This is a genomic window from Methylobacterium gregans (assembly GCF_022179245.1).
Taxonomy (GTDB): Bacteria; Pseudomonadota; Alphaproteobacteria; order Rhizobiales; family Beijerinckiaceae; genus Methylobacterium; species Methylobacterium gregans.
Map to the genome: position 1 here is coordinate 1 of NZ_BPQM01000028.1, position 49,481 is coordinate 49,481.

The following is a 49,481-nucleotide window of genomic DNA, read 5'->3' on the forward strand; positions in this document are numbered from 1 at the left end:
GCCCGCATGCATCGGCCGGCCCGCCTCGGCCGATGCATGCGGGCGAGATCCTGGAACATCTGGCGGCGCGCGGCTTCGGCGTGCCGGGCCAGGATCCGGTCGCCGCCCTCAACACCCGCCTGTGGAAGCGCTCGGGCCCCGGCGGTCCCCTGCGCCGCCTCGGCGACGCCGTCTACGACCGGGCCGGCGAGCCCGGTCCGGAGGGTTTCGGGCCGGCGGGGGGCTGGCCGGCCTGAGCGCCGGCCCGAGCGCGGGTCCGAGCGGCCGGCCCGCTGCCGCGTCCGCGCGCCCAGGATCGTACCGCCTTCCCTGGTCGAAGGGTTCGGTCAGGCCCGCACCGCCGTCATTCCGGGGCGCGTGCTGAGCGAGCCCGGGCCGGCAGCGGGCGGGCCGGTATGCGCCCCGGTGTGCGGATCCGGTCGGGCCGGAGGCCGCAGAGCCCGACCGGGGCCCAACGATCGGGCATCGCCCCAAATCCGGGGCGCGTCCCCGGTCCCTCGCAAGTTCCTCGAAAGTCCCTGGCAAGTGCCTGGCAAGTGCCTGGCAAGTGCCTGCCAGGTCCATGGCAAGCCCGTCCGAGATCGGCGGCCCCTGCGGCCGGCCTGTATCCGGAAGCAGGCCCGGAAGCGGGCCAGGGCGCGTGCCGGAGCGCCTCGCCCGCCTGATCCGGGGTGCGCAATAAAACTTCTGCGTGGATGGTCTTGAATACTCAACTAACAGTCGCATGGTTGGTGCCCGCCGGGTCGCGTCCGACGCGGGCCTGCGGCGCAAAAATCTCACATTCTGACATGTAAACAAAGGCTTAGGATGGATTATCCACGTACCCGCCGGAGTTGGGGTACCGCGTGCCGGACGCTTTAACGTTGTGCACAATCAGGACATGAGCCAATCATCTCTCACCTTTTCGTGCGGTCCTGCGATATTTCTGGGGTGAAATCACAGGAAATGGCAGACTTTTCGAAACACCCGGCAATATACCCTCTTGACCAAGACAGGCACGGACTCGATCTTCCGGATCGAGGCGAAGGGGCCCGCAATGGATGAGGTCATGGAAGAGCAGCACACCGACCGTATCGATCTCGCGGTCGAGATCGTTGCAGCCTATGTGGCGAACAACTCGATCCCGCCCGGTGATCTGCAGGGGCTGATCACCTCTGTGCACGCTGCCCTCGTCGGATTGTCGAAGCCCACCGACGGTGATGCAGCGGCCGTCGAGAAGCTGACGCCTGCCCAGATCCGCAAGTCGATCACCCACGACAACCTGATCAGCTTCGAGGACGGCAAGCCCTACAAGACGCTGCGGCGCCACCTGACGCTGCGGGGTCTGACCCCCGAGGCCTACCGCGAGAAGTGGGGCCTGCCGCGGGACTACCCGATGACCGCGCCGAGCTACTCGGCCCAGCGCTCCGAACTCGCGCGCGCCCTCGGCCTCGGCCAGCAGCGCCGCAAGTCCCGGGCGGCGCCCCCCGCGATCGAGGTCGAGGAGGTTCTTGCCGTCGAGGAGCCGGCCCCCGAGAAGCCGGCCCGCGGCCGCCGCCGCAAGACCGAGGCCGCCGAGTAGCGGTCCGGGCGGGGGCGATGTCCGACGGTGCCGCTCTCCTGGCCATCCTGGGGGCCGTGCTGCTCGGCGCGATGAGCCCGGGGCCGAGCTTCCTCCTGATCAGCCGGATCTCGGCCGCCCGCTCGCGCTCCGAAGGGCTCGCGGCCGCGCTCGGCATGGGTCTGGGCGCCGCCCTGTTCGGAACGCTCGCGCTCGTCGGGCTCGGGAGCCTGCTCTCCGCCGTGGACTGGCTCGCCGCCCTCCTGCAGGGGGTCGGCGGGCTCTACCTGCTCTATCTGGGCCTGCGCATCTGGCGCGGGGCCGCCGCGCCCCTGCCGGAGGCTGGCGGGGCGGGTGATTCGCCCGCGGGCGGATCCCTGGCGCGCGCCTTCGGCGCGGCCCTGCTGACCCAGCTCGGCAACCCGAAGACCGCCCTGGTCTACGGCAGCCTGTTCGCGGCCCTGCTCCCCACCGCGCCCGCTCCCTGGCTGCCGCTCGTCCTGCCCCTGCTGATCCTCGCGGTGGAGACCGCGTGGTACGGGCTCGTCGCCCTCGGATTCTCGGCGCCGCGCCCGCGGGCGGTCTATCGGCGCGCCCGGATCTGGATCGACCGCGCCGCGGGCGCCGGGCTCGGGCTGATCGGCGCGCGGCTCGTCCACGAGGCGCTCAGCGCGCGCCGCGGCTGAGGCGGTGTCCGGATGAACGGTTCGGTCGATCGAGCCGTGCGGGCCGGTATCGTGCGCCGATCCGCGACCGAGCCTCCTCTCCCTATGGGACAGGGGACCGGCGCCCTGTCCGTGAGATGAGAGGTTCGGAGACCGCGTAATCGAAGCGATCGGCCCGAAACGGCATGAGCGCCGACGGAAGCCCACATCCCGTGCCCGGCTGTCTCGCACCGGCTTCCGCCTTCCGGCGAGCCCTGCCCGTCGCGCAGGGCCGGCTCCCGCCGCGGGCGGTGGCGCCCGGCGCGCGCTTTGCCATGTTGGGCGCATCCCGCACTGCAACACCCGCGCGACGCGGGTCCTTCCGGATGCTCCGCATGGCTTCATCACCGGCCGTCCCACCGGTCGCCGGCCGCTCGGCCGTCCGTCCCATCCTGGCGCTCGCCGCCGCCGCCTTCGGCATCGGCACCACCGAGTTCGTCATCATGGGCCTGCTGCCCGAGGTGGCCTCCGATCTCGGCGTCAGCATCCCGCAGGCGGGCCACCTCGTCTCGGCCTACGCGCTGGGCGTGGTGGTGGGCGCGCCGATCGTGGCGGTCGCCACCGCCGGCCTGCCGCGCAAGGCCGCCCTGCTCGCCCTGATGCTGATCTTCCTCCTCGGCAACCTCGCCTGCGCGCTCGCCCCGAGCTACGGCCTGCTGATGCTGGCGCGCATCGCCACCGCCTTCGCGCACGGGGCCTTCTTCGGCATCGGCGCCGTGGTGGCGCGCGACCTCGTGCCCCGGGAGCGGCGCACCCAGGCCGTCTCGCTGATGTTCGCCGGTCTGACGCTGGCCAACGTGCTGGGCGTGCCCTTCGGCACGGCGCTGGGCCAGGCGCTCGGCTGGCGCGCCACCTTCTGGGCGGTGGTCGGCATCGGGGTCGCCGCACTCGCCGCCATCCAGGCCTTCGTGCCGGGCGGGCTGCCGGGGCAGCGCGGCGGCATCCTGCGCGAGTTCCGGGCGCTCACCCGCTGGCCGGTCCTCGTGCCGATGCTGGTCTCGACGCTCTCCTCGGTGAGCCTGTTCGCCCTGTTCACCTACATCACGCCCTTCCTCACGGGGGTCACGGGCTTCAGCCCCGGCGCGGTGACGGGTGTGCTGTTCGGCACCGGGATCGGGCTCACCCTCGGCAACCTCGCGGGCGGGCGGCTGGCCGACCGCAACCTGCCGGCGACGGTGCTGGGCGGCTTCCTCGGCGTCGCCGCCGCCCTGGCGCTCCTCGCGGCCCTCGGGCCGCATCCGGTGCCGGCGGTGGCCCTGCTGGTGCTCTGGAGCGGGCTCGCCTTCGCGCTGGTCTCGCCGCTGCAGGTCTGGGTGGTGGAGGCGGCCCGCGAGGCCCCGAACCTCGCCTCGACCCTGAACCAGGGCGCGTTCAACCTGGGCAACGCGCTGGGCGCCTGGCTTGGCGGCACGGCGCTGACGCTGGGGGTCGGCTACCGCTTCCTGCCGCTGATCGCCGCCGCCGTGGCGTTGGCGGGCCTCGCCCTGACGCTCGCGGCCCTGCGCGGCCGCGCCGGCGCGGCGATGCCCCAGGCCACCTGAATCCGGGGATCCCCGAGGGCCTCAGGCCCTTTCGGCGCCTTAAGGCGCTGCAGGCGGGATCCCGGGGCGCGCAGCCCCGGGCTGGCGCAGCCATGTCCTTGGCGCAGCCAAGCAGCAGGGCTCTGCCCTGCACCCGCCAAAGGTCTCAGACCTTTGGAAACCGGGCCTTTCAGCATCTGAGCCTGTCCTATCGTGCATGGCTCGGCGCAAAAGTGTGATTATTTCGTTAATCACCTGCGCGGGCTGCATATCGCACCCGCACACGGTTCTGTTGTTGCAGTGCAGCAGAGGGCGCATCTTCGGGTCGACAGCAATCCCGAGCCGGAGCACCCCGCGATGAGCACCCTGACCCAAGCCGTCACCGATTTCCCGGCCGCCGAGACCCCCGCCCGCGGCTGGTTCGCCCACATGATCCAGCTCTGGCTGGAGCACCATGCCCGCGTCCTCGAGATGGGCGTCGAGCCCTTCTGACGGCCTCTCCCGGACCGGGAGCGTCGGGGGTCGGTGCCGCGGGGCGCCGGCCCCTTCTCGCGTCGGCGGGTCCCCTCAGGCCCGCGCGAGGTCGCCCAGCAGCCCGGCCGCCACGCTCGCCTTCGACACGGTGAGCCCCGAGGCGGCGATCCCTGACACCGCGTCGCGGATGCGGGCGAGCGCCGGCCCGCGGGCCGCGATCCAGGCCTCGACCGCCTCCGGGCCGGCGCCGCCGTCGCCCACCACCTCGGCGGTCAGCGCCCGGTGGGCCCGGGCGATGCCCGCCACCGCCCGCTCCAGCGCGACCCGGTCGAAGGTGTCGGCGACGGGCGCGGCCCGCGCCTCCGCGGCGAGGTTGCCCAGGCGGAATGCCCGCTCCAGGGCGAAATGCGTCGCGGCGATCTCCGCCACCGGCCGGCCGCTGGTCTCGGCCACCCGCACGATGTCGGGCGCGGCCGTGAGCCGGCCGAGCGCCGCGAGCCGGGCCGCCGCGGCGGCGCCGAGACCGAGGCCCGCCAGCTCCGCCCGGCGCGCCTCCAGCGCCGCGCGGGCCTCCGCGTCGAGCACCTCGGGCAGCGCCGCCACGAGCGCGCTCACCCCGTCGCGGTAGCGCGCCACCACCGGAGCGATCCCGCCCGAGAGGTCGATCTCCCGCAGGAACCACGTGATGCGCCCGGTGAGCAGGTCCTGCACCGCCGCGTAGAGGTCGAGCTGCGCCGCGCCCGGGATGCGGCCGGCCAAGCCGTCGATGGCCGCGTTCAGCTCCATCAGCCCGAAGGCGTCGCGGGTCACCGCGTAGGCGCGGGCGATCGAAGCGGGCTCCGCCCCCGCCTCGTCGGCGAGCCGGGTGACCAGCGAGATGCCGCCCCGGTTGACGATGATGTTGGACAGCGCCGTCGCGATGATCTCGCGGCGCAGCCGGTGCCCCTTCACGGCGTCGGGGAATTTCTCGCGCAGGGCCCCGGGGAAGTAGCGCTGGAGCTCGCGCTCGAAATAGGGGTCGTTCACCGCCGGGCTCGCCAGCAGCGCGTCGTAGAGCGCGAGCTTGGCGTAGGCGAGCAGCACCGCGTATTCGGGCCGGGTCAGCCCCTCGCCCCGGCGCAGGCGCTCGGCGAGCGCGGCGTCGTCGGGCAGGAACTCGACCGCGCGGTCGAGGCGCCCCTCCGCCTCCAACACCTGCATGGTGCGGGCGGCAAAGCCCGCCTCGCCGGCCCCGCGCCGCTCGGCGAGCGAGAGGGCCAGCGTCTGGAGTTCGTTGTTGCGCAGCACCAGCCGGGCGACCTCGTCGGTCATCGCAGCGAGCAGGCTGTTGCGATCCTCAGCGCCCAGGCGCCCGTCGCGCTCCGGCGTCATCAGGGCGATCTTGATGTTCACCTCGACGTCCGAGGTGTTCACGCCCGCCGAATTGTCGATCGCGTCGGTGTTGAGCCGCACGCCGGCGCGGGCCGCCTCGATGCGCCCGCGCTGGGTGAGACCCAGATTGGCGCCCTCGCCGACGACCTTAGCGCGCAGCTCCGTGCCGGTGATCCGCACCGCGTCGTTCGCCCGGTCGCCCGCATCCGCGTCGGTCTCGGCGCCCGCGCGCACATAGGTGCCGATGCCGCCGAACCACAGCAGGTCGACGGGCGCGCGCAGGATCGCCTGCATCACCTCGGCGGGCGCGGCCTCCGCCCGGTCGATGTCGAGCACCCGGCGGATCTCGGGGGAGAGCGGGATCGCCTTCAGGCTGCGGGAGAACACGCCGCCGCCCCGCGAGATCAGACCCCGGTCGTAGTCGGCCCAGGAGGAGCGGGGCAGGCCGAACAGGCGCTTGCGCTCGGAAAAGCTCGCGGCCGGGTCGGGATCGGGGTCGAGGAAGATGTCGCGGTGGTCGAAGGCCGCCACCAGCCGCAGGCTCTGCGACAGCAGCATGCCGTTGCCGAAGACGTCGCCCGACATGTCGCCGACGCCCGCCACCGTCACCGGATCGGCCTGGACGTCCACGTCCATCTCGCGGAAGTGGCGGCGCACCGCCTCCCAGGCGCCCCGGGCCGTGATGCCCATGCCCTTGTGGTCGTAGCCCTGGCTGCCGCCCGACGCGAAGGCGTCGCCGAGCCAGTGACCCCGCTCGATCGAGAGCGCGTTGGCGATGTCCGAGAAGGTGGCGGTGCCCTTATCCGCCGCCACCACCAGATAGGCGTCGTCCGGGTCCTGCCGCACGGTGTCGGCGGGCGGCACGATCTGACCGTCCACGATGTTGTCGGTGAGTTCCAAGAGCGCCCGGATGAAGACCCGGTAGCTCTCGGTCCCCTCGGCGAGCCAGGCGGCCCGGTCGGAGGGAGGCGGCAGGCGCTTCGGGTAGAAGCCGCCCTTGGCGCCCACCGGCACGATCACCGCGTTCTTCACCTGCTGGGCTTTGACGAGGCCCAGGATCTCGGTGCGAAAATCCTCCGGCCGGTCGGACCAGCGCAGGCCGCCGCGGGCGACGTAGCCGTAGCGCAGGTGCACGCCCTCGACGCGGGGGCTGTAGACGAAGATCTCGAAGAAGGGCCGGGGCAGCGGCATGTTGGCCACCGCCGCGCAGGCGAACTTGACGCTGATCGTCTCGCGCGGGGCCCCGTCCGGCCCGGCCTGGTAGAGGTTGGTCCGGACGGCCGCCTCCACGAGGTTGACGAAGCGGCGCAGGATCCGGTCCTCGTCGAGGCTCGTCACCTCGGCGAGGCGGGTCTCCAGCTCCTCGCGCAGGGCGCGCTGCGCCGCCTCGCGGTCCGTGCTCAGCCCCGGATCGAAGCGGGCGCGGAACAGGGCGACGATGCCGCGGGCGATCGCCGGGTGGCGGCTCAGGGTCGCCGCGAGGTAGTCCTGGCCGTAGCGGATGCGGAGCTGGCGCAGGTAGCGCCCGAGGGCGCGCAGCAGCGCCGCCTCGCGCCAGGGCAGGGCGGCCTCCAGCACCAGCCGGTTGTAGCCGTCGGACTCGGCCCGGCCCTCGCCGACCGCGATCAGCGCCTCCTCCAGCGGGCGCTCCAGCGCCGCGAAATCGACCGCCGCGCCGGAGGCCCGCTCCAAGAGCATGTCGTGCAGCCAGACCCGGGCCCCGTCCGGCGCGGTGACCCGGTAGGTGCGCTCGTCGATCACCCGGAAGCCCATGTTCTCCAGAGCCGGCACCCGGTCGGAGAGGGCGAGCGCCGCGCCGCGGGAGAACACCTTGAGGCGGACCTGGGAATCCGGATCGGCGTCGCGCCGGCCGAGATCGGCGGCGCGGGGATTGGATTCGGCGAGCCGCTCCAGGATCGCGATGTCGGCCACCGCGACCTCAGGCGAGAAATTCTCCCGGTAGGCCGCCCCGAAGGCCTCCGCGTAGGCCCCGAACAGGCGGCGCGCCTCCGGGCCGTCGCGGGATTCCGCCAGCGCCGCCCGCAGCCCGTCCGCCCAGGTGCGCACCAGCGCGCCGACGCCGGCCTCCAGCACGCCCGGGTCGCGCTCGGGCGCGCCCGCCGAGAGGCCGACGATGACGTGGAGCCGGGCGAGCGGCCCCTCCGGCATGTCCGCGTAGGAGGCCGAGAGCCGCCCGCCGTAGGATTCGGCGAGGTAGGCGCCGATCCGGGCGCGCACGCGGGTGTCGTAGCGGTCCTTCGGCACGTAGACGAGGAGCGAGACGAAGCGGCCGAAGCGGTCGATGCGCGAGAGCACCCGCACCCGGGGCCGGTCGGCGAGGTCGGTGATGGCGAGCGCGAAGCGGGTCAGGCGCTCCACGTCGATCTGGTAGAGGTCGTCGCGCGGGTAGGTCTCCAGCACCGCGATCAGGCCGCGGCCGGCATGGCTCGTCGGGTCGAGCCCGGCGCGCGCCACCACCGCCGCCACCTTGCGGCGCAGCACCGGCACCTCGCGGGCGGGCGCCGTGTAGGCCGAGGCGGTGAAGAGGCCGACCACCCGCAACTCGCCCGCGAGCGCGCCCGCGTCCGAGAACAGCTTGATGCCAACATAGTCGAGATGGGTGGCCCGGTGGACGCGCGACTTGACGCTGGCCTTCGAGATGATCAGCGCCTGCGGCTCGGCCAGGAAGGCCCGGATCTCCGGGCTGAGGCCGACGAGCTCCCGGCCCCGGCGCAGGACCGCGAGCGCGGGATCGCGCAGCACGCCGAGGCTCGCCCCCTCGGCCTCCGTCTCGGTCCCGTCCGCGGAGAGGCCGTGCTCGCGCAGGCCCAGCACCGTGAAGTGCCCGTCGAGCAGCCACCACAGGAAGGCGCGGGCCTCGTCGATCTCGTCCGCGGGCAGGGGCGTCGGGCCGGTGCCGTAATCCGCGGCCAGCGCCTCCAGGCGCTCCAGCATGGCGGGCCGGTCGGCATCCACCACCGCGACATCGGTGAAGGTCGCCGCGAGCCCGGCCTCCAGGCGGCGGCGCGGCTCGCCCTCCAGGCGGTCGAGGTGGATCTGGATCAGGCTCTCGCGGGCGAGGTCGCCCGCGGCCTCCGCCGTGGTCTCGCCGACGACGCGCAAGAGGGCGCCCGCTTCGTCGCGCTCGACCCCGAGGATCGGGTGGGCGACGAGGAGCGGCACGAGCCCCTGGCCGGTGAGTTCCGCGAGGCAGGAATCGAGCAGGAAGGGCCGGTTGTCGTTGACGGCCTCGACGAGGGTCAGGTCGCGCGGCCGTCCGTCCCGGGTGACGGTGACGTCGTGCAGCCGCACGCTCGCCGCCTCGCCCGGCCGGTGCGGCTCGGCGAGGTGCGCGCGGGCGCGGGCGGCGAGTTCGGCGAGCGCCGCGGCGGGGTAGGGGCCGAGATCCTCCGGCGGCACCCGCCCGAACAGGTCGCGCACGAAGCCGCCCGGCTCGCCCCGCCCCTCGGCCGCGCCCGCGGCGGCCTCGATCAGGTCGGAGCGGGCGGATTTGGCCGCGGCGCTGGCGAGCGCGGTGGCGGTCTCCAGGGCGGGTGCCGGGCCGGGCTCCGGGGCGGAGGGGGGGACGGCGTCCGGATGGGTGTCCATGGCCATGGAATCTCTCGCGAATCGGGGGCAACCGTAGGTCTAGCTAGGGCCGGCGACGGCTCGAAGTCGACCGCGGCGCGGGCAGGGGCGTGACGGCGGGTGCGGGCTGACACCCGCGGCCGCCCCGCGGGCCGTGACCCCGAGGGGTGCCCGCACGGACCCGTGACCGCCCATCCCCATCGCCCCCGCGCGCGCTAGCTCCGCCGCGGGAGGCACCCGCCGCGGCGGCCGGTCGGGACCGCCTGCTGCCCGCATCGCCGCCCCAGGGGATTCTCCGCGTGACCTATCCGACCACCACGGCCTTCTTCGCCGGCCTGTTCGCCCTCGTCTATCTCGGCCTCGCCGCCTGGGTGGTGGCGGGCCGCGTCTCGGGCAACACGCTGTTCGGCAACGGCGACGACGCCCTGACCCGGCGGGTGCGCTCCCACGCCAATTTCGGCGAGTACGTGCCGCTCGCGCTGATCCTGATCGGGCTCTACGAGGCGGGCGGGGGCGCGCACGGGCTCGTCACCGGCCTCCTCGTCGTGCTGCTGATCGCCCGCCTCGCCCACCCGGTCGGCATGCTGGCGCCCACGAATTCGCCGCAGCAATTCGCCTGCCGGGGCGGCGGCATCCTGGCGACCTTCGCCGTGCTGGCCGTGGCCGCGGTCGCGCTGCTCCTGCGGGGCTGAACCTCCGGAACCGTGCTCTGAATGCGATCTATACAACTTTTGGTTTTACAGTTCAGGCCGTGTGTGCTGCGGCACATGCGGTCCGGAACACAGATTTCGCAGGGCTGTTGTGCAGACATGACAGGCCCGGACAGCCGGGCCGCAAGAACAGAAGGCCCTGAGAGACCATGAAGACCCGCATCGCCGCCGCCGTCGCCGCCCTCGCCCTCGCGGCCGCCCCGGTCTCCGCCATGGCCTACGATGCCTACGGTTACGGCGCGCGCTACACCGGCTTCGTCCCCTACGAGGCGGGCTTCGTCGGCGCTCCGCTCGGCGTGCACGACACCCCCTTCTACGCGGCCTGCCCGATGGACTCGGCCGCGGAGGGCAACGCCAACCAGCAGACCCGGCCGGTCAAGCAGTACGGCCAGACCTCGGGCGGCTACCGCTGCTGAGATCGCCCGCAGCGATCCGCGTCCCGGCCCCCGGGATCCGCGCCACCGACCGGAAGGCCGCCCCAGGGCGGCCTTTTTCGCGTTCCGTACCAAGGTCGGGGTCGCACGCTTGCGGGCGGTTCAATGCGGGTATATGCCCGTATCCATGTCATCCGAATCGGGCGATCCGCCCCAAGATCCGCCCCAAGATCCGCCTCGAGATCCGTCGCGCGATCCACCCTGCACCTGCACGGCCCTGCGCCGGGCCGCCCGCGCGGCCACCGCGTCCTACGACGCGGCCCTGGCGCCCGTGGGCCTGCGGGTGACGCAGTTCGCGATCCTGCGCATCCTCGCCCGGCTGGGGCCGCTGCCGGTGACCCGGCTCGCCGAGGAGGCCGCGCTCGATCGCTCCACCATGGGGCGCAACCTCGACCCGCTGGAGCGGCGCGGCCTCGTGCGGCTCGAGCCCGACCCGCGGGACGGGCGCGCCCGCGTGGCGACGCTGACCGGGGACGGGCAGGCGGCGATCGCGGCCGCCCTGCCGCACTGGCGCGCCGCGGAGGCCCGGCTCGGGGGCCGCCTCGCCCCCGGCGCGCTGGCGGCGCTGGTCGCCGCGCTCGCGCCCGCCCCGCACGCCTGATCGCCCTGACCTTCCTCGAGACGAGAGCCCGAACCATGGCGGAGCAGCCCCCGACCCGCGCCCCGGCAGATCTGGATCACCGCCTGCACTACGCCTGGGTGGTGGCCGGGGTGACCTTCGTGGTGCTGCTGATCGGCGCCGGGATCCGGGCCACGCCCGGCATCCTGATCGTCCCGCTGGAGCGCGAGTTCGGCTGGTCGACGGCGACGATCGGCGCGGCGGTGGCGGTCAACATCTTCCTCTACGGCATGATCGGCCCCTTCGCGGTGGCGATCATCGAGCGGTTCGGCCTGCGCCGCTCGGTCTGCGCCGCGCTCCTCGTGCTCGCCGCGGGCACCGCCGCGACGGTGTTCATGCGGGCCTCCTGGCAGATGGTGGCGCTCTGGGGCGTGCTGGTGGGCTCCGGCAGCGGCATGGTGGCCAACGTGCTGGGCGCCACCGTCGCGGGCCGCTGGTTCGGGCGCCACCGCGGCCTCGTGGTGGGGTTGCTGACGGCGAGCAGCGCCACGGGCCAGCTCGTCTTCCTGCCGCTGCTCGCCCACATCGTGGTCGATCACGGCTGGCGCGCGGTGGCGCTGACCGTGGCGGCGACCGCGCTCGGCCTCGTCCCGCTGGTGGCGCTGCTGATGCGCGACCGCCCGGCCGATCTCGGCCTGCCCCGCTACGGCGAGCGCGTGCTCCAGCCGGCACCGAAGGGCGGGGTGAACCCGGCCCGGCGCGCGCTCCAGGGCCTCGCGGCGGGGACGCGCCACCGCGACTTCTGGCTCTTGGCCGGCACCTTCTTCGTCTGCGGCGCCTCGACCAACGGGCTGATCGGCACCCACCTGATCCCGGCCTGCCTCGACCGCGGCATCCCGGAGGTGACGGCGGCCGGCATCCTGGCGCTGATGGGGATCTGCGATCTCCTAGGCACCACGGCCTCGGGCTGGCTCACCGACCGGGTCGATCCGCGCAAGCTGCTGGCGTGGTACTACGGCCTGCGCGGGCTCTCGCTGATCTTCCTGCCGCAGGCCTTCGACGGCAGCCTCTACGGCCTCTCGCTGTTCGCCGTGTTCTACGGGCTCGACTGGATCGCCACCGTGCCGCCGACCGTGGCGCTGGCCGGCCGCTCCTTCGGCGAGGAGAACGCCGCGCTGATGTTCGGCTGGATCGCGGCGGCCCACCAGATCGGCGCGGCCTGCGCGGCCTGGGCGGCGGGCGCGGTCCGCACCGGCACGGGCGACTACACCTCGGCCTTCGTGGCGGCGGGCTTCCTCTGCCTCGTCGCCGCCGCGATGGCGATGCTGATCGGCCGGGACGCCCCGCGCGCCGAGCCGGTGCCGGCCTGAAAGGTCCCGGGGATCCCCAAGGGCCTCAGGCCCTTGGGCGGGGTCCCGGGGCGCGGAGCCCCGGGATTGGCCGCTCCGTCCCGGCTCTGCCGGGTCGGAGCGGCCAAATGCAGGGTTCCACCCTGCACCCGCCAAAGGTCTCAGACCTTTGGAATCCATGACCTCTCGGGACCGGCTCAGCCCGGTGCCCGGGACGTCAGCCGGTAGAACGCCCCGAGGCCCGCGAGGAACACCGCGAGCCCGAGCCAGGTCGCGGCCGGGCCTTCCAGCCCCAGCGCCAGCACGCCGGAGCGGCCCGAGAGCCAGTCGGCCCCGGCGAGCAGCACGCCGACGCAGCTCTCCCCGACGAGGAACCCCGAGGCCAGCAGCACGCCCCGCCGCCGCGCCGCCTCGACCGCGCCCCCCCGCTCCGCCTCCGGGGTGCGGCGGCGCAAGGCGCGCTCGGCGAGAAAGCCCAGGACGCCGCCCAGCGCGATCGTCATCTCGACGCTGAGCGGCAGGTACATGCCGATGCCCACCGTCAGCGCCGGGAAGGTGAGCCCGCGCCGCCGCAGCCGCGCCTCGACCACGACCAGCACCGCCCCGAGGCCGAGGCCGATCAGCACCATGGTCCAGGGCAGCGAGCCGCCCACGATCCCGGTGGCGATCTGCGTCACCAGGGCGGCCTGCGGCACCGCCATCGCGGCTTCGGGCGCCATGCCCTCCCGCGGCAGGGCGCCCACGAAGCCGTAGGCCTCGTAGAGCAGAGCCATCAGGGGCGCGATCACGGCCGCGCCCACCACCACGCCGACGATCAGCACCGTCTGCTGGCGCCAGGGCGTGGCATCGACGAGCTGGCCGGTCTTCAGATCCTGCAGGTTGTCGTTGGCGATGGAGGCCGTGGTGACGATGACGGCGGCCACCAAGAGGGCGGCGGCCACCACGAAGCGCTCGCCCTCGGGGCCCGCCGCGCGGCCGAGCAGCAGCGGCAGCAGCAGGGCGGCGGCCATGGTGGTGAGGATGCCGATCCCCGAGATCGGGCTCGACGAGGAGCCGAGCAGGCCCGCGAGGTAGCCGCAGGCCGCAGCCATCAGGAAGCCGAAGACCAGCACGAACAGGGTGAGCACGCCGACCAGCACCGGCAGCATCCCGCCGAGCCCGGCGCCCGCCGCGAAGCTCCAGACGAGGCCCGCGAGCGGCAGGCTCAAGAGCAGCGCGCCCCCGGCGATCCAGGGCAGCGGCAGGTCGCGCTCCTGGCGGGGCAGCCGGCGCATGGCGTGCTCCGCCCCGGCCGCCCGGGCGCTCGCCAGCGCCGAGCGGACGCTGCCGAGGATCGGCCCCGCCAGCGAGCCCACCGTCCAGAGGCCGCCCACCGCGATGATGCCGGCCCCGATCAGGCGGACCTGATCGGCCCAAACCGTCTGCGCCGCCTCGGCCGGGGTGCCGGCATGCTCGCCGACCGCGGTCAGCACCGGCACGGCGATGCCCCAGGCGATGACGACGCCGGTGAGCACCGCGAGGCAGGCCCCGATGCCGACGAGATAGCCGACGCCGACGAGCGCCAGCGAGAAGCCAGTGCCGAGCCCGAACACCGCGCCGCCCGCGACGAGCGCGCCCCGCACGCCCTCGGCCAGCACCTTCAGCCCGTTGGTGGCGAAGCCGACGAGGCCGGCCACCGCGGCGGCGGTGAGCAGCGTGGCGAGGCCGCGCTCGTTCCGGCCGCCTCGCGCCTCTCCCTCGGGCCCGTGCTCCTGGCCGGTGCGCAGCACCTCGGCGGCGGCGACGCCCTCGGGATAGGGCAGGCCCTGGCCCATCACGAGGGCGCGCCGCAGCGGGATCGAGAAGGCGACGCCGAGGAGCCCGCCGATCAGCGTGATCCCGGCCGTCTCCCAGAACGGAAAGCCGTGCCAGTGCCCGATCAGCACGAGGCCGGGCAGCACGAGGATGACGTTGCAGAGCGTGCCCGCGGCCGAGGCCTGCGTCTGCACGATGTTGTTCTCGAGGATGCCTGAGCCGCCGAGCAGCCTGAGGCAGCCCATCGAGATCATCGCGGCGGGGATCGAGGACGAGAAGGTCATCCCCGTCTTCAGGCCCATATAGACGTTGGCCGCCATGAACACGACGGTGATCGCCGCGCCCAGCGCGAGGCCCCGGGCGGTGATCTCGGCGGCGTCCCGGTGGCCCGCGGCGCGGCCCGCTTCGGCGCCGGGGGCGGGGGGTGTCGGCTGGTCCATCGCGCTCCGGACGGGCAGGGGGCCCCGCGGGCGGGACCGGGCGGTGCCGTGCGACCCCCGCGGCGACCCTCTCGGCGCCGGCCGCTGGGCCTCACGGGCCAACCGGCCAAGGCCGCGCGCGTTCCGCGCAGCCTGCCGCTCGGCCGGCCGCTCAGCCGGCCGCGCGCCTCTCGGCGCCGTCCGCCCGGCCGTCCTCGATGCCGAGGGCGTTGTGGGCGATCCAGAGCAGCGCCCGGGTCGGGGACAGGGCGGGGGCGTAGCGGTAGCCCTGCAGGACGGGACAGCCGAGGTCGCGCAGGACCAGGGCCTGCGCCTCCGTCTCCACGCCCTCGGCGACGACCCCGACCCCCAGGGAGCGGGCGAAGGCCAGGATGGCCCCCGTCAGCGCCCGGTCGCGCCCCGGATCCGCGATGCCGCCCACGAAGGCGCGGTCGATCTTGAGCCCGTCGAAGCCGAGCCCGCGCAGGGCGTCGAGCGAGGCGTAGGCCATGCCGAAATCGTCGATGACGACCTCCACGCCGAGCGCCCGGATCGCCTCGACCTGCGGGCCGCAGCGTTCCGTCCCGTAGGCGGCCTGCTCGGTGATCTCGACGGCCAGACACGACCCGGCGAGCCCGTGCGCGGCCAGCTCCGCGGCGATCAGCTCGGCCGGCGCGCAGGCGTCGAACACGTCCGGCGCGAGGTTGACCGAGACGCGGACGTCGCCGCGCCCGCACGCCTCCAGCTGCGCGGCTATCCGGCAGGCCTGTCGGACGACGTGGCGCGTCAGCGCCGCCGAGAGGCCGGCCGCGGCGGCGGCGGCGACCGTCCGCGGCGGCGGCACCGCGCCGTGCCGCGGATGGTGCCAGCGCAGCAGCGCCTCGAGCCCGCAGGCGCGGCCGGTCCCGGCCTCCACCTGCGGCTGGAACCAGACCGCGACCGCCTCCGCCTCCAGGGCCTGCGCGAGATCGTCGGCGAGGCCGGCCCAAGGTCCGTCGGCAGAGCGGTCCTCGGCAGAGCGGTCCTCGACGCTGGGGGCGCCGGCAGCGGGGGCCGGCCCGGCCCGCACGGGCGCGCGCAGGCTCTCGTCGAAGCGGCGCCAGCCGCCGCGGCCGTCGGACTTGGCCGCGTAGAGCGCGAGGTCGGCCGCGATCTGCAGCTCCGGCCGGGTCCGCCCGTCGCGGGGGAAGCGGGCGATGCCGAGGCTCGCCCCAGCCGTGACCGCCTGACCGGCGCGGTCGGAGGGGAGGTCGAAGGGGCGGCCGAGCGCCTGCACGATCCGGTCCGCGAGCGCCCCGTCCTGCCCGTCCATCCGCTCCCGGAAGACCAGGAGGGCGAACTCGTCGCCGCCGAGGCGCGCGGCGACGTCCTCCGGCCCCAGCAGGGCCCGGAGCCGGCGCGCCACCTCCACCAGCACCGCGTCGCCGGCGGCGTGGCCGTTCGTGTCGTTGATCGCCTTGAAGCGGTCGAGGTCGATCAGCATCGCCGTCAGCTCGCCCTCGCCCCGGGCGGCCCGCACCAGCCGGTCCTCGAAGGCCCGCCGGTAGGCGGCCCGGTTGGCGAGATCCGTGAGGGGATCGTGGTTGGCGGCGTGGTCGAGTTGGCGCATCGCCGCGGTGGCGGCGACGTTGGCGCGCTGCAGGGACTCGGCCAGATGGGCGGCCTCGTGGCGCAGGCGCGCGGCGCCGACGAAGTTCCGCTCCGCCCGGCCCGCGGCGCGCACCATCAGGATGGTCAGGAGCAGGAGGTTGACGCCCACGATCTGCGAGTGTGCCGCCTCGCCGGTCATGAAGATGATGATCAGGATGATGCTGTTCGGCAGGACGAAGGCGAGGGTCGAGACGCGGTTCGTGAGGTTCTGGATGACCGAGCCCGCGTTGAGGCCGCAGAAGGTCAGGCCCGTCTCGATGTTGTGGGCTTGGCCGGCCTGGGCGCAGGCGACGAGGGCCCAGGCCCAGCACAGGCCCGACGCCAGCGCCCCGATCCAGGCATAGGTCAGGACCCGGTCCGGCGCGGTGTCGATCAGGCCCCGTCTCCGGATGGTCCGGGCGATCCAGAGGCGCACGAGGTTGATGGCCGCGTTGAGCGCCACCCAGCCCACGACGACGCCGGGCGCCATGGCCTCCCACATCATGTGCGAGAAGGAGAGCGAGACGAAGATGTTCGCCCCCAGCGTCAGGGGCATACTCGCCATGAGCACGTCGAGCTGGTCGCGCTTGATCAGGCAGTCAACGTTTTCTGATTGTATCGACATTGATATGCAACTGAAAGAATAGGCGCTGCGCTTTGATGGCGCTTTGTTGTTCATAAGGGGGTGAGCGAAGTTAAAATCCCGCTTATTCTGATGCGGGGCGTGCGCGATGCGTGGCAAGTCTTGCCGCGCGCGACGCGTGTTCCCCGGGACGCTCCGCGCGGCCGGCCCGCGTCTCGACGGCCGCCTCGCGAGCCTGTAGGCCCGTGCGGCACGTTGCCGGAGGCCGCCCGATGAAGCAGCTCGACGCCATCATCGCCTGGACGCCCGTCCGCTGGGCGGAACTGCGGCCCGAGACCGCCGGCCAGGTCGCGGTGCTGCCGCTGCCCGACACGGAGGGCGCGGCCCGGCGCTACATGATGCGCGCGGGCGCCAGCTCCTCGGCCCTGCAGGCGATGTCCGAGGAGGCCCGCATCGCCCGGCTGTTCATCGACTTCCAGACGCTGGTGGTGCGCGACGGGCTCGACCCGCAGGCGGTGCACCGGGCCTTCCTCGCCATCGACGAGTACCGCTTCCGCATCGCCCCGGACACGGAGGGCGCTGAGTTCGAGGACCCGCCCGAGGAGGATTGAGACCTGTGGCCGCGGGCGCCCCTTCGCCCCGGCCCCGCCCGCCCTAGTTGAGGGCTCCCGAAGCGTCCTTCTGTGTCGCCCTTCGCGGAGGCCTCGATGTCCCTGTCCCGCCGCGCCCTGCTCGCTGCCGGCGCGCTCGCCCCGCTCCTGCCCCGCCGCGCCGCCGCCGAGGCGGGGCTGATCCGCCGGCCGATCCCGAAGAGCGGCGAGATGCTGCCGGCGATCGGCATCGGCACCTCGCGCCGCTACGAGGTCGAGCCCACCCCCGACAAGGTGGCACCGCTGGAGGAGGCGGTGCGCCGCTTCGTCGAACTCGGCGGCTCGGTGATCGACACCGCGCCGAGCTACGGCACCGCCGAGGACGTGCTGGGGAAGATCTTCGCCAAGGGCGACCTGCGCCAGAAGGTGTTCCTGGCCAGCAAGGTGAGCGCCTCCGGCGCCGAGGGCGGCCGGGCCGAGATCCAGCGCTCGTTCGAGCGGATGGGCGTCGACGTGATCGACCTCGTGGCGGTTCACAATCTCATCGACACGAAGACGAACCTCGCCACGCTGCGCGACCTGAAGGACCGGCGAAAGATCCGCTACGTCGGCGTCACGGTCTGGCGCGACGGGCAGTTCGACGCCCTCGAGCCGGTGCTGCGGACCGAGCCCCTCGACTTCGTGCAGGTGAACTACGCGGTCGACAACCGGGCGGCGGCCGAGCGGGTGCTGCCGCTCGCGGCGGAGAAGGGCGTGGCCGTGATGGTCAACGTGCCGTTCGGGCGCGACCGCCTGTTCAAGGCGGTGCAGGGCAAGCCGCTACCCGATTTTGCCAAGGCCTTCGGCTGCGAGACCTGGCCGCAATTCTTCCTGAAATACGTCCTCGGCCACCCGGCCGTGACCTGCCCGATCCCCGGCATGGCGAAGGTCGCCTACGTCGAGGACAACTGCGCCGCCGCGCGCGGGCGCCTGCCGGACGCCGCCGAGCGCCGCCAGATGGAGGCCTTCATCGATGCGCTCTGACCTCACCCGCCGCGCCGGTCTGGCGCTCGGCCTCGCGCTGGCGCTCGCCGGCCCCGCCGCGGCCGAGCCCAAAGAGGCCGAGCCCAAGATTGCGGACGCGCCGATGACGATCGCGGTGATCGGCGGCGGCAATATCGGCGGCACGATCGGCCCGCTCTGGGCCAAGGCCGGGCACACGGTGACCTTCGCCTCGCGCCACCCGGAGGCGCTGAAGCCGCTCGCCGACTCCGCCGGGGCCCGCACCGGCACGCCCGAGGAGGCGGTGGCGGCGAGCGACGTCGTGTTCCTGGCGGTCCCCTACAAGGCCTATCCGGATCTGTCGAAGAGCATCGGCCCGGCGCTCAAGGGCAAGGTGGTGCTCGATGCCGGCAACGCCACGAAGGCGCGCGACGGCGAGCTCTTCGACGCGGTCCAGGCGGAGGGCATCGGCGCGACCTCGGCGAAGTTCTTTCCCGGGGCCAAGCTCGTGCGCGCCTTCAACGCGGCGAATTACCGGGTCTTCGCCAAGAACTCGGCCAAGAACGCGGCCAAGAACGCGGCGGGCCGTGAGGGGGGCCGTGAGGGGGGACGGATGGCGATCCCGATCGCGGGCGACGATCCGCAGGCGCTGAAGGTCGCCGAGGGGCTGGTGCGCGACGCCGGCTTCGAGCCGCTGGTGGTCGGCGGCCTCGGGGAAGCCTCCAAGTTCGCGATGGGCTCGCCCGGCTTCGGCCACGATCTCACCGCGCCGGAGCTGCGCGCCAAGCTCGGGCTGGCGCAGTGAGGGCTCAGCGCTCTCCCCTCTGCGGGGGAGGGTACCCTGCGAAGCAGGGGGAGCCGGGACGAAGTCACGCAAGAGGGGAGCCCAGCGTCAAGAGTGGGGATGGCCTTCATGCAGGGCACAGCCCGATCCTGAAGCTGGGTTCCCCTCACCCGACCCCTGCTGACGCAGGGGTCACCCTCCCCCGCAGAGGGGGGAGGGTGGGCTCTCATGGCTGACATCGTCCCCCCTCGCCCCGTCCTCGCCCGCCTGATCGATGTCCGCCCCGGCGAGGGACGGGTGCTGGCCTGGGCCTGGGCCTACATCTTCGCGATCCTGGCGGCCTACTACGTGCTGCGGCCGATCCGCGACCAGATGGGGGTGGCCGGCGGGATCGAGAACCTGCCCTGGCTGTTCACCGCCACGCTCGTCGGCATGCTGGCGCTCAACCTGCCCTTCGCGTGGCTGGTCAAGCGCCTGCCCCGCGCCCGCTTCGTGCCGCTGACCTACCGGTTCTTCGCCAGCCACATCCTGCTCTTCGCGCTGGCCCTCTACGGGGCGCCGCCCGAGTGGGACGTCTGGATCGGGCGGGTGTTCTTCGTCTGGCTGTCGATCTTCAACCTGTTCGTGGTCTCGATCTTCTGGGCCACCATCGTGGACGTGTTCTCCACCGAACAGGGCAAGCGCCTGTTCGGCTTCATCGCGGCGGGCGCGACCTTGGGCGCCATCGCGGGCTCGAGCCTGACGGCGGGCCTCGCCCGCTCCGTGCCGACCTGGGGGCTGATGCTCGGCGCGGTGCTGCTGCTGGAGGCGGCGGTGTTCAGCATGCGCGGGCTCGCCCGCCACGCCGCGGGGCTGCACCGGGTCCCGGCCGAGGCGGAGGCGCGGGCCGCGCCGATCGGCGGCAGCGTGTTCGCGGGCATCACCCGGACGCTCGCCTCGCCCTACCTCCTGAACATCAGCCTGTTCCTGCTGCTGTTCGCGGTGACCTCGACCTTCCTGTATTTCGAGCAGGCGGGCATCGCCAAGCGCAGCTTCCCGGACCGGGCCGCGCAGACGGCCTTCTTCGCGAGCGTCGATCTCGCGGTGAACGTGCTGACGCTCGGCGTGCAGCTCTTCCTCACCGGGCGCATCACCCGGGCGATCGGCGTCGGTCCGACGCTGGCGATCCTGCCGGCTCTCAGCGTGCTGGGCTTCGCGGCGCTGGCGGTCTCGCCCACCATCGCGGCGATCGTGGCGTTCCAGGTGCTGCGGCGCGCCGGCAACTTCGCGATCAGCCGGCCGGTGCGCGAGGTGCTGTTCACGGTGGTGCCGCGCGAGGACCGCTACAAGGCCAAGAGCTTCATCGACACGGTGGTCTACCGCCTGGGCGATCAGGTCGGCGCGTGGTCCTTCGCGGGGATCGGAGCGCTGGGCCTCGGGGCGACCGCGGCGGCGATCGTGGCGGTCCCGCTCTCGGCCGCCTGGCTCGTCAACAGCCTCTGGCTCGGCCGGGAACAGGCGCGCCGCGCGCAAGAGGCGGAAGGCGCGACGCCGGACGGGCACGGGGCTGGGATCTGAGGGGCGTTCCGGCTCATCACCCCGGATGCCGCGCCTGCCCCTACTCGGCGCCCCCCACGGGGTAGCTCCGCCCCTTCCAGGTCGCGGCGCCGGCGCGCTCCCGGCGCAGCAGCACGTTCCACTGGATGGCGAGCGCGGTCAGCACGATCAGCGGGTGCAGCGGGATCGTCGCCGCCGGTTCGCCGGTGCCCAGCGTCACCGCCGCCCGGGTGCCGAGCGAGAGGGCGAGGGCGGCGAGCGCGTAGGCGAGGGCGGCGGGCGGCAGGGCGCCGAGGAGCCCGGCCGCGACGAGCCCCCAGGGCAGGACGTGGCCGAGCAGCAGCAGAGCCGTCCAGACCGGCAGGGCGCGCGGCGTCGCCATGCCCTCGTGGGCGTTCTTCGAGAAGCCCGCCCAGGCCTCGCGAAAACCCCCATACATCCGGCAGAGGGCGAGGTCGCGGCCCAGCGCGAGGTCGGTGCGCAGGCCGTGGCGGCGGAAGAGGCGCGGCAGCCGCACCCCGTCGTGCAGGGAGGCCCGGATGGCGCCGTGGCCGCCGGTCTCCGCGTAGGCGGCGCGCGTCGCCAGGATCATCTGCCCGCAGGCCGCTCCGAGGCTCGGGTGCAGCGAGCGGCGCATGGCGAGGACCGGCAGGTAGCCGACGAGCAGCAGGTTGATCATCGGCACGGTGAGCCGCTCGCCCAGGCTGTCCATGCGCTGGCGCGGCACGGCGCTGACGAGCCCCGCCCCACCCCGCCGGGCCTGGGCGGCGAGGCGCGCGGCGGCCTCGGGCGCGAGCTGCACATCGGCGTCGATGAACAGCAGGAACGCGCCCCGCGCTCTTGTGGCGAGGTACGCGCAGGCGTTGTTCTTGCCGGTCCAGCCCTCGGGGAGCGGCGGGACGGCTTCGAGGCGCAGGCGCGGATCGCGGGCGGCCATCGCCCGCACGAGCGCGGCGGTGCCGTCGGTCGAGTGGTCGTCGCCGACCAGGACCTCGACGGGCGTGCCGGTGCTCCCGAGCGCGGCCGCCAGCGTCGGGCCGATCCGCTCGGCCTCGTTGCGGGCCGGGATCAGGATCGAGACGAGGCCGGAGCCCGCAGGTCCAGGGTCCGGCTCGGGCGTCGGCGTGCGCAGCAGGGCGAGGTTCAGGACGGCGAACAGCGCGGGCTGGGCCGCGACGATCAGGCAGGCGAGCGCCAGCCCGGTGAGCAGGGCGTCGGCGGTCATGGATTCCGGATCATGGTGCGGGCTTCCGGGAGCTGGGCTCGGTCCCGGGCTCGGTCCTATGAGCCGGGTCGAAGCGGCGGCCGGCGACGAGCGCCCCGAGCCGCCGCCAGAGGTCGTAGACGCCGCCGATCCCCTTGCGGCCGGCGACGAGCGCGCGGAACCGCTCCGGCTCGCGGGCGACCACGTCGGCGCTCAGCCGGTCGAGGGTGGCGGTGAGCTCGCGCTCCAGCCGGGCGAGGCGCTCGGGGCGGGGCAGGGCGAGGAGGTCGCGGGCCAGGATCGGTGCCCCGAAGGCCGCGAAGGCCTCCGCGCCGCGCTCCTCCCAGAAGGCGTACTCGACGGCCAGCGGCAGCACGAGGGCGTCGGGAGCGATCTCGGGCAGCCGGGCGACGCCGGGGCGCAAGGCCAGCGGCCTTGCGCGCACGTCGCTGAAGCGCCCCTGCGCGGTGATCCAGAGCATCCGGTGGGGCGCCGCGAGGATGGCGCGGGCATGGGCCAGGAACGCCGCCGCCCCGCGCGGGCTGTCGAGATCGACCCCGAAGGCGCCCATCCGCTCGAAGATGCGGTACTTGCCGAGCACGGCGGCGTCGAAGGGGGCGCGGCCCTCGCGGCCGGGAAAGAGCCGGCCCGCCAGTACGATCAGCACCGCGGCGTCCCACCAGGCCGGGTGGTTGCAGTAGACGACGATCGGGCCCGGATGGTCGAGCCCCCGCGGCTCGCCCCAGCGGGCAAGCCGCAGCGCGTTGAGGTGGCGCCCCACGAAGCGCTCGAAATAGCCGAGCATGAACCCCCAGAGCCGGGGCGAGACGGGGTGGAGATCGGCCGCCTCGCGCCGTCCGGGCCGTCTCGGTTCCGCCACGCGCCGCGCCTCCGCCGGGGCGGCCGCGCCGCCCTCGGGATCAATCGGGGGCGGGGCAGGGGGTTCGGAGAGCGTCATGCCGACTGGCGGAGGCCGCCTCGGGCGTCCTGGTCGTGCGCGTCGGCGGCGATCCAGCCGGACATCATCACCATCGGCATGCCGGGGCCCGGATGGGCGGCGCCGCCCGCGAGGTAGAGGTTGCGCACCTGCCGCGAGCGGTTGCCCGGCTTGAAGGCGCCCATGACGCGGCCGTGCGAGGCCAGCCCGTAGATCGCGCCGTTCAGCACCTTGTAGCGGTCGTGGATGTCCTGCGGCGTCAGGTGGCGCTCGACCACGATGCGCTCCTCGAGATCCGGCATCCCGGCCGTGCGCTTGAGCTTGTCGAGGATCACCTGCCGGTAGGCCGGGAACATCGTCGACCAGTCGTGGTGGGGCCGCAGATACGGCGTGTGCACCAGCACGTAGAGCGCTTCGCCGCCCTCGGGCGCCACCGAGGGGTCGGTGGAGGAGGGGGCGGCCAGATACGCGGTCGGGTCGGGCGCGGGCTCGCCCCGCCGGTAGATCCAGTCGAACTCCTCCTCGGGATCGCGCGAGAACACGAAGTCGTGGTGGTTCAGGTGCTCGTAGCGCTTGTTGAGGCCGAGATAGAGCACCACGCCCGAGCAGGCGGGCTCGGGGTTCTTCTTCTCGTAGGCCCGGCCGACCTCGCCGCCGACCAGCTCCTTGTAGGTCCGCACCGAATCCATGTTGGAGATCACGGCGTCGAAGGCGGCGGTGCCGTCCCGCGTCCGCACGCCCCGCACCGCGCCGTTCTCGATGTCGAGGCCCGTCACCTCGGAGCCGGGCTTCAGGGTCGCGCCGAGCTCGCCCGCGAGCTTGGCCAGCGCCTCGGCCACCGCGCGGGTGCCCCCCATCGGGTACCAGACTCCGTCCGCCGTCTGCATGTGGGCGATGGCGCAGAGCACCGCCGGCGCGCCGTAGGGCGAGGAGCCGACATACTGCACGAAGTGGTCGAGCATCTGGGCGAGGCGGGCGTCCTTCACCTTGCCGCGGATGGTGCTGGCGACCGAGGCGTGCATGCGCAAGGAGAGCACATCCCGCAGGGTGCCGGGGTTCATGTTCGCCCGGATGTTGATCGTGTCGAACAGGTCCTCGACCGGCTTCCAGAAGAAGAATTTTTCCGAGACCCCGTGCAGGTGCTCGGAGATGGAGAGGAATTTTTTATAGCCCTCCCCCGCGCCGGCGCCGGGCACGAAGCGGTCCATCTCCGCCGCCATGGTGGCGACGTCCTGCATCAGGTCGATCCGCGTGCCGTCGTCGAAGAAGCAGCGCCATTGCGGGTCGAGGCGGCGGAGATCCAAGTAGTCGTTGATGTCGCGGCCGGCTTCCGAGAAGATCCGCTCCAGCACGCGGGGCACCGTGAGGATGGTCGGCCCCATGTCGAAGCGGAAGCCGCCCTCGTGCAGCACCGCGGCCTTGCCGCCGAGCCAGTCGTTCTTGTCGTAGAGGGTGACGCGGTGGCCGCGCGCCGCCGAGACGCAGGCGGCGGCGAGCCCGCCCAGGCCGCTGCCGATGACGGCGACCGAAGAACCCTGGTTCATACCGAACACCACTCCTGCTGCAGCGAGGCCTGCACAAGAGAAGCTAGACCTTGGCAGTTCTCCGTCAACGCGCGGCGGTGTCGCGCGACGGCACCGCGAAGGCCGGACACGTCCCCGCGGCCGGCCCCGGGGAGCCCGGTCCGCCGCCGAACCGGTCGGACGGCTGTGCGCGCCCGGCAGCTCGATCCGCGCGGCGTTCCGCCCCAGCAGGCCTCCACGCCGCTCCGCGCGTCCAAGTCCCTCGAAGGAGCTTGCGATGCGCGGATTGCAAAACTCTAGGTAATGAATAAGAACCTAGACGATCACCGTACGACGTGTCAGCCGCGTGGGGAAGGGGCAATCCGTGAACTCAGATGACGTCCAGCGCCGCCTCGCGAGGCAGGTCGAGATGATCCGCGACACCGCCGACGGCCCGACCTACAACGTGATCGTGCGGATGCGGCGTCGCGACGAGGAGGAGGACGCGATCATCAACACGATCTCCGCCGCCTTCCACCGGCGGCGGCTGTCGATCTCGGCGCGGGATTTCCTGCCCGTCCTCCGCGCGGATCGGCCTGCCGCACCGCAGAGGGGCCGCCGGGGCGGCCGCGCGTCCAACGGGGTGGCGTTCCGGACGGATCCGGACAACCGCCAGAGCCTGGCGGCCGAGGTCGCGGCCGTGATCGACCCGCGCGGCGCCCTGAGCACCGTCGCGGGCCTGCGGGCCGAGAGCCTCAAGGCGCTCGATCCTCTGATGCGCTCGGACGCGGTGCGGGAGGCGCGCGCGGCCGTCTCGGCGACGCGGGAGGGGAGCGCGGACCCGATCCCGTTCTGGACGTCGAGCAGCGCGATGATCCCGGTGCGGGGCGAGGACCTGCAGAGGATCATCACCTCGGTCCCGGGCATCGAGGACATCTACCCGAACCGGCAGCTCTTCGTGCCGCCCGTGGCCGTGCCGCGCAAGGTTCCCGAGGCGATCGAGGACAACAAGGCCAGCAGCTGGGGCATCCGCCGCATCGGCGCCCTCGCGGCGTGGGGCGGCTACGGGGCCCGCGGGAAGGGCGTCCTCGTGGGGCTGCTCGACACGGGGGTCGACCCGAACCATCCCGACCTGAAGGGGAAGATCGCGCACTGGGCCGAATTCGACGCGAACGGCGTGCAGGTGCCGGGCTCGACGCCGCGCGACAGCGACCGGCACGGCACGCACTGTGCGGGCACGATCGTGGGCGGCAACACCAGCGGCCGCTGGATCGGGGTGGCGCCGGAGGCCCGGCTGGCGGCCGCCCTCGTGCTCGACGGCAAGACGGGCGGCACCGACGCGCAGGTGCTGGCGGGCATCGACTGGGCGGTCAATCGCGGCGTCGACGTGATCAGCCTGTCGCTGGGCGCCTTCGTGCTCGGGCCGACCACGCCCAACACCTACACGCGCGCCATCCTGAGCGCGATGCGGGTCGGGATCCCGGTCGTCGCGGCCATCGGCAACGAGGGCAGCCAGACCAGCGGGTCCCCGGGAAGCGACTACTTCGCCTTCGCGGTCGGCGCGACGGACCAGAACGATCTCGCGGCGGGCTTCAGCGGCGGGCGGACGCAGATCATCCAGACGTCGAGCTACTTTCCGGCGGAATCCCTGCCGCTGCTGTACTCGAAGCCGGAGATCTCGGCGCCCGGCGTGGCGGTCTGGTCGTCGGTGCCGGGCGGGGGCTGGGAGCACTTCAACGGAACGTCGATGGCGACCCCGCACGTCGCTGGGGCAATCGCGCTGCTCCTGAGCGCGACGGCGATCAAGAAGGAGCCGCCGGGCGATCGCGCCTTCCTGATCCAAGACCTGCTGACCGGCTCGTCCGAGGAACTCGGCGAGGCCGGGCAGAACCACCGCTACGGCTTCGGCCGGCTCGACATCCTGCGGGCGATCGGCTTTGCGAAGGAGCTCGGCTACGGCTGATCCGGACCGGGGCGCCCGCCGATCCGGTGTGTCAAGCGGCCAGTAACCCCGATGCCGCATGCTGGCCCGCGTTCAGGCGCTCGCCCGGCCGTACTAGGATCCCTACCTAAGGGTGATTCGCTGGCGAATCTCGCATGGGACCACGACGATGGATCTCCCGGTGGCTGTCCTCGAGAAGATTCGGTCGGACGAGCTGCGCGACGCCGCCGTCGCCGAGGCCCCGCGGCCCCGGACGGTGATCGTCGAGCTCGACCTGCCGATGCCGAAGCTCGAGGCCGCCGCACCGCTCCGTCCGGATCTGCGGGGCAAGCCGCGCTTCCGCTTCGCGGCGCCGGATTCCTCCGCGGCCGAGGCGGGCCGGAAGATCGAGGCGTCGAAGGAGGACATCGCCAGCATCACCGGCAGGCTTCCCGAGACCTACCTGTCGGCGGCCGGCAGCTTCGTGGTGACGGCGAACGGCGAGCAGATCGGCCGGATCGCGCGCATGTCGAGCGTCTCGGCGATCTGGCCGAACGCCCAGCGCGGACGCTGAGCGGCCCGACCGGGCCCGCCTCAGCCGGCCGTCCGCCGGGCCACGAGGGCGAGCGCCGCGCCGAGACCGGCGAGCGCGAGGGCGGCGAGGACGGCCCAGGCGAGGAGCGCGGTGCCCTCGCCGAGCGCCCCCTGGAAGGCCTCGATCGCCCAGGCGTTCGGGGTGAACCAGCCGGCCTGCTGCAGCCAGGGCGGCATCAGGAAGCGCGGCACCATGCTGCCGCCGACCGCCGAGAGCAGCAGCACGCCGAAGGTCGCGGCCAGATGCGCCTGCTGGCGCGTCGCGGCGACCGCGCAGGCGGCGAGCGCCAGCCCCGCCGCCATGGCGGCGACGAGCCCGCAGGTGGCGAGGAAGGCCGGCCAGTGCGGGCCGATCGTGACGCCGTGGAGGAGGGCCGCCGCGCCGAAGATCAGCCCGGCCTGGACCACGCCCTGGAGCGTCAGGAACAGGAACTTGCCGAGGACGATCACGCCGAGGCCGCCGGGCCCGGCGCTGAGCCGGTCGGCGAGGCCCGATTCGCGCTCCTCGACCAGCGAGAGCGCCCCCTGCATGGCGGCAAACAGCAGGAACACCGCCGCGATCGCCCCCGCATAGTAGCTCACCCGGGCGTTGCCCGAGGCGGCATCGGTGCTGCGCCGCTCGACCAGCGCCGAGAAGCTGAAGGGCTCCTTCTTCGCGCGCTGCTCCGCGAAGGCCGCGTCCAGGAAGGCGCGCTCGTCCGGGCCGATCTTGCCGGTGCGCTCCACGTCCGCGACGACGCGGGAGAGCACCACGTCCGGCAGGGCCTCGTTCAGCACCCGCTGGAGCTGCCCCAGCGCGATCGGGGTGGCGAGCGCCTTGGCGGGGTTCTCGACGAGCACCACCGGGTGGGCGGCGTCGGCGCTGCCGGCGGGCGGCGCGCCGAGATCGCCGCGCAGCACCAGCGCGACGTCGACCTCGCCCGCGCGCACCGCCGCCGTGGCGGCGGCCAGATCCGCCGGGAGCCGGGTGACGCGCAAGGACGTGTCGCCCTCCAGCGCCGAGACGAGGCGGGTGGTCGAGGGCGTGCCCGCGAGGTCGGCGAGCCCCAGATGGATGCGGATGCGGTCGCCCACCGCGCCGGAGAAGATCGCCGCGAAGATCGCGAAGATCACGGTCGGCAACACGAAGGCCATCACCAGGGCGGCGCGGTCGCGCAGCAGGGTCAGGGCCATCACCCGGAAGGCGGCGCCGATCATCGGACCGGCTCCAGGGTCGGGGCGGGGGCCGGCGCGGCGGGCGGGCCGGTCTCCAGGGCGGAGCGGTAGAGGGCCTCCAGGCCGGGGGCGCGCACCCGCACCTCGCTCACCGGTACGCCCTCGGCGCGCAGGCGCCCGAGCAGGGCGGCCCCGTCGAGACGAGGCCCCGCGCCCGATCCCGATCCCGCCTCGCGCCAGGCGAGGTCGCCGTCGGGCGCGAAGCCGGCCCGGCGCAGGGCCCGCTCGGCGGCGTCGTCGGGGATGTCGGAGAGGAGAAGTTCGCGCTCGGGCGGGCCGGCGGCGAGGCTTGCCAGCAGGGCGGCCAGCGGCCCCTCGCGCACGATCCGACCGCCGCGCAGGAAGGCGACCCGGTCGGCCAGCCGCTCGGCTTCCGTGAAATCGTGGGTGGCGACGAGGATCGCGGTGCCGGCCCGGCGCAGGCGCCGCAGCATGGCGTGGATCGCCGCGCGGGCGGCCCGGTCGACCCCCTGCGTCGGCTCGTCGAGGAGGACGAGGGCGGGCCGCCCGATCAGGCCGGCCGCGATATTGACCCGGCGCTGGTAGCCGCCGGAGAGCTGGCCGACGAGGCTTGCCCCCACCGCCTCGATCTCGGCGAGCGCCAGCATGGCGGCGACCGCCCCGCGCCGCTCGCGGCGGGGCAGGCCCGCGAGGCTCGCGAAGACGCCGAGATTCTCGGCCACGCTCAGGCGCGGCCAGAGCGCGATCTCCTGGGGCACCCAGCCGACGGCGCGGCGCGCGTCCGCGTCGGCGCGCGGGTCGCGGCCCGCCACCCGCACCGTGCCGGCATCGGGGACGAGGCGGCCGGCCACGAGCCGCATCAGCGTGGTCTTGCCCGCCCCGTTGGGGCCGAGCAGCGCCAGGATCTCGGCCCGCCCCAGCGCGAGGTCGAGCCCCTCGAGGACCGGCCGTTCGCGATAGGCGAGGCCGAGCCCGCTGCAGGCGAGGAGCGGCGCCACCGGCTCAGCGCCGGGGCAGGGCGCGGGCGAGCCGGACCCGGATCGCCGCACCGGGCTCGCGAAGTGCGAAGGCGGCCTCCTCGAAGCTCGGCCGCGCCCGTCGGCCGGCACCGCCCGAGAGGCCGTAGGGCTCGGTCGGCAGGCCGAGCCCGGTGCGGCCGAGCCGGCCGTCGCCGTCGCGGTCCTGGTAGGCAGCGACCGCGTAGGTGCCGGGGGGGACGCCCGGGAACACGAAGGTCCGGGCCTCGACTGTCCCCGGTGCCTCCTGCCCGAGGGTGCAGGCGGCTTCCGACAGCCCGCCCTGGCAGAGCGTGACGTAGACCGCCCCGCCGCCGGGCTCGATCCCGTCCACGGTGACCTGGAGGCCGGCGGCCTGTGCGGGGAGGGGGAGGAGGAGGGGGAGGAGGAGGAAGAAGGCTCGGATCCCCCTCCCCCCGCGGACCTCGGGCTTGCCCGAGCTCCGTTCCCCAGTGCCCAAGTCAGGCAGGCCCGACTTGGGATGGGGGAGGGTGGCCCCCGAAGGAGGTCGGGTGAGGGGAACCACGCTTCCGGCGGAGGCGCAGCGTCGATGGCGAGCGTTATTCTGCACCGTCGCTCCCCTCTCCCGACCCGGCCTTACGGCCGGCCCACCCTCCCCCGCAGAGGGGGGAGAGAGAGCTTCGGCCTCGAACCGCCTCACGAGGCCTCGCCGCCGGTCGCCAGCGGGGCCGTCTCGGGCAGGCCCGCGCTCGCGGGCACGCGGGCGCCGAGCAGGTCCTCGATCAGCAGGCGGGCGGAGATGCGCGCGCCCTCGTAGATTACCGGCAGGCCGGAACCCGGATGGGTGCCGCCGCCCACGAGGTAGAGGCCCGGCCCGAACTTGTTGTGGGGCCGGAACCACAGCATCTGCATCAGGTCGTGGGCGAGGTTGAAGGTGGCGCCCTCGTGCACCGCGAAGTCGTCGCGCCACTGGGTCGGGTCGACGATGCGCTCGTAGCGGATGCGCGCCTCGAGGTTCTCGATGCCGAGGAGCTTCAAGCGCTCCAGCACCAGGGCCCGGTAGCTCTCCCGGGTCGCCGCCCAGTCGATGCCGGCCTTCAGGTTCGGCACCGGCACCAGCACGTAGAGGGCGGTGTGGCCGGGCGGCGCCATGCCGCCGTCGGTGAAGCCCGCATGCTGCACGTAGATCGAGGGCTGCATCGGCAGCGTGCCCTCGGTGATCTCGCGGATGTTGCGCTCGTACTGGTCGGCCAGCAGGATGGTGTGGTGGCCGAGACCCGCCGGCATCGGGCCCTCGATGCCGAGATAGAGCATGAAGGTCGAGCAGGAGAGGCGGGCCTTGGCGACCTTGGCGTCGCGCCAGCGCGGACGGCGCGCCTCCGGCACGAGTTCCGGCACCACCTTGGCGAAGTCGCCGTTGATCATCACGGCGTCGGCCCGCAGCGTCTCGCCGCCGGCGACCACGCCCACCGCCTTCTTGCCCTCGAACAGCACCCGCTCGACGGACGTGTTCAGGCGGATGTCGACGCCCATGCGGCTGGCCAAGCCCGCCATCGCCTCCGAGACCGCGCCGCAGCCGCCGACCGGGTGGTAGACCCCGTGCTCGTACTCGAGGAACGAGAGGATCGTGAACAGGCTGGGGCAGCGGAAGGGCGACATGCCCAGGTACTTGGTCTGGAACGAGAAGGCGAGGCGCACCCGCGGGTCGGCGAAGTAGCGCCGCAGATCCTTGTCCACGCTGCGGCCGGGATGGAGGTAGGGCAGGGCCGCCAGCATCGCCGGGCTCGCCATGCTGCGGAAGCGGTGGAAGGCCTGTTCCAGCACCGGCTTGAAGAAGGTCAGCTTGGTCCGGTTCTCGGCGAAGAATGTCTTCACGTTCCGGGCGTCGTCCGGGGCGATCCGGGCGATCTCCGCCTCCAGGCGCTCCACGTCGCCGGTGGCGCGGATCTCGCCGGAGATCCCGTCCCGGCCCGCGGCGTCCTTGCCCTCGAAGACGAGGTGGTATTGCGGGTCGAGCCGCTCCAGCCGAACATGGTCCTCCAGCCGCTCGCCGCAGCTCTCGAAGATGTCGGCGAGGATCTGGGGATAGAGGAAGAAGGTCGGGCCGATGTCGAAGCGGTAGCCGCCCGGCGCCTCGACGGTCTTCGTGCGGCCGCCGACCTGGGCGTCCCGCTCGATCAGGGTGACGTGGAGCCCGGCGCGCGCGAGCAGCAGGGCCGAGGCCAGGCCACCGGGCCCTGCGCCGACGATGACGACCCGGCGTCCGGTCAGCCTCCGCATGCCGTCTCCCGCGTGAAGCAACGCTCCCGTCTCCCAAACCCGCGACGCACGATCCGCATCGGGGCCGCGCCGAAGCCTCTCTGAGGCCGCGCCGCCATCCCTCCGCTCACAGCCAAGCTAGATGTGATTCGGCATTCGGCAATTGCATCTCTTTGTCGCGCGAAGCCGCAAACAGGAAAATGGATGAGAGGGGGACGCGGTTGAAACTGTTATGTCAGCACTCTCCGCGCCGATCCGGGCCGGCCGCGGGGGACGGGGCGGGAGACGACGCGAGAGAGGGGGCGAGCCGGCCGGTCGCGCCGGCCAGCCGGTGCAGGGCGAGGGCGCCCGCGGTCGCGACGTTGAGCGAGTCGAAGCCCGGCGCCATCGCGATGCGCAGGGTGCGGGCGCGTGCCATCAGGCCGGCGGGCAGGCCCGGCCCCTCGGTACCCAGCAGCAGGAGGGCGCGGGCCGGAGGCGGCGCGGCGTCGAGCGTCTCGTGCCCGGACGGGCTGAGCGCCAGCGGCTCGAGCGCCAGGGCTTCGGCGATCGCGAGCCAGTCCGCCCCCGCGGGGAGGCGCCCGAAGGGCGTGATCAGGGCGGCGCCTGCCGAGACGCGGATCGCCTTGCGGTAGAGCGGGTCGCAGCTCGCGGCGTCGAGGAGCACCGCGTCGGCCCCGAAGGCGGCGGCGTTGCGGAAACAGGCCCCGACATTGTCGTGGTTGGTCAGGCCGGCGAGGCCCAGCACCAGGGCCGGGGCGGGCGGCGGCGGAACCAGGGCGGCGGGCTCCGGCGCATCGCCCGTCAGCCCCACGGCCAGCACACCGCGGTGGATCGGGAAGCCCGCCACCGCGCTCATCACGGTCTTGCCCGCGAGATAGACCGGCGCGTCGAGCGCGTCCAGCACGTCGGCCAGCCCCGGCCAGCGCTCGGGCGCCAGCAGCACGGATTCGGTGCGGAAGCGGGCGCGCTGCGAGGCCATCAGCCGGAGCGTGACCTCGCCCTCGACGATGAAGCGGCCCTGGCGCCCGACGAGGTCGCGCTCGCGCATGGCGGCGTAGGGCGCGAGCCGGGGATCGGCCGGATCGTCGATCGCGACGGGCGTCACGGGTTCCTCACGTCCCGGTGTCGAGAGGCCATGGCCACTCGCGGGTGCAGGGCGGAGCCCTGCACGGAGCCGCTCACGCCTTCTGGCGGGCGGCCAGCGGGTCGGCCTCGGCCTTGGTCGGCACCTTCACCAGGGCCTCGCCGTCGAGCACGATCTCGCCGCCGACCGCGCAGGTGCATTTGAGCCGGGCGCGCCGGCGCTCGGGCACCAGCTCGGCGACCTCGACGGTGACGTCGACCGTATCGCCGATGCGCACGGGCGCGCGGAAGTTCAGGGTCTGGCTGATGTAGACGGCGCCGGGGCCGGGCAGGCGCGTGCCGAGCACCGCCGAGATCAGCCCGGCCGTGTAGAGGCCGTGGGCGATGCGGGTGCCGAAGGGCGTGCGCGCCGCGAAATGCTCGGAGAGGTGGATCGGGTTCCGGTCGCCGGTGATCTCGGCGAAGCCCACCACGTCGGAGGAGGCGATCACCTTCGAGAGGGTCTCGGAGAGGCCGACCTCCAGGTCCTCGAAGTACAGAACGCGCAGCTCGGGCAACATCGGACGGGCTCCCTTGAGTCGATCGCGCCCGTGTCGGCGCCTGCCGCTGGCCTCGCACAGCCGCGCGCGGGAATCCAGTCTCGGGCCGTGCCCTGCGGCGGGCGGCGGCAGCGGACTTTGGTGCAATGCGAGCCTTCGCCTTCCTTCGCCTTCACGCCGCGGCGAGGGGCCGTGCGCCACGAGGAGCGGGATGCAGGATCCCGGCCTCCGCTCAGCCCACCGCATCGGTGCCGCCCGCTCCATGGCGGTCGGGCGCTTCCGACTTGTGCGGACTTGTGCGGGGCCTGGGCGAGGACCGGCGCCCTCGACAGGAGGCCCGGCATCGGCGAAGAGGCGGCCGATTCCAGGGACGCCGCCCGTGCCGAAGCTCGCCCCCTCGCCCGAACTCCGCCCCGTCGTCGCCCGCGTGGCGGCGCTGAACCTCGGCTATTTCGGGATCGAGATCGCGGTGGCGGTCGCCATCGGTTCGGTCGCGCTCATCGCCGACAGCCTCGACTTCCTGGAGGACGCGGCGATCAACCTGCTGATCTTCGCCGGTCTCGGCTGGTCGGCGGCCAACCGCGCCCGGCTCGGGACGGTGATGGCCTTCATCCTCCTGGTGCCGGCGCTCGCCACCGCCTGGGCCGCCTGGGACAAGCTGTCGGACTTCACCGCCCCGGCCCCGGTGCCCTTGACGCTCACGGGCCTGGGGGCGCTCGCCGTCAACCTCGCCTGCGCGCTGATGCTGGCGCGGCACCGCCACGGCTCGGGCAGCCTGACCCGGGCGGCCTACCTCTCGGCCCGCAACGACGCCTGGGCCAACCTCGCCATCATCGCGGCCGGCCTCGTCACCGTGCTCTGGGTCTCGCCCTGGCCGGACCTCGCGGCGGCGGCCATCATCGCCGTCATCAACGCGGATTCCGCCGCGGACGTCTTCCGGGCGGCGCGGGCCGAGCGGCGGGCGGCGCGCGCCGCCGAGGGAACCTGACGGGGAAGCCTCGATGCGCCTGTTCCCGATCTCCGACCTGCATCTCGAGCGGCGCCGGCCCGAGCTGATCCCGGCGCCCGCGGGCGCCTTCGACGTGCTCGCCTGCGCGGGCGACCTCTACGAGGGCCATCCCGAGCAGGGGCTCGCCGCCCTCCTCGCCCTCGCGGGCGGGCGCCCGATCGTGCTGGTGCCGGGCAACCACGAGCGCTACGCCCCGACCGGCGATCCCCGCACCGCGCCCCAGCTCCTGGCGGCGCTGGAGGCCGAGGTCGCGCGCCTGAACGGGACGGGCGCCCGCATCCACCTGCTGCAGCGGGGCGCGGCCTGCGTGATCGGCGGGGTGCGCTTCGTCGGCGCGACCCTGTGGAGCGACTGGGCGCTCGCCGGGCGCTGGCTCGGACCCGACACGCCGGAGCGCCCCGCCGACCCGGTGGCCTACGCGGCCGCCCGCATGACCGACCCGGTCACGGGCTCGCGCGAGTATCTGGGGGCGATCCGCAACGCCGACGGCACGCCCTGGCAGCCCGAGGACGCGATGCGCGCCCACGCGGCCGAGCGCGCCGACCTGCTGGCGGGCCTGGCGCGGCCCCACGACGGCCCGACGGTCGCGATCACCCACCACCCGGCGAGCCCGCGCGCGGCGGACGCCTACCGGGACGCGCCCGGCGTGCCCTGGTGGGTCCCGGCCTTCTACGCCACCACCGTGCTGGAAGACCTGCCCGACCCGGCGCGCCCGGACCTCTGGATCTCGGGCCATTTCCACGCCGGGCACGACATGCGCCTCGGCCGCTGCCGCTGGGTGGCGAACCCGGTCGAGGGCCGGACCTTCCGGCCGGATCTGGTGCTGGAGGTCGGATAAGGGGGCGACGACCGGGGCTGCGGGCGCGTGCCGCGGGGCGGCCGCTCGCCCGGGGCCGAGGCGGCGCTAGCTTGTCCGGTGATCAGAAGCCGCCTGAGAACAGGCGCGGCCGGGAGGACGCCCCCCATGAACAGCTTCATCGCCGTGGTGCTGGTCTGCGCCAACGGGCTCGCGCAGGCGGACTGCACCGACGACCGGGCCATCGAGGTGCGCAAGGTGAAGGTCGCCAACGAGCTCGGCTGCACCAACGGCTGGCAGGAGATCATCGCCCGCACGGACCTGCGCGAGGAGGTCGGTCGGACCACCTACCTCAAGACCGAGTGCCGCCGGGTGAAGGCGGGCGGGTAGGGTCGCGCGCAGCGTCCTCCGCCCGGCCTGGATCGTTTGGCGCGCCCGCCCGTCCGAGCAGGCGCAGCCAGGCCTCCGGCACGCCCTCTGCCAGCACCGGCGCGTAGAGCTGCTCCAGGGCGTGGCCGATCCCGTTCAGCTGGGGATCGCCGGTGACGCTCGATCGGTTCGGGCTCAGGATTCCGCACTGGCGCATGATCGCTCCTCGCCGGAGCGACGCCCTTCCCGCCGCCGCCGGCCTCGAACCGGAGCCTCGCGGCACGACGCGTCCCGCGCGCCGGGCGAGGCTCCGTCCTGTGACAGTTTGCCTCAAGAAATGAGCGCCGCGGGCGAAGGTTTCAGCTGGGCCGTGAAGAAAATCCTGATGCGAGGCGGGACGCCTCACATCCGGCGGATCTTCTCCTCGATCCGCCGCACCTCGTCCGCGTCGATCTGGACCGGCTCGCCGGTGTCGTTCGGCAGTCCGGCCCCGGTCTGCGCGATCGTCTCGTCGCGCGGGCGGCCGCTCTGGCCGTCCGAGATCGGCGGCTCCTTCGAGAGCGCGTCGGACCGCGCCGTCCCCTGTCCGTCCCGTTCGTCCTCGTTCATCGCGCGCCTCCGCTGCGTGCCGGATGCGCGACCAACGCGGCGCGTGCCCCGCGGTCTCCCGGCTCTCCCCGGCGCGCGACGCTTTCCCGCGCCCCCGGAAAGGCGCATCATCCCGGCCGGCCGTGCCGGAGACCATCACGATGGAGCCTGTCGCGCAGGAGGATGCCGCCGGGGAGGCCGGCCTGCCGGCGTGCCGCCTCGTCCGGGCCGGGGCGTCCTTCACGGGCAAGCAGGGGCTCGACTACGCGGTCGGCATCTCGGCCGAGAGCGTGGGCGCGCGGGGCATCCATCTCCAGCTCGTGACGATCCCGCCGGGCGCCCGGGCCCGGGCCCACCTGCACGCCGGCCACGAGACCGCGATCTACGCGCTCAGCGGCACCTCGGGCTGCTGGTACGGCGCGCGGCTGGAGCACCACGCGACGGTGCGGCCCGGCGACTTCTTCTACATCCCGGCCGGGGTGCCGCACCTGCCCTACAACCCGAGCCCGACCGAGCCCTGCACCGCGGTGATCGCCCGCACCGACCCGAACGAGCAGGAGAGCGTGGTGCTGCGGCCCGACCTCGACGCCCTGCGGCCGGCCCAGGGGCCCGGGCCGGCCCTTGGGCCCGGGCCGGACGGCGGCCCTACCGCTCCAGCGCCTGGTAGACGAGGCTGTTGATCAGGTAGCGGTAGCGCCAGCGGGCGGCGCCCGGCGTGTGGGCCATGAACACCACGGCAAGCTTGCGGCCCGGGTCGACCCACCAGTTCGTGCCGCTGGCGCCCGGCCAGGAGAAGTCGCCGACCGAGCCGAGGAGCCGCACCACCCCGGGTCGGGTGCGCACCGCGAGCCCGAGCCCGAAGCCGTAATCGGCCCTGGTCGGGTCGGCGTTGCCGATGAGGTTGCGCACGCCGGGACCGAGCTGGTCGGTGAGCATGGCGCGGGTGAAGACCGGGCTCAGCACCCGGCGCCCGCCGAGCTCGCCCTCGTTCATCAGCGCCAGGGCGAAGCGCAGGTAATCCTCCGCGCTCGACACGGCGCAGCCGCCCCCGCAGGCGAACTTCGTCGGCCGGGTGGCGTCGGGCTCCAGCACCTGCGGCTTGCCGGTCGCCGGATCCGCGGGGAGTGCCCGGGCATAGCGATCGGCGGATCCGGGCGGGATCACGAAGCCGGTGTCGCGCATGCCGAGCGGGCCGAACAGCGTCTCGGCGAGATAGGCGTCGAGCGTGCGGCCGGTCTGCCGCTCGACCACGAGGCCGGCGATGTCGAGGCCGAAGCCGTAATCCCAGACCGTGCCGGGCTGGTGCAGCAGGGGCGCGGCCTGGAGCGCGTCGAGGAACTGCGCGCCGTCGAGCTCCTTGGCCGCCGCGACGCTGCCCGCGGGGAGCATCCGGTGAACCTCCGTGGTGCCGCGCCCGCCATAGACGAGGCCTCCGGTATGGGTGAGGAGGTCGCGCAGCGAGACCGGTCGCGCGGCCGGCACCGTGCCGGCGAGCTTGCCCGCGAGGTCGAGGCTCGCGACCCGCTGGTCGGCGAAGCGGCCCGGCAGGTAGGCGCTCACGGGATCGTCGAGGACGAGGTCGCCGCGCTCGACGAGCCCCAGCACCGCCACCGCCGTCATCGGCTTCGTCATTGAGGCGATGTTGAACAGCGCGTCCCGCGGCATCGCCGCGCCGGCGGCCTTGTCGCGGAAGCCGTAGGCCTCGTGGAACACGACCCTTCCCTCGCGGGCGATGATCAGGACGGCGCCGGGCATCCGGCCCTCCGCCACCTCGCGGTTCAGCACCGTGCCGATGCGGGCGAGGCGCTCGGGCGAGAAGCCCATCTCGGCCGGGTCCGCCCGGGGGAGCGGCGGCGGGAGCGGCGCCTCCTGCGCCACGGCCGCGGAGGCGAACCCCGCCAGGGCGAGCACCGACACCAGACGTCTCAGAACCACGCGCAACCTCCCGAACGCTCGCCGGGATCCTTAGACCGCCCCGCGATGCCGGCCGCGACGATGCCGGAGGCGGCCGCCGCCGCCAAGCGCGGGCCGCCCGCCTTGCCTGTGCGCGGATGACAGAGGCACACAATCGAGGCGTGAATTTACAATCCCTGGGTTGTATGCCCCGGCCCGGGATGGGAGGCCTCTGGCCTCATCGCACACGATCCGCACACGGGAGACGCCAACGATGCCGCGTTCCGCACGCCTGACCGGACTGCTTCTGGCCGGACTGCTCCTGCCCCTCGGGCCCGCCGGGGCGCAGCAGGCGCCGAGCGGCACGCCGACCCCGGGCAGCGCGGAAGCACCCGCGCCGAAGCCCGGGGGCGCCCCCGCCCCGGCCCAGGACCGCGGCTCGGCCCTCTTCGGCCGGCCCGAGGGCGGCGAGGCCGCCAAGCTCGCCCCGATCGCCGGGCCGCCGCTGCCGACGCCGGCCGCCCGCCTGCCCCTCGACAAGCTGAAGGTGCCCGACGGCTTCAAGATCGAGGTCTATGCCAGCGGGCTCGCCAATGCCCGCTCGCTGGCGCAGGGCGACAAGGGCACGCTCTTCGTCGGCACGCGCTCGCTCGACCGGGTCTACGCCGTGCGGACCGTCGATGGGAAACAGCAGGTCAAGGTCATCGCCAGCGGCCTGCACCGGCCGAACGGCGTCGTCTTCCACAAGGGCGCGCTCTACGTCGCCGAGCTCTCGAAGATCTGGCGCTTCGACGACATCGAGAACAACCTCGACACGCCCGGCAAACCCGTCCTCGTCAGCGACGACTTCCCGAAGGACGAGGCGCATGGCTGGAAGTTCATCGCGATCGGCCCGGACGAGAAGCTCTACGTGCCGGTCGGCGCGCCGGGCAACATCCTGAACCCGCCCGACACCCACGCCCAGATCCGCCGGATGGACCTCGACGGAAAGAACGTCGAGGTGGTGGCCCGCGGCGTGCGCAACACGGTGGGCTTCGACTGGAACCCGCAGACGAAGCAGCTCACCTTCACCGACAACGGCCGTGACTGGGTCTCGGAGGACATCCCGAACGACGAGCTGAACGTGCTCTCGGAGCCGGGCAAGCAGCATTTCGGCTACCCGTTCTGCCACCAGGGCAACTTCACCGACCCGGAATACGGCTGGGGCCGCTCCTGCGCGGAGTTCACGGCGCCGGCGGGCCTGCTCGGGCCGCACACCGCGGCGCTCGGCATGCGCTTCTACACGGGCGAGCAGTTCCCGCAGGCCTACCGGAACGCGATCTTCATCGCCCGCCACGGCTCGTGGAACAAGACGCAGAAGCTCGGCGGCGACGTGGTGGTGGCGCGTCTCGGCGCGGACGGCAAGATGACGGGCCTGGAGCCGTTCCTGACCGGCTTCCTGCAGGACAACCGCTATGTCGGCCGGCCCGTGGACGTGCTGGTGGCGCGTGACGGCGCGCTGCTGGTCTCGGACGACTACAACGGCGCGGTCTACCGCATCAGCGCGGCGCAGTGAGGGGGAGGGCGCGTCGCTTCCCGCCGGCCGCGACGCTTTCCCTTCCCCCCTCTGCGGGGGAGGGTGGCCCGCGAAGCGGGTCGGTCGGGACGAAGTCCCGCAGAGAGGGGTGAGCGCTTCAGGGTCGGTCTCCAGCCCTGCATGAAGGCCGCGCCCAATACGGCAAGCGGGTTCCCCTCTCCCGACCCGGCCTGACGGCCGGCCCTCCCTCCCCCGCAGAGGAGGGAGGGAAGATGCGGCGCCCGCGCGACCCTTTCGGCAGGCCTTTCGGGCAATGCCGACCACCAACACAGGACCCAAGCCCATGCGCCGCCTCGCGCCGCCCGCCCTCTGCCTCCTCGCCCTCCTCACCGCGCCGGCGCTCGCCGAGAGCGCCGGCCAGAGCGCGGCCGAGCGGCTGCCGGCCTGCCTCGCCTGCCACGGCGAGGGCGGCACCTCGGCCAATCCCGGCGTGCCCTCGCTCGGCGCGATGCCGGCGGACTACGTCGTCACGCAGCTCTACCTGTTCCGCGAGCGCCAGCGGGTCGCCGACCCGATGAACGCGATGGCCGAGGGGCTCTCGGACGACGACCTGCGCACGCTGGGCGAGGCGGTGGCGAAGCTACCGGCGCCGAAGCCGGAGGCGAACCCCGACCCGGCCCGGATGGAGTCGGCCAGGGCGCTCGCGGCCAAGCACCAGTGCGGCTCCTGCCACGGGGCGGATCTCGCCGGCCAGGACCAGATCCCGCGCATCGGCGCCCAGCGCGAGGACTACCTGCTGGCGACCTTGCGCGCCTACAAGTCGGGCGCCCGCGCCGGCTACGATCCGGCGATGAACGAGGTGGCGCAGGGCCTCTCGGAGGACGACATCGCGGCCCTGTCCTACTACCTCGCGCACCGCTGAGCGGGACCGAACGGGCACGGAGTCGAGAGGTCGAGACCTCTCGCTGGTCTAGGCAAGGGGCCTGATCCTGGCCCTGGTGGTTCGGCAAAGCCGATTTCGGGGCGCCGCCCCGAACCCCGCCGAAGGGTGGTCCATCCTTCGGGATCCCGTGATCAGACCAGCCCGAGGACGTGCAGGGCCAGTCCCCCCGCGGCGCAGCCCGCGAGCACCGTCGGCACGCCGAGGCGCAGACGGAACAGGGCGAGCATCGCGGCGAGCGCGAGCGCCAGGGCGTAGGGGTCGAGGCTCGACCAGACCGGCACGTCGAGCCGCAGGGGCCCGAGGCGGACCGGGTGCAGCGCCCGGAACAGCGTGTGCAGGGCGAACCAGACCGCGAGGTTGAGGATCACCCCCACCACCGCCGCGGTGATGGCCGCGAGCGCGCCGGCCAGCGCCCGGTTGCCGCGCAGGCGCTCGACGTAAGGGGCGCCCGCGAAGATCCAGAGGAAGCAGGGCGCGAAGGTCACCCAGGTGGTCAGCAGACCGCCCAGCGTCCCGGCGACGAGCGGCGGCAGCGCGCCCGGCGCCCGATAGGCGGCGAGGAAGCCCACGAACTGCGTGACCATGATCAGCGGGCCCGGCGTCGTCTCGGCCATGCCGAGGCCGTCCAGCATCTCGCCGGGCTTGAGCCAGCCGTAATGCTCCACCGCCTGCTGGGCGACGTAGGAGAGCACCGCGTAGGCGCCCCCGAAGGTCACCATCGCCATCTTGGAGAAGAACAGCGCGATCTGGCCGAACACGTCGCCGGGGCCGAGCACGAGGAGGATGGCGGCGACCGGCACGAGCCAGACCGCGGCCCAGAGTGCCACCACCCGCAGGGTCCGGCCGGGCGCGACGCGCTCGCGCGGGGTCGCCGCGTCGCCCAGCAGATAGGGGCCGCCCGCGTCGTGGCCGCCGTCCCCGTGGCCGCCGCCGCGGAAGGCCATCAGCCCGGTCCGGGCGCCCAGATAGCCGACGATCCCGGCCGCCAGCACGACGAGCGGGAAGGGCACGTCGAGGAGGAAGAGCGCCGCGAAGGCGGCGGCGGCGAGCCCGACCAGGGCGGGACCGCGCAGCGCCCGGCGGCCGATGCGCAGCACCGCCTCCGCCACCACCGCCAGCACGGCGGCCTTCAGCCCGAAGAACAGCCCGGCCACGGGCCCCACCTGCCCGTAGAGCACGTAGATCCAGCTCAGGGCCATGATGGCGACGAGGCCCGGCAGCACGAACAGCCCGCCCGCGACGAGGCCGCCGCGCGCGCCGTGCATGAGCCAGCCCACATAGGTGGCGAGCTGCTGCGCCTCCGGCCCCGGCAGGAGCGTGCAGAAGTTCAGGGCGTGCAGGAAGCGCGCCTCCGAGATCCAGCGCCGCTCCTCGACGAGCACCCGGTGCATCACGGCGATCTGGCCGGCCGGGCCGCCGAAGGACAGGGCGGCGACGCGGGCCCAGACCGGCACGGCCTGTCCCAGGGTGACGGGCGGGGGAGGGGGAGGCGGCGCGTCCGGGGCCCCCGAACCGAGCGTGGCCATGCGTGTCTTGTCCCCTGGCTTGAGCGTACCAGCGGCCTCTTCGCACAGGCGGCGCCAGGCGGCGACAGGGGACGGGCCGGCGCCGGCGCGTGACACGGGGCCGCCCGTGCCTTGTGTTCGGGCGAGCCCGTCCCTAGGTTCGGCGCGATCTTACGAGTACGGGTTCGGTCGCCGCGCGGAAGAGGTTCCGCCCGCGGCGCAGGAGGTTGCCATGGGCAGCATGAGTATCTGGCACTGGGTCGTCGTCGCCGTCATCGTGATGCTGCTGTTCGGACGCGGCAAGGTCTCGGACCTGATGGGCGACGTCGCCAAGGGCATCAAGGCCTTCAAGAAGGGCATGGCCGACGACGAGACGCCCGCGCAGCCGCCGGCCACCCCGGTGGCGCCGGCCGAGCCCGTGCGCACCATCCCGCACGCGGCCGAGACCAGCCCCGGCACCGCCGTGCCGGCGAGCCACCTGCCGGCCGGCGAGCGCAAGCCCGTCTGATCCGCCTTCGATCCGGGATCGGGCTTCCGCCGGCCGCGAAGTGGTGTAAGCCCCTCCCGGCAGGACCTCGCGCGAGGCCCATCCGGGGCGTTCCGGGTTCCGTGACGCCCGAGCAGCGGGACCGTCGGCAAGGTCGGCAAGCACATGTTTGACATGAGTTGGGGCGAGGTGATGCTGATCGGTGGCGTCGCCCTCATCGTCATCGGGCCGAAGGATCTGCCGAAGGCGCTGCGCACCGTCGGGCAGATCACGACCAAGCTGCGCCGCATGGCCGGCGAGTTCCAGATGCAGTTCAACGAGGCGATCCGCGAGGCCGAGCTCGACGAGGTCCGCCGCGAGGTCGACGGCATCCGCAACACGGTCAAGGGCGCGGGCACCGGCTTCAACCCGGTCCAGACCATCCGCGACGAGATCAAGGGCGCGGTCGAGGCGCGCGAGCAGAAGCCCGCCGAGGCGCCGGCCCCCGGCGCGCTGGCGGCCGCCACCGCCCAGCTCAAGGCCGCCGAGGCCGAGGCGCCGCTGCCCGAGCGCGGCCGCTACGACGTGCCCCGCCCCGAGGCCATGAAACCCGAGATGCTGGCGCAGACGCCGCCCGAGCCCCCGCTCCCCGTTCCGGGCTCCGCCGACGACCCCTACGGCACGCCCGAGCCGCCGAAAGCCGCGGTTCGGCCGGAGGCCGGTGCTCGGCCGGAGGCCGGTGCTCGGCCGGAGGCCGACAGATGATCAACGAGGCGGACGAAGCCGAGATCGAGGCCTCGCGGGCCCCGCTGCTCGAGCACCTGATCGAGCTGCGCGCGCGGCTGATCAAGTCGCTGATCGCCTTCGTGGTGATGTTCTTCGGGTGCTTCTTCTTCTCGCGCCAGATCTACAACATCCTGGTGCACCCCTACGTCTCGATCGTGGGATCGCAGAACGCCGAGCTGATCGCGACGCACTTCCTCGAACAGGTCTTCACCAACATCAAGCTCAGCGTGTTCGGCGGCGGCTTCCTGGCCTTCCCGATCATCGCCACGCAGATCTACGCCTTCGTGGCGCCGGGCCTCTACCGCAACGAGCGCCGGGCCTTCCTGCCCTACCTCGTGGCGACGCCGGTGTTCTTCGTGCTGGGCGCGCTGGTGGTCTACTTCCTGGCGATGCCGCTGCTGATCCAGTTCTCGGTCTCGCTGCAGCAGATCGGGCAGCCGGGCGAGGCGACGATCAAGCTCCTGCCGAAGGTCGACGAGTACCTCTCGCTGATCATGACGCTGATCTTCGCCTTCGGCCTCGCCTTCCAGCTGCCGGTGATCCTGACGCTGCTCGGGCAGATCGGCGTGATCGACGCGGCCTTCCTGCGCGAGAAGCGGCGTTACGCCATCGTGCTGGTCTTCGTGGCCGCCGCGGTGCTGACTCCGCCGGACGTGATCTCCCAGCTCTCGCTCGCGCTGCCGATGCTGCTGCTCTACGAGGCCTCGGTGCTCTCGGTGTCCCGCATCGAGAAGCTGCGGGCGGCGCGGCGCAAGGCCGAGGGGCTGGATCCGTAACCGCGACGCTCTCCCTCCCCCCTCTGAGGGGGAGGGAGATCTGCGCGTTATCAGCCCAAAGCCACCGTGTAGCTGGCCTCGGTCTTGGCCTTCACCTCGTCCTCGGTGACGCCGTCGGCGAGTTCGATGAGCCGCATGCCGCCGTCCCCCTTCTTGTCGATGGTGAACACGCCGAGATCGGTGATCACCATGTCGACCACATGCGTGCCGGTGAGCGGCAGGTCGCAGGCCTTGAGGAGCTTCGGGCTCTCCGAACCGTCCTTGTTCTTGGCGACGTGCTCCATCACCACCACGACGCGCTTCACGCCCGCCACGAGGTCCATGGCCCCGCCCATGCCCTTCACCATCTTGCCGGGGATCATCCAGTTGGCGAGATCCCCGTTCTCGGCGACCTGCATGGCGCCGAGGATCGACAGGTTGATGTGCCCGCCGCGGATCATCCCGAAGGAATCGGCCGACGAGAAGTAGCTCGTGGTCGGCAGCGCCGTGATGGTCTGCTTGCCGGCGTTGATCAGGTCCGGGTCCTCCTCGCCCTCGTACGGGAAGGGGCCCATGCCGAGCATGCCGTTCTCGGATTGCAGCTGCACCGACATGCCGTCGGGAATGTAGTTCGACACCAGCGTCGGGATGCCGATGCCGAGGTTCACGTAGAAGCCGTCCTCCAGCTCACGCGCGGCGCGCGCCGCCATCTGCTCGCGGGTCCAAGCCATCGCTGTCTCTACTCCTGTGTGGCGCGTTCTCTTCGCGACCGCGCCGCCCGCCGCAGGGACGGTGCGCGGTCGCGCTTCTCGGCTCGCGGCCGGGTTGTTCGGGATCAGACGGCGCCGCCGCCAGCGGCCGCGGGGGCGGCCTCGGCGCGCTTGCGGGTGGTGCGCTGCTCGATGCGCTTCTCGCGCACCGGCACGTGCACGATGCGCTTCACGAAGATGCCGGGCGTGTGGATGTTCTCGGCGTCGATCTGGCCGGGCTCGACGAGGTGCTCGACCTGCGCGACCGTGACCTTGGCGGCGGTCGCCATCATCGGGTTGAAGTTGCGCGCGGTCAGCCGGTAGGCGAGGTTGCCCTCGGTGTCGCCCTTGTAGGCGTGCACCAGCGCGAGATCCGCGAACAGGCCGCGCTCCATCACGTAGGATTCGCCGTCGAACTCCCGCACCTCCTTGCCCTCGGCGACCTTGGTGCCGACGCCGGTCTTGGTGAAGAAGGCCGGGATGCCCGCCCCGCCCGCGCGGATGCGCTCGGCCAGCGTCCCCTGCGGGTTGAACTCGATCTCCAGCTCGCCGGCGAGGTACTGCCGGGCGAACTCCTTGTTCTCGCCGACATAGGAGGAGATCATCTTGGCGACCTGCCGGGTCTCCAGGAGCTTGCCGAGGCCGACGCCGTCGATGCCGGCATTGTTGGAGACGACCGTCAGGCCCTTCACCCCGGAGGCGCGCACCGCCTCGATCAGCTCGTCGGGGATGCCGCACAGGCCGAAGCCGCCGCACATGATCGTCATGTCGTCGCGCAGGAGACCCGCCAGCGCGCTCACCGGATCCGCGTAGACCTTCTTCATTCGAACACCCTCCCGCGGCGCGGCCGCCGCGAGGCGGGCGCCTGATGCTTCCATGCTGTCCCCGATTCCGGACGGCGGGTCCAGCCCGGCGCGGCCCGCCTAGCTCCGCCGGACTTACAAGGACCATGCCGCCGCCACGGATCGGACAAGGCTCTGTCAACGCTTCGCCGCGACGGCCCGGCAGACAAAGCGCACCGAAGGGTCTATGGCCATCGACACGAGCGGGCGAACCGTGACGGCTGGGGGCGGCCTGAAACGGGCACCGCATCCCGGCCGATCCGGCCGATCCTGCGAGCCCGGAGCGCGATGTCGCCGCACCGCCTGATCCCCGCCCTCGCGGCCGCCGCGCTCGCCCTCGGCTGCACTGCGGGCGCGATGCCCTGGAGCATCGGGACGGACACGGCGCTGCGCCTGGTCTCGGCGGATCTCGACGCCTACGGGCTCGGCCTCGCCGCGCAGGGGCCTGCGACCGTCCGCCTCCTGCCCCTGCCGCGCCTCGACCTGCGTGGCGTGCGCCTCAGCGAGACGGCCGGCCAGCCGCTCGCCGAGGGCGGCCGCCTCTCGCTCGTGCTCGATCCCTTCGCCCTGCTCGGCGGCAGGCTCGGCATCGGCAGCCTCAGCCTCGACGATGCCCGCCTGCACCTGCCCGGGAGCGCGGACGACGCCCGCTGGGCCGGCCCCCTGCGGCGCCTCGCCGAGCGGAGCCGCGGCGGTTGGGGCGGGCATCCGCACCGGATCGTCCTGCACCGTGCCACCCTCGACGGCCGTGTCGTCCTGCGGGACCTCGATCTCGACATCGCCTGGCCGGCCTGGCGCGCCGCCGCGGAGGCCCAGGCGCGCTTCACCTGGAAGGGCGAGGCCGTCCGGCTCGGGCTCACGGACCTGCATCCGGCCGCGCTCGCGGCGGGCGACCTCTCGCCGTTCTCCGCCCGCCTCGTCTGGGGCACCAGCTCTCCCTCGGGCACCCTCTCGGCGGACGGGCAGGCCCGGTTCGCGGACGGGCTACGGCTCGCCGGGGAGGGCCGGCTGGAGACGCGCGCCCTGCCCCGCCTGCTCGCCGCCTTCGGCCACGACGCGGCGCTGCTGCCGCTCGTCCAGAACTTCGCGCTGGAGGGGCGCTTCGAGACCGAGGGACCGGCGGTGATGCTGCCGCGGCTGCGCGTCAGCCTCGGCCAGAACGGGCTCGACGGCGCGGGCGCGGCGAACTTTGCACAGGCGCGCATCGCCGTGCAGGCGACGCTCGCCGCCGAGAGCCTGGATCTCGGCCCCCTGGTCGCCCCCCTCACCGCGGCGCTGGAGAGCGACGGGGGGGCGGGCGCCGCGGTCGCGCTGGCGCCCTATACCGGGGGCGACCTCGACCTCCGGCTCTCGGCCGCCGCGGCCCGGCTCGGGCCGGTCGCCCTGGAGGACGTCGCGGCGAGCGTGCTGGTGCGCGACGGCGCGGTGGAGCTCGCCCTGAACCGGGCCGGCCTGCAGGGCGGCACGCTGAAAGGTCGGGTCGCGCTGGCGCCGACCGAGGCGGACCCGGCCGAGACGGAGCTGAAGGTGCAGGGCGCCCTCGACCAAGCCGATCTCGGCGCGCTGCTCGCCGATCTCGGCGCCGCGCGCTGGGTCCAGGGCTCGGGGCAGGGCCATCTCGCTCTGGAGAGCCGCGGCCGCGACCTCGCCGCGCTGGTGGCGCGGCTGAGCGGCCGGGCCGCCGTCTCGGTCGATCGCGGAACCCTCGTCGGGCTCGACCTCGCCGACGTGATCCAGCGCAACGGCGGCGTCGCCGCCGGGGCCCTCGCCCGCCGCAACGGCCGCACGCCCTTCGAGCGGGCGAGCCTCTCGGTGCGCTTCGCGGACGGGGCCGGCGAGTTCGCCGAGGGCGCGCTCCAGGCCCCGTCGCTGAGCGCGTCGCTGCGCGGCGGGTTCTCGCTGGCCGACCGCACCCTGCGGGCGCGCGCCGAGCTGAGCCCGCGCGCGGCCGTGGCCCGGCCCGGCCCGCTCTTCGACCTCGCCGGCCCCTGGGACGACGTCGCGGTGCGCGCGCTGCGGGGCGACGAGCCCGACCTGCCGGCGAGCGCCCTGGCCGCCGAGCCCAAATCGACCGAGTCCCTGCGCAGCCCCGCCCTGCTGCCGGCCCGGGCCCGCGCCTACGCGCCCTGAGATCCGCCGGATCCCCAAGGGCGCGCAGCCCTTGGGCGGGTTCTCGGGGCAGCGCCCTGAGACGGCGCCGCCCCGTCCTCAGGCCGCGCCGGGCTCCCGCGGCAGGCGCGCGAGCCCGGCGACAAGCGCCGGATCGTGCAGCAGCGCCATGCGCTCCTTCGGACCGAGCCAGGACGCGGCCTCGGCGAGGCTCTGGGCCTCGCCGAGCTTCGCCTCGGCCAGCACGCGGTCAGCCTCGATCCGGCCGCGCGGGCGCGGCTCGGGCGGCGGCAGCATCCGCAGATGGGCCTCGGCCAGCACCGGCTCGGCGTGCAGGGCGGCGAGCGCGTCGGCCTCGTCGAGGCCGGCTTGCGCGTTGCGGGCGGTGAGTTCCGCGGCCCGCAGCGCCACGGCGGGCGGGTCGCGCTCCTCCGGCGTCACCAGGAGGCCGCGGTGCTTCAGGGCGAGGCCGTAGGCGAGCTGCCCGCTCGCCCAGGAGATCGGGATCGCCAGCACGAGGCCGAGGATCGTCGGCGACATCCAGAGGAAGAGCGACGTGGCGATGGCGAAGGCCGCCACGCCCGCCACCAGCCCCAGCAGGGTGTGCCAGCGGTGGCGCCGGACGATGTCGCGGAGCGGGATCGAGCCGTCGTCGCGCCGCTGCGGGTTCCAGCCGGTATCGCGCCCGAGCAGGATGCCGGCGACCGAGCCCGACTGGATCAGCATCGCCACGGGCGCGATCAGGGCCGAGAGCAGGATCTCGAGGGCGCAGGAGGCGGCGAGCCGGCCCGCGCCGCCGCAGGCCCGGCGCAGCTCAGGCTCCCGCAGGGCGAGGACCAGCCCGAGGATCTTGGGCGCCAGCAGCACGCCCATCGTCAGCCCGAAGAGCTGCAGCGCGCGCACCGGGTCGAAGCGCGGGAAGACGGGGTAGAGCGCCAACCCTTGCGGGAAGTATTCGGGCCGGGCGTAGGCCGTCTGCAGCACCAGCGCGATGCCGACGAGGAGCTGGCAGAGCCAGAGCGGCGAGGCGAGGTAGCCGGCGATGCCGGTCGCGAAGTGCTGGCGCGAGGCGAAGTGGAGCCCCGCCGCGCCGATGATGCGGCTGTGCTGCAGGTTGCCCTGCGCCCAGCGCCGGTCGCGCACCGCCACGTCGATCAGCGAGGGCGGGCTCTCCTCGTAGGAGCCCGGCAGCGTCGGCAGCATGGTGACGGCCCAGCCGGCGCGCCGGATCAGCGCCGCCTCGACGAAGTCGTGGCTCAGCACGTGGCCACCGAAGGGCGGGCGCCCGGGCAGGTCCGGCAGGCCGCAGGCCTCGGCGAAGGCCCGGGTGCGGATGATGGCGTTGTGGCCCCAGTAATTGCCGTCGCGGCCCGACCAGGCGGAGAGCCCGACCGCGATCACCGGCCCGTAGATGCGGGCGGCGAATTGCTGGAGCCGGGCGAACAGGGTGTTGCGGTTGATGATCAGCGGCAGCGACTGGACGATGCCGGCATCCGGATCCGCCTCCATGGCGGCGGCGAGGCGCACCACGCAGTCGCCTGTGAGCAGGCTGTCGGCGTCGAGCACCAGCATGTGGTCGTAGGCCGCGCCCCAGCGGGTGACGAAGTCGGCGATGTTGCCGGCCTTGCGGTGGTGGTTCTTCGGCCGGTGCCGGTAGTAGAGCCGCGCGCCGGGCCCGAGCCGGTCGCGCAGGTCCAGGAAGGCGCGCTCCTCGGCGATCCAGGCGTCCGCTTGCGTCGAGTCCGAGAGGACGAACCAGTCGAAGTGTGCGCCGAGCCCCGTGGCCGCGACGGATTCGTGCATCGCCTCCAGCCCCGCGAAGGTGCGGGCCGTGGCCTCGTTGTAGACCGGCATCAGGACAGCGGTGCGGCCGGTGAGCGCCGTCGGGGTCGGGGGCGGGGCGGGTTTGCGCAGCAGCACCCCGAAGCCCAGCACCGCGCTGGTGAAGGCGAGCGCAATCCACGAGAAGGTGAGGAGGAAGAGCGCCACGAGGACGAGCTGCAGGATCGTCGGGGAGCCCGACACCGCGACCGTCTCGTACATCTGCCAGCCGCCATAGGCGGTGAGCGCCAGCGCCCCGCCGAAGACCAGGATCCGGGCGCCCCAGGGCGCGGCGTGCCGCCCTACGGGGCGGCGGACCGTGCCGGCATCGAAGCGCGCCAGATCCTGCACCGGCATGGCGAGCGGGGCTTCCGGCGGCATCGCGGGGGGCTGGTCCGGCGCGGCCCCGGCCGTCATCGGGGCGGGGAGGGCGGTGTCAACGATACGCAAGGTGGGCCGGCTTCCTCAGGGGTCGTGCGCCAGGAACGCGCGAGCGCCCCGTTTCGGTGCCCTGTTTAGGCGATTGTGTCCGGCAAATGCACGGTCATGCCCGCAGCGGGGCGGGGCGGGGCGG

Annotated in this window: 42 protein-coding genes and 2 pseudogenes; 25 read left to right on the top strand and 19 right to left on the bottom strand. The window is 73.6% G+C overall.

The window, feature by feature from the left end:
- From MFF54_RS06895 to MFF54_RS27620, 5 genes and pseudogenes are all read left to right on the top strand, one after another.
- A pseudogene (locus tag MFF54_RS06895) lies at window positions 1-236 on the top strand (hypothetical protein); the annotation flags it as partial.
- 800 nt (window positions 237-1,036) lie between these two features.
- Window positions 1,037-1,561, top strand: a complete 525-nt coding sequence (locus tag MFF54_RS06900; protein ID WP_238301917.1) for a Ros/MucR family transcriptional regulator — start codon at window positions 1,037-1,039, stop codon at window positions 1,559-1,561.
- 17 nt (window positions 1,562-1,578) lie between these two features.
- On the top strand, window positions 1,579-2,226 hold the full coding sequence (locus MFF54_RS06905) for a LysE family translocator (RefSeq protein ID WP_238301882.1): 648 nt from the start codon (window positions 1,579-1,581) through the stop codon (window positions 2,224-2,226).
- Between the two features lie 353 nt (window positions 2,227-2,579).
- Window positions 2,580-3,785 (top strand): MFS transporter, encoded by a 1,206-nt coding sequence (locus MFF54_RS06910; RefSeq protein WP_238301883.1) that lies wholly within the window; start codon window positions 2,580-2,582, stop codon window positions 3,783-3,785.
- A gap of 336 nt (window positions 3,786-4,121) precedes the next feature.
- Window positions 4,122-4,256, top strand: coding sequence for a hypothetical protein (locus MFF54_RS27620; RefSeq protein WP_283206261.1), 135 nt, complete (start codon window positions 4,122-4,124; stop codon window positions 4,254-4,256).
- 75 nt (window positions 4,257-4,331) lie between these two features.
- Here the strand turns inward: MFF54_RS27620 and MFF54_RS06915 are convergent, their stop codons facing one another.
- Window positions 4,332-9,218, bottom strand: coding sequence for an NAD-glutamate dehydrogenase (locus MFF54_RS06915; protein ID WP_238301918.1), 4,887 nt, complete (start codon window positions 9,216-9,218; stop codon window positions 4,332-4,334).
- 278 nt (window positions 9,219-9,496) lie between these two features.
- On the opposite strand from MFF54_RS06915, the gene MFF54_RS06920 reads away from it, so the two are divergent.
- The 4 genes from MFF54_RS06920 to MFF54_RS06935 all read left to right on the top strand — a co-directional run bounded on the left by MFF54_RS06920 (window position 9,497) and on the right by MFF54_RS06935 (window position 12,270).
- Window positions 9,497-9,889 (top strand): MAPEG family protein, encoded by a 393-nt coding sequence (locus MFF54_RS06920; RefSeq protein WP_238301884.1) that lies wholly within the window; start codon window positions 9,497-9,499, stop codon window positions 9,887-9,889.
- A 167-nt stretch (window positions 9,890-10,056) separates the two neighbouring features.
- Window positions 10,057-10,323, top strand: coding sequence for a hypothetical protein (locus MFF54_RS06925; protein ID WP_238301885.1), 267 nt, complete (start codon window positions 10,057-10,059; stop codon window positions 10,321-10,323).
- A gap of 145 nt (window positions 10,324-10,468) precedes the next feature.
- Entirely contained in the window at window positions 10,469-10,942 is a 474-nt protein-coding gene (locus MFF54_RS06930) for a MarR family winged helix-turn-helix transcriptional regulator (protein WP_238301886.1), read from the top strand.
- A 35-nt stretch (window positions 10,943-10,977) separates the two neighbouring features.
- Window positions 10,978-12,270, top strand: coding sequence for an MFS transporter (locus tag MFF54_RS06935; protein WP_238301887.1), 1,293 nt, complete (start codon window positions 10,978-10,980; stop codon window positions 12,268-12,270).
- 176 nt (window positions 12,271-12,446) lie between these two features.
- Here the strand turns inward: MFF54_RS06935 and MFF54_RS06940 are convergent, their stop codons facing one another.
- Both MFF54_RS06940 and MFF54_RS06945 read right to left on the bottom strand, forming a co-directional pair.
- Complete coding sequence (locus tag MFF54_RS06940; protein WP_238301888.1) at window positions 12,447-14,483, bottom strand: OPT family oligopeptide transporter; 2,037 nt, start codon at window positions 14,481-14,483, stop codon at window positions 12,447-12,449.
- A 151-nt stretch (window positions 14,484-14,634) separates the two neighbouring features.
- Complete coding sequence (locus MFF54_RS06945; RefSeq protein WP_238301889.1) at window positions 14,635-16,656, bottom strand: putative bifunctional diguanylate cyclase/phosphodiesterase; 2,022 nt, start codon at window positions 16,654-16,656, stop codon at window positions 14,635-14,637.
- Window positions 16,657-16,946: 290 nt separating this feature from the next.
- On the opposite strand from MFF54_RS06945, the gene MFF54_RS06950 reads away from it, so the two are divergent.
- From MFF54_RS06950 to MFF54_RS06965, 4 genes are all read left to right on the top strand, one after another.
- Entirely contained in the window at window positions 16,947-17,285 is a 339-nt protein-coding gene (locus MFF54_RS06950; protein ID WP_238301890.1) for a hypothetical protein, read from the top strand.
- A 96-nt stretch (window positions 17,286-17,381) separates the two neighbouring features.
- Complete coding sequence (locus MFF54_RS06955; protein ID WP_238301891.1) at window positions 17,382-18,287, top strand: aldo/keto reductase; 906 nt, start codon at window positions 17,382-17,384, stop codon at window positions 18,285-18,287.
- Complete coding sequence (locus MFF54_RS06960; RefSeq protein ID WP_238301892.1) at window positions 18,277-19,050, top strand: NADPH-dependent F420 reductase; 774 nt, start codon at window positions 18,277-18,279, stop codon at window positions 19,048-19,050. The genes MFF54_RS06955 and MFF54_RS06960 overlap by 11 nt, the downstream gene beginning before the upstream one ends.
- A 207-nt stretch (window positions 19,051-19,257) precedes the next feature.
- Window positions 19,258-20,586 (top strand): NTP/NDP exchange transporter, encoded by a 1,329-nt coding sequence (locus MFF54_RS06965; RefSeq protein WP_238301893.1) that lies wholly within the window; start codon window positions 19,258-19,260, stop codon window positions 20,584-20,586.
- 40 nt (window positions 20,587-20,626) lie between these two features.
- On the opposite strand, the gene MFF54_RS06970 is transcribed toward MFF54_RS06965, so the two are convergent.
- From MFF54_RS06970 to MFF54_RS06980, 3 genes are all read right to left on the bottom strand, one after another.
- Complete coding sequence (locus MFF54_RS06970; RefSeq protein WP_238301894.1) at window positions 20,627-21,790, bottom strand: glycosyltransferase family 2 protein; 1,164 nt, start codon at window positions 21,788-21,790, stop codon at window positions 20,627-20,629.
- 10 nt (window positions 21,791-21,800) lie between these two features.
- Entirely contained in the window at window positions 21,801-22,574 is a 774-nt protein-coding gene (locus MFF54_RS06975) for a lysophospholipid acyltransferase family protein (RefSeq protein ID WP_238301919.1), read from the bottom strand.
- 149 nt (window positions 22,575-22,723) lie between these two features.
- Window positions 22,724-24,250 (bottom strand): phytoene desaturase family protein, encoded by a 1,527-nt coding sequence (locus MFF54_RS06980; protein ID WP_238301895.1) that lies wholly within the window; start codon window positions 24,248-24,250, stop codon window positions 22,724-22,726.
- Between the two features lie 343 nt (window positions 24,251-24,593).
- Between MFF54_RS06980 and MFF54_RS06985 the strand changes: the two genes are divergently transcribed.
- Entirely contained in the window at window positions 24,594-26,171 is a 1,578-nt protein-coding gene (locus tag MFF54_RS06985; RefSeq protein WP_238301896.1) for a S8 family peptidase, read from the top strand.
- Between the two features lie 160 nt (window positions 26,172-26,331).
- On the top strand, window positions 26,332-26,703 hold the full coding sequence (locus tag MFF54_RS06990) for a hypothetical protein (protein WP_238301897.1): 372 nt from the start codon (window positions 26,332-26,334) through the stop codon (window positions 26,701-26,703).
- A 20-nt stretch (window positions 26,704-26,723) separates the two neighbouring features.
- Here the strand turns inward: MFF54_RS06990 and MFF54_RS06995 are convergent, their stop codons facing one another.
- The 6 genes from MFF54_RS06995 to croR form a co-directional block, all read right to left on the bottom strand.
- Entirely contained in the window at window positions 26,724-27,920 is a 1,197-nt protein-coding gene (locus MFF54_RS06995) for an ABC transporter permease (protein WP_238301898.1), read from the bottom strand.
- The gene (locus MFF54_RS07000; protein WP_238301899.1) at window positions 27,917-28,897 is read right to left on the bottom strand and encodes an ABC transporter ATP-binding protein; all 981 of its coding nucleotides are present in this window, start codon (window positions 28,895-28,897) and stop codon (window positions 27,917-27,919) included. The genes MFF54_RS06995 and MFF54_RS07000 overlap by 4 nt, the downstream gene beginning before the upstream one ends.
- 4 nt (window positions 28,898-28,901) lie before the next feature.
- Window positions 28,902-29,321 (bottom strand): DUF2141 domain-containing protein, encoded by a 420-nt coding sequence (locus tag MFF54_RS07005; RefSeq protein ID WP_238301920.1) that lies wholly within the window; start codon window positions 29,319-29,321, stop codon window positions 28,902-28,904.
- 251 nt (window positions 29,322-29,572) lie between these two features.
- Complete coding sequence (gene crtI, locus MFF54_RS07010) at window positions 29,573-31,156, bottom strand: phytoene desaturase family protein (protein ID WP_370880313.1); 1,584 nt, start codon at window positions 31,154-31,156, stop codon at window positions 29,573-29,575.
- 214 nt (window positions 31,157-31,370) lie between these two features.
- Window positions 31,371-32,186, bottom strand: coding sequence for a TrmH family RNA methyltransferase (locus MFF54_RS07015; protein WP_238301921.1), 816 nt, complete (start codon window positions 32,184-32,186; stop codon window positions 31,371-31,373).
- Between the two features lie 130 nt (window positions 32,187-32,316).
- On the bottom strand, window positions 32,317-32,781 hold the full coding sequence (gene croR / locus MFF54_RS07020; protein WP_238301901.1) for a 3-hydroxybutyryl-CoA dehydratase: 465 nt from the start codon (window positions 32,779-32,781) through the stop codon (window positions 32,317-32,319).
- A 358-nt stretch (window positions 32,782-33,139) separates the two neighbouring features.
- Here croR and MFF54_RS07025 point away from each other — a divergent pair, with 358 nt between their 5' ends.
- From MFF54_RS07025 to MFF54_RS07035, 3 genes are all read left to right on the top strand, one after another.
- Window positions 33,140-33,748: a cation efflux transmembrane domain-containing protein gene (locus tag MFF54_RS07025; protein ID WP_238301902.1), complete on the top strand. Its 609-nt coding sequence runs from the start codon at window positions 33,140-33,142 to the stop codon at window positions 33,746-33,748.
- A 13-nt stretch (window positions 33,749-33,761) separates the two neighbouring features.
- On the top strand, window positions 33,762-34,607 hold the full coding sequence (locus tag MFF54_RS07030; protein WP_238301903.1) for a metallophosphoesterase: 846 nt from the start codon (window positions 33,762-33,764) through the stop codon (window positions 34,605-34,607).
- Window positions 34,608-34,733: 126 nt separating this feature from the next.
- Complete coding sequence (locus MFF54_RS07035) at window positions 34,734-34,955, top strand: hypothetical protein (RefSeq protein WP_238301904.1); 222 nt, start codon at window positions 34,734-34,736, stop codon at window positions 34,953-34,955.
- Here the strand turns inward: MFF54_RS07035 and MFF54_RS07040 are convergent.
- Window positions 34,918-35,151 (bottom strand): hypothetical protein, encoded by a 234-nt coding sequence (locus MFF54_RS07040; protein WP_238301905.1) that lies wholly within the window; start codon window positions 35,149-35,151, stop codon window positions 34,918-34,920. The two genes, MFF54_RS07035 and MFF54_RS07040, sit on opposite strands and share 38 nt — an antisense overlap.
- 185 nt (window positions 35,152-35,336) lie before the next feature.
- Complete coding sequence (locus MFF54_RS07045) at window positions 35,337-35,543, bottom strand: hypothetical protein (protein WP_238301906.1); 207 nt, start codon at window positions 35,541-35,543, stop codon at window positions 35,337-35,339.
- Between the two features lie 140 nt (window positions 35,544-35,683).
- On the opposite strand from MFF54_RS07045, the pseudogene MFF54_RS07050 reads away from it, so the two are divergent.
- Window positions 35,684-36,124, top strand: a pseudogene (locus tag MFF54_RS07050) (cupin domain-containing protein); the annotation flags it as partial.
- Between the two features lie 43 nt (window positions 36,125-36,167).
- On the opposite strand, the gene MFF54_RS07055 reads toward MFF54_RS07050, so the two are convergent.
- On the bottom strand, window positions 36,168-37,457 hold the full coding sequence (locus tag MFF54_RS07055) for a serine hydrolase domain-containing protein (RefSeq protein WP_238301907.1): 1,290 nt from the start codon (window positions 37,455-37,457) through the stop codon (window positions 36,168-36,170).
- 232 nt (window positions 37,458-37,689) lie between these two features.
- On the opposite strand from MFF54_RS07055, the gene MFF54_RS07060 reads away from it, so the two are divergent.
- Both MFF54_RS07060 and MFF54_RS07065 read left to right on the top strand, forming a co-directional pair.
- Window positions 37,690-38,970, top strand: a complete 1,281-nt coding sequence (locus MFF54_RS07060; RefSeq protein WP_238301908.1) for a PQQ-dependent sugar dehydrogenase — start codon at window positions 37,690-37,692, stop codon at window positions 38,968-38,970.
- A 304-nt stretch (window positions 38,971-39,274) separates the two neighbouring features.
- The gene (locus tag MFF54_RS07065) at window positions 39,275-39,853 is read left to right on the top strand and encodes a c-type cytochrome (RefSeq protein WP_238301909.1); all 579 of its coding nucleotides are present in this window, start codon (window positions 39,275-39,277) and stop codon (window positions 39,851-39,853) included.
- Between the two features lie 152 nt (window positions 39,854-40,005).
- On the opposite strand, the gene chrA is transcribed toward MFF54_RS07065, so the two are convergent.
- The gene (gene chrA, locus MFF54_RS07070) at window positions 40,006-41,400 is read right to left on the bottom strand and encodes a chromate efflux transporter (protein WP_238301910.1); all 1,395 of its coding nucleotides are present in this window, start codon (window positions 41,398-41,400) and stop codon (window positions 40,006-40,008) included.
- A gap of 211 nt (window positions 41,401-41,611) precedes the next feature.
- Here chrA and MFF54_RS07075 point away from each other — a divergent pair, with 211 nt between their 5' ends.
- From MFF54_RS07075 to tatC, 3 genes are all read left to right on the top strand, one after another.
- Window positions 41,612-41,887 carry a twin-arginine translocase TatA/TatE family subunit gene (locus tag MFF54_RS07075; protein WP_238301911.1) on the top strand — a complete coding sequence of 92 codons (276 nt, stop codon included), beginning with the start codon at window positions 41,612-41,614 and terminating at the stop codon, window positions 41,885-41,887.
- A gap of 144 nt (window positions 41,888-42,031) precedes the next feature.
- Window positions 42,032-42,610: a Sec-independent protein translocase protein TatB gene (gene tatB / locus MFF54_RS07080; RefSeq protein WP_238301912.1), complete on the top strand. Its 579-nt coding sequence runs from the start codon at window positions 42,032-42,034 to the stop codon at window positions 42,608-42,610.
- Window positions 42,607-43,407, top strand: coding sequence for a twin-arginine translocase subunit TatC (tatC, locus tag MFF54_RS07085; RefSeq protein WP_238301913.1), 801 nt, complete (start codon window positions 42,607-42,609; stop codon window positions 43,405-43,407). Before tatB ends, tatC begins: the two co-directional genes overlap by 4 nt.
- A gap of 50 nt (window positions 43,408-43,457) precedes the next feature.
- Here the strand turns inward: tatC and MFF54_RS07090 are convergent, their stop codons facing one another.
- Together MFF54_RS07090 and MFF54_RS07095 are read right to left on the bottom strand one after the other, a co-directional pair.
- Window positions 43,458-44,117, bottom strand: coding sequence for a 3-oxoacid CoA-transferase subunit B (locus MFF54_RS07090; protein WP_238301914.1), 660 nt, complete (start codon window positions 44,115-44,117; stop codon window positions 43,458-43,460).
- A gap of 104 nt (window positions 44,118-44,221) precedes the next feature.
- Entirely contained in the window at window positions 44,222-44,959 is a 738-nt protein-coding gene (locus MFF54_RS07095) for a CoA transferase subunit A (RefSeq protein ID WP_238301915.1), read from the bottom strand.
- Between the two features lie 306 nt (window positions 44,960-45,265).
- Between MFF54_RS07095 and MFF54_RS07100 the strand changes: the two genes are divergently transcribed.
- On the top strand, window positions 45,266-47,107 hold the full coding sequence (locus tag MFF54_RS07100; protein ID WP_238301916.1) for an AsmA family protein: 1,842 nt from the start codon (window positions 45,266-45,268) through the stop codon (window positions 47,105-47,107).
- Between the two features lie 78 nt (window positions 47,108-47,185).
- Here MFF54_RS07100 and mdoH read toward each other — a convergent pair whose 3' ends face one another.
- Window positions 47,186-49,324, bottom strand: a complete 2,139-nt coding sequence (gene mdoH, locus MFF54_RS07105) for a glucans biosynthesis glucosyltransferase MdoH (RefSeq protein ID WP_238301922.1) — start codon at window positions 49,322-49,324, stop codon at window positions 47,186-47,188.
- Between the last annotated feature and the right edge of the window lie 157 nt (window positions 49,325-49,481).

What these genes read in the sequence shown, in the direction of transcription:
- MFF54_RS06900 (WP_238301917.1), top strand. Translation starts at nt 1,037, where the DNA reads ATGGATGAGGTCATGGAAGAGCAGCACACCGACCGTATCGATCTCGCG.
- MFF54_RS06905 (WP_238301882.1), top strand. Translation starts at nt 1,579, where the DNA reads ATGTCCGACGGTGCCGCTCTCCTGGCCATCCTGGGGGCCGTGCTGCTC.
- MFF54_RS06910 (WP_238301883.1), top strand. Translation starts at nt 2,580, where the DNA reads ATGGCTTCATCACCGGCCGTCCCACCGGTCGCCGGCCGCTCGGCCGTC.
- MFF54_RS27620 (WP_283206261.1), top strand. Translation starts at nt 4,122, where the DNA reads ATGAGCACCCTGACCCAAGCCGTCACCGATTTCCCGGCCGCCGAGACC.
- MFF54_RS06915 (WP_238301918.1), bottom strand. Translation starts at nt 9,218, where the DNA reads ATGGACACCCATCCGGACGCCGTCCCCCCCTCCGCCCCGGAGCCCGGC.
- MFF54_RS06925 (WP_238301885.1), top strand. Translation starts at nt 10,057, where the DNA reads ATGAAGACCCGCATCGCCGCCGCCGTCGCCGCCCTCGCCCTCGCGGCC.
- MFF54_RS06930 (WP_238301886.1), top strand. Translation starts at nt 10,469, where the DNA reads ATGTCATCCGAATCGGGCGATCCGCCCCAAGATCCGCCCCAAGATCCG.
- MFF54_RS06935 (WP_238301887.1), top strand. Translation starts at nt 10,978, where the DNA reads ATGGCGGAGCAGCCCCCGACCCGCGCCCCGGCAGATCTGGATCACCGC.
- MFF54_RS06940 (WP_238301888.1), bottom strand. Translation starts at nt 14,483, where the DNA reads ATGGACCAGCCGACACCCCCCGCCCCCGGCGCCGAAGCGGGCCGCGCC.
- MFF54_RS06945 (WP_238301889.1), bottom strand. Translation starts at nt 16,656, where the DNA reads ATGGCGAGTATGCCCCTGACGCTGGGGGCGAACATCTTCGTCTCGCTC.
- MFF54_RS06950 (WP_238301890.1), top strand. Translation starts at nt 16,947, where the DNA reads ATGAAGCAGCTCGACGCCATCATCGCCTGGACGCCCGTCCGCTGGGCG.
- MFF54_RS06955 (WP_238301891.1), top strand. Translation starts at nt 17,382, where the DNA reads ATGTCCCTGTCCCGCCGCGCCCTGCTCGCTGCCGGCGCGCTCGCCCCG.
- MFF54_RS06960 (WP_238301892.1), top strand. Translation starts at nt 18,277, where the DNA reads ATGCGCTCTGACCTCACCCGCCGCGCCGGTCTGGCGCTCGGCCTCGCG.
- MFF54_RS06965 (WP_238301893.1), top strand. Translation starts at nt 19,258, where the DNA reads ATGGCTGACATCGTCCCCCCTCGCCCCGTCCTCGCCCGCCTGATCGAT.
- MFF54_RS06970 (WP_238301894.1), bottom strand. Translation starts at nt 21,790, where the DNA reads ATGACCGCCGACGCCCTGCTCACCGGGCTGGCGCTCGCCTGCCTGATC.
- MFF54_RS06975 (WP_238301919.1), bottom strand. Translation starts at nt 22,574, where the DNA reads ATGCTCGGCTATTTCGAGCGCTTCGTGGGGCGCCACCTCAACGCGCTG.
- MFF54_RS06980 (WP_238301895.1), bottom strand. Translation starts at nt 24,250, where the DNA reads ATGAACCAGGGTTCTTCGGTCGCCGTCATCGGCAGCGGCCTGGGCGGG.
- MFF54_RS06995 (WP_238301898.1), bottom strand. Translation starts at nt 27,920, where the DNA reads ATGATCGGCGCCGCCTTCCGGGTGATGGCCCTGACCCTGCTGCGCGAC.
- crtI (WP_370880313.1), bottom strand. Translation starts at nt 31,156, where the DNA reads ATGCGGAGGCTGACCGGACGCCGGGTCGTCATCGTCGGCGCAGGGCCC.
- MFF54_RS07015 (WP_238301921.1), bottom strand. Translation starts at nt 32,186, where the DNA reads ATGCGCGAGCGCGACCTCGTCGGGCGCCAGGGCCGCTTCATCGTCGAG.
- croR (WP_238301901.1), bottom strand. Translation starts at nt 32,781, where the DNA reads ATGTTGCCCGAGCTGCGCGTTCTGTACTTCGAGGACCTGGAGGTCGGC.
- MFF54_RS07030 (WP_238301903.1), top strand. Translation starts at nt 33,762, where the DNA reads ATGCGCCTGTTCCCGATCTCCGACCTGCATCTCGAGCGGCGCCGGCCC.
- MFF54_RS07035 (WP_238301904.1), top strand. Translation starts at nt 34,734, where the DNA reads ATGAACAGCTTCATCGCCGTGGTGCTGGTCTGCGCCAACGGGCTCGCG.
- MFF54_RS07040 (WP_238301905.1), bottom strand. Translation starts at nt 35,151, where the DNA reads ATGCGCCAGTGCGGAATCCTGAGCCCGAACCGATCGAGCGTCACCGGC.
- MFF54_RS07045 (WP_238301906.1), bottom strand. Translation starts at nt 35,543, where the DNA reads ATGAACGAGGACGAACGGGACGGACAGGGGACGGCGCGGTCCGACGCG.
- MFF54_RS07060 (WP_238301908.1), top strand. Translation starts at nt 37,690, where the DNA reads ATGCCGCGTTCCGCACGCCTGACCGGACTGCTTCTGGCCGGACTGCTC.
- MFF54_RS07065 (WP_238301909.1), top strand. Translation starts at nt 39,275, where the DNA reads ATGCGCCGCCTCGCGCCGCCCGCCCTCTGCCTCCTCGCCCTCCTCACC.
- chrA (WP_238301910.1), bottom strand. Translation starts at nt 41,400, where the DNA reads ATGGCCACGCTCGGTTCGGGGGCCCCGGACGCGCCGCCTCCCCCTCCC.
- MFF54_RS07075 (WP_238301911.1), top strand. Translation starts at nt 41,612, where the DNA reads ATGGGCAGCATGAGTATCTGGCACTGGGTCGTCGTCGCCGTCATCGTG.
- tatB (WP_238301912.1), top strand. Translation starts at nt 42,032, where the DNA reads ATGTTTGACATGAGTTGGGGCGAGGTGATGCTGATCGGTGGCGTCGCC.
- tatC (WP_238301913.1), top strand. Translation starts at nt 42,607, where the DNA reads ATGATCAACGAGGCGGACGAAGCCGAGATCGAGGCCTCGCGGGCCCCG.
- MFF54_RS07090 (WP_238301914.1), bottom strand. Translation starts at nt 44,117, where the DNA reads ATGGCTTGGACCCGCGAGCAGATGGCGGCGCGCGCCGCGCGTGAGCTG.
- MFF54_RS07095 (WP_238301915.1), bottom strand. Translation starts at nt 44,959, where the DNA reads ATGAAGAAGGTCTACGCGGATCCGGTGAGCGCGCTGGCGGGTCTCCTG.
- MFF54_RS07100 (WP_238301916.1), top strand. Translation starts at nt 45,266, where the DNA reads ATGTCGCCGCACCGCCTGATCCCCGCCCTCGCGGCCGCCGCGCTCGCC.
- mdoH (WP_238301922.1), bottom strand. Translation starts at nt 49,324, where the DNA reads ATGACGGCCGGGGCCGCGCCGGACCAGCCCCCCGCGATGCCGCCGGAA.